Source organism: Streptomyces sp. NPDC085937 (genome assembly GCF_044540535.1).
Classification (GTDB): Bacteria; Actinomycetota; Actinomycetes; order Streptomycetales; family Streptomycetaceae; genus Streptomyces.
Window position 1 is genome coordinate 1 of record NZ_JBITSH010000004.1, and the last position, 56,057, is coordinate 56,057.

The following is a 56,057-nucleotide window of genomic DNA, read 5'->3' on the forward strand; positions in this document are numbered from 1 at the left end:
CGGGGCGGCGGGGCACCCGCTCCGCCAACCCGCGGGCGCGCGGCCGGGCGGAGGGGCCGACCCTCCGCCAACCGCGGGCCGTCGTGCCACCCCCGCGCGAGCGAAGCCGAGAGTGGGGGAGGGTGGGCGCGGCGGCACCCCGCCCCCGGCGGCGCCCACAGCCCCCGCCCCCCCCCCCGCCGCCGGCGGGGCGGGGGGGGGGCGGGGGGGGGGGGGGGTGGGGGCGGCGCGGGGGTGGGGTGCGTGGCGGCTAAGAGGGGGGGCGCGACAAGTAACTTCCCGGGCTCGGGTCATTACCCCCCCCCCCGGGGGGGGGGGGGGGGGCCCCCGGGCCCCCCGCCCCGCCCGCGTGACGGATCAGCAGGGGCGCAGGGACCAGATCGGGTCCCAGGTGGCCGTCCCCGCCTGGTAGGCCGTGGACGTCCAGCGGACGCTGCCGTCCTTGTTGTAGAACCGGGCCACCGTGCCCGGCGTCTGGTTGTTGGTGAACGGGCCGTCACCGGTCCAGTTGCTCAGCTCCCATGTCTGGCACTTGTAGAAGTCGAACTTGGTGTCCTTGACGAGCATGCACAGGTGCCCGTAGTCGCAGGCCAGGGCCTTGGTGGTGACCTGGCCCTCGGGCACCGCGGTGACGGTCAGGCCGTCGTAGCGGACCGCGTCGGCGGTCGCCTCCAGGACCTTCGGGCTGCCCGCGAGCACCCGGTCGGCCGTCTCCCGCAGCGAGGTGACCCGGGTGCCGTGCGGGCCGGGTGCGGCGGTGGCCGCGACCGTGCTGCCGGCGACCAGGGAGGTGGCCGCGACGAGCAGCGCGGCGGACTTGAGCGTGTTCACTGTTTCCCCCATGAACGTGGTGGTGGTACCGCCGGGGCGGTGTGCTCACACCGTCCCCCGGGGAGGGCGCCGCCCGGTACCTCACACCTGCGAGGGTCACGAACGCCCCGGCGGGGTGTACTCCTTGAGGTACTGGGCGATCCGGTCGGCGTAGGCGCGGTACTTCGCGGGGACGCCGCCCGCCTCGTTCACCCGGCGGTACGAGGTGCGGTAGGCGGCGGCGATCAGCACCCGGCGGTCCTCCCGGAGCTCCTCGTCGAGCCGCGGCGCGATCCAGCAGAGGTAGCGGCCCATGGCGGGCACCGACTCGGCGGGCGGGAACGGCGGTTCGGGCACGGTGGTGCCGGGGGTGCCGTCCGCGTTCATCCACCACCGCAGCACCTTGGGCGTCCAGCGGGCGATGCCGTACTCGTCCTTGGCCGGGTCGGACAGGCCGGGGTCGAAGTCGCTCTCGACCTTCAGCATGGCGGCGATCAGCGGTGGGGAGACGTCCGCGACCCTGCAGTCGTGCGCGGTCTCCACGATCAGCAGCCGGTAGGCGGGCGGCACGCCCCGGTCCGTGCGCAGCTCGGTGGCGCCGTAGGTGGCGGCGGTGCTCCCGCCCGCGCCGCGCTTCTCGCCGGACGTGGCCCACCCGTCGGGGCCGTACCCGAGGACCGCCACGGCCACGGTGGCGGCGGCCGCCGAGACGGCGGCCGCCGAGACGGCGACCACCCGGCGGGAGCGGCGGCGCACGGGCAGCAGCCGCGGCAGCCGGGACGGGCCCCCGGCACCTGCCGCCTCCCGCACCCGTCGCAGCAGCTCCTCGATCCCGACGCGTTCCTCGTGTGTACGGGCCAGGCAGTCCCGCACGACGTCCCGCCAGGCGTCCGGGAGTCCGGGGGACAGCCGCAGCTCGTCGGTGCCGGAGGCGTAGGCGGCCGCGGCCGTGCGGCGGGCCGCCGGGGTGGCGCCGGGCAGTGGGTACGCGCCGGTGAGGACCAGGTGGGCGAGCACCCCGAAGGCCCACACGTCGGCGGACGGGCGGATGCGGCGGCCCCGTTCACCGATCTCGGACCACAGCAGCTCGGGCGGGGTGTAGTCGGGGGTGGAGAAGGCGGAGGTGTAGGCGTGCGTGCCCTCCAGCTCGGCCGCCATGTTGAAGTCGGCGAGGCGGGCCGAACCATCCTCCATCAGCAGCACGTTGGCCGGCTTCAGGTCGCCGTGCACCCAGCCCGCCCGGTGCAGCTGGGCCAGCCCCTCGCAGGTCTGGGCGAGCAGCGCGGGACCGGCGTCGGGCCGGGGCGTGGCGGCGAGCAGGGCGGACAGGGAGCCCTCGGCCTTCTCCAGCACCAGCACGGTGGCGCCGTCCAGTTCCGGGTGGCCGGGGTCGTCCACGGTGAGCGTCTCGTACATCCGGATGAGGCGCGGCTGCCTCAGCCGGCGCAGCACGTCGACCTCCCGCTCGGCCAGTTCGCGCAGGTGGTGCAGCTGGCGCGGGGTGCGGGTGCCGGTGGGCAGGAACTTCAGCGCGACGTCCCGCGGTCCGTCCGCGCCGCCCCCGGTGCGGCGGGCGGCGTACACGCTGCCGAAGGCGCCGGTCGCGATCGGCTCGCGCACCTCCCACCCGCCCACCCGGTACCCCTTGGGCACCGGCACGGCGTACGTCCCGGTCACCGGGACCGCGGGCGGAGCGGCACCGCCAGGACCGTCAGGTCGTCCTCGCGGACCAGGTCGAAACGGAGCGCCAGCGAGACCAGCGACTCCTTCTTGCCGTTCAGTCGCGGGCCCGGTTCCGCGGTCTCCGGGCCCGGCTTGAGGCGCAGTTTCACCGCCAGGTAGTCGATGTTCCACTGCACCGAGGCGCGGGACACGGCCGGCCACAGCGGGCGCAACCGCTCCGCCACCTGCTCGACCGTGGGCACGGGCGCGTGCGGCGCACCGCGCAGCCGGGGCTCGCACAGCGCGGCCAGCACCGCGAAGTAGCGCTTGGAGCGGTCCAGGGAGAAGGCGGGCGCGGTGGCCGTGCCGTCGTCGTCGCCGTCGGGCCGCACGTGTTCGTGGCACGGCGCCCACACCTCCAGCGGCAGCAGGTCGCCGCAGGCAGGCAGCACGATCCGCGAGAACTCGAACGGCACCGGCGCGTCCAGCCGCCCCGGGCCGACCTTGAGGTGCTCGCCCGCGCCCTCCGGGTTCTCCACCACGTACGTCTGCTCCCGGCTGAGGTTGCTCAGCAGCCAGTAGGCACCCTGCGCGGTGATCTCACCGGCTCTGCGGGAAACCCCGTCATGCGCGATGCACAGGCCGTTGCCACGCGGGGCGCGGCCGAAGGAGAGGCGCTCGCCGGGGGCCAGACGGAGGCGGTCACGGTCTGCGGAACCCCCCGGCGCGGTCGCCGGAGGAACGACGATGAGGCTGTACACGGTGCATCCCCCCATGCCTGACAGCTGCTCGGCCAGGGTAGGGCGGCACCCCGCCGCCGGGCCTCCCCCGAACGGGTGCGACACGGGCGTACGGCGGATTCGGCGTGAAAGGCGCGGTCCCGGCGCCCGGCGCCCGGCGCCCGGCGCCCGGCGCCCGGGGCGCGGGGCGGTGTGCCGGGGCACCCCCGGAACGCGCCGAGGCCGTGTCCCCCGGGAACGGGAACACGGCCTCGTGACCTGTGCGGCGGCGGGCGCGCGGAGCGGTACGGCTCAGTACTGCGGCGGCCGGTTGAACCAGTAGCTGCCGTTCCTGTTGGCGCAGAACACGATGATCAGGATGCCGAGTATCAGGCTGATCAGCGCGAACACGTTGGCGCCGAGCAGGTTGATCACGCTGAACAGCGTGACGAGCGAGGCGTAGATGATCGCGGAGACGCGTACACCGCCGCGCCCCGTGGCGAACTTGGCAGCCGTGAAGATCGCCCAGGCAGCGAACGCCAGCACGATCAGTCCGAGCACGATCATGACGCCCGCGCCGACGCTCGCCACGGTGTCCGCGTCCTCCGCGGTGAAGGCCGGGTCGTCGGAGATGAGCTCCTCCAGCTGGTCCGCGAACCAGCTGCTGGCGAGCACCATCAGGAGGCCGCCGATCGCCTGGAAGCCGCCGAGCACGTAGAGCATGACGCGGGCGGCCTTGACGCTGCCGGGCATGATCACCGGGCCGCCGGGGTGGCCGTAGGGCTGGACCGGCGGGGCCGAGGGGTACCCGTAGCCGGGCTGACCGGGCTGGCCCGGCTGCTGGGGGTAGCCGTAGCCGGGCGGCTGGCCCTGGGGAGCCCCGTAGGGGTTGTTCGGGTCGCCGTAACTCATGGCGGTTCTTCCTCCGTTGCGCTGCTGGTGCGGGGACGACGCGAGGCACGGCGCGGAGGAAGTACTACAGATGCGGTCCGTCCCCCCGGTTCTGCCCGCGGCACTGTGCGCTCATCGTTCTTGACCGTTCCTTTCCTTGTCCAGCCGTACGACATATGTGTTGTGCAAGTGCAACATCGCGATCTTGCTCGGATTGAGACCGATGATGATCGAATGCCCGGTACGGCCCGGCACGGCGGACCGGAATGCGGGCGGATTGGAACCGGGGGCCGGTCATCCGCGAGGATGGGGCCATGACCGCCCAGATTCTCGATGGCAAGGCCACCGCAGCCGAGATCAAGTCCGATCTGACCGCCCGCGTGGCGGCGCTGAAGGAGAAGGGCGTCACGCCCGGCCTCGGCACGATCCTCGTGGGGGACGACCCCGGCAGCCAGAAGTACGTCGCCGGCAAGCACCGGGACTGCGCCCAGGTGGGCATCGCCTCCATCCAGCGCGAACTGCCCGGCACCGCCACGCAGGAGGAGATCGAGGCGGTCGTCCGCGAGCTGAACGAGGACCCTGCCTGCACCGGGTACATCGTCCAGCTGCCGCTCCCCAAGGGCATCGACGAGAACCGCATCCTCGAGCTGATGGACCCGGAGAAGGACGCCGACGGCCTCCACCCGATGAACCTCGGCCGCCTCGTCCTCAACGAGCCGGCCCCGCTGCCCTGCACGCCCAACGGCATCATCACCTTGCTGCGCCGCCACGGCGTGGAGATCAAGGGCGCCGAGGTCGTGGTCGTCGGGCGCGGCGTCACCATCGGCCGCCCGATGCCGCTGCTGCTGACCCGGCGCAGCGAGAACGCCACCGTGACCCAGTGCCACACCGGCACCCGTGACCTCGCGGCGCACCTGCGCCGCGCGGACATCATCGTGGCCGCCGCGGGCAGCGCGCACCTGATCCGGCCGGAGGACGTCAAGCCGGGTGCCGCCGTCCTCGACGTCGGTGTCTCCCGCAGCGCCGAGGGCAAGATCGTGGGCGACGTCCACCCGGGCGTCGCCGAGGTGGCCGGCTGGGTCGCGCCGAACCCCGGCGGCGTCGGCCCGATGACTCGCGCCCAGTTGCTGGTCAACGTGGTCGAGGCGGCGGAGCGCAGTGTCGGCTGAGCGGAACGCACCGGACACCTCCGACGCTCCCGCGGCGCCGGAGGAGGCCGAGGACCTCACCGTCCGCGACCCCGTCAGCGCACCCGACGCCGAGGGCAGGCCGCGGCGGGTCACCCGCCGGTTCCCCTTGTTCACCCGGGACACCGCGCGCCCCGAGGGCGGTGGCCGGGCGGCCCCCGGTGACGCGCCCGCGCCCGCCCGGCAGTGGCCGATCCTGGCCGTGCTGCTCACCGTGGGCCTCGGGCTGCTGCTGACCGCGCTGGACGTGTTCCGGGTCGGGCTGCTGCTGATCGGCGCGGCGCTGCTGGCCGGGGCCGTCCTGCGGTGGGTGGTGCCCGACGTCGGGATGCTCGCCGTGCGCTCCCGCTTCACCGACATCGTCACGTACGGCGGACTGGGCCTGGTGATCGTGGTGCTGGCGCTGATGGTGCAGCCGGATCCGCTGCTGCGGATTCCCTTCCTGCAGGACATGCTGCACTTCACGGTCGACAGCTGAGCCGGGACGGCGGCCCGTCCACACCCCCGTGAGAGGACGGGCCGCCGCCGCGCACCACACTCCTGCACGGTGAACGGCCTGTTCAACGGCTGCCCGGCCGCTGTGGCACGGAAGTGACCGTTCCGGTACGCGCCCCGGAATCCCCGTACAGCCTTGCGATGAGTCATCCGCGGTTTCCGGGGTTCCGTTCGGGCGGGGGGCCGACCGGTGGGACACTGGGGCGCAAGCAACCGGGCGGCGTCGCCGCACGCGCCCTGTTGCTCCCGTGCGCCCCCACCCCGGGAACTGAGACCCGGCCCGGTGGCATCCCTGTGGGTAGCCAGTCGGGACGTGGCCATGGGCACCATGCGCGAGCGAAACACCAGCACGAACCGGGGGGAAGAGGGGGAGAGCAATGCCTCGTTGGAAGGCTTTGCCGGAGGAACTCGATCCGCAGATCAGGGAGTTCACCAGCCAGCTCAGGCGGCTGGTGGACCGCAGCGGTCTCGGCGTCGCGTCCGTCGCCGACCGCACGGGCTACAGCAAGACGTCCTGGGAGCGCTATCTGAACGGGCGGCTGCTCGCGCCGAAGGGCGCGATCGTGGCCCTGGCCGAGGTCACCGGGACCAACCCGGTGCACCTCACCACCATGTGGGAGCTCGCCGAGCGTGCCTGGAGCCGCTCGGAGATGCGGCACGACATGACCATGGAGGCGATCCGGATCTCGCAGGCGCGTGCCGCGCTCAGCGAGCTGGCCGGACCGCCGTCGGGCGGGGGCGGACGTCCGCGCGGGGGCGCGGCGCGTCCGGGGGTGGCCGGCCCGGCCGGTGTGTCACCGAGCGTGCCGCCGCAGCCCACCGCCACCGACGTGCGCGACGCGGCCGGCGCCACCGGCACGCATGGCGGCAACTCCTGGGGCGTCGCCACGCCGGACGCCGTGCATCCGGGGGCGTACGGCCCCAGGGCCTCCGCGGCCGGCGGTTACGGCCCGCCGCCCGTGGACCCGTCCGGTCACGACGGCGGTTCCGGACGGCCCGCGGGCCGTCGGCGGACGGGGACGTTCCTCGTCGGCGCGCTGGGCGCGCTGGTGGTGGTCGCCGCCGCGCTGTACGTCACGGGAACCGAGGACGACAAGAAGAAGGCGCAGGCGTCCCCGTCGCCCACCGTCACCAAGGAGGCCAAGCTGCCCCCGGGCGTGAAATGCAGCGGCGAGAGCTGTGACGGCAAGGACGCCGAGGTCATGGGATGCAGCGGCGACCTGGTCACCACGGCGAGCACGGCGACCGTCGGCGCCACCACCGTCGAGGTCCGCTACAGCAAGGTCTGCGGTGCCGCGTGGGGGCGCATCACCCAGGCCACGCAGGGCGACACGGTCGACATCACGGCGGGTGCCTTCCAGCAGACCGACTCCGTCGACGCGGCCGGTGACACCGTCACGTACACCCCGATGGTGCCGGCCGGCAGCGCCACCGAGGCCAAGGCCTGCGCGGTGCTGGCCGCGACCGGCGAGAAGGGCTGCACGGAGTAGCGGGGGCGGCCCCCGGTGCGGTGGCCGGATCCCTCTTTTGCAGGGGCCGTAAGGGCCCTTTCATGTGAGGGATCCGTGGTGATGCGAATGGTGCGCCGGAGGACGGGCACGCGAAAAGTACCCCCACGGGATTCCGGCACGGTCGGTCCCGAGCGGCGGCCGCCCCGTCCTCACCTCTCCCGGACGGTGCGGCCGCCCCCCTCTCTCCCCATCTCTTCGCCGCTGCCGGTTACCCGGTGCCCGGACGGTCACTCTGTGGGACGGGCCACAGGGAGCCCGGCCGTGCGCGCCCTCGGATGCGCGATAGCCTGACCGCTGGATCTCTCTTGACGCCAAGAGATCGATCATTCGAACCGGTGATCGATCATCGTGGCGGACGCCGGTCACGAGCCGGAGCGGGATCCCGCACCAGGGGGCAGGGACCGCCCCACCGCCAGCTGTCATACGGAGAACGCCATGACCCGCACTCCCGTGAACGTCACCGTCACCGGCGCGGCCGGCCAGATCGGTTACGCCCTGCTCTTCCGCATCGCCTCCGGCCAGCTGCTCGGCGCGGACGTGCCGGTCAAGCTGCGCCTGCTGGAGATCACCCCGGCGCTCAAGGCCGCCGAGGGCACCGCCATGGAGCTCGACGACTGCGCGTTCCCGCTCCTGCAGGGCATCGACATCACGGACGACCCGAACGTGGCCTTCGACGGCGCCAACGTCGGTCTGCTCGTCGGCGCCCGCCCCCGCACCAAGGGCATGGAGCGCGGTGACCTCCTCGAGGCCAACGGCGGCATCTTCAAGCCGCAGGGCAAGGCCATCAACGACCACGCCGCGGACGACATCCGCGTCCTCGTCGTCGGCAACCCGGCCAACACCAACGCCCTGATCGCCCAGGCCGCCGCCCCGGACGTGCCGGCCGAGCGCTTCACCGCGATGACCCGCCTGGACCACAACCGCGCGCTGACCCAGCTCGCGAAGAAGACGGGCTCGACGGTCGCCGACATCAAGCGGCTCACCATCTGGGGCAACCACTCCGCCACCCAGTACCCCGACATCTTCCACGCCACGGTCGGCGGCAAGAACGCCGCCGAGGTCGTGAACGACGAGAAGTGGCTGGCCGAGGACTTCATCCCGACCGTCGCCAAGCGCGGCGCCGCCATCATCGAGGCCCGTGGCGCCTCGTCGGCCGCCTCCGCCGCCAACGCCGCCATCGACCACGTTCACTCCTGGGTCAACGGCACCCCGGAGGGCGACTGGGTCTCCATGGGCATCCCGTCCGACGGCTCCTACGGCGTCCCCGAGGGCCTCATCTCCTCCTTCCCGGTCACCGTCAAGGACGGCGCGTACGAGATCGTCCAGGGCCTGGAGATCAACGAGTTCTCCCGCACCCGCATCGACGCCTCCGTCAAGGAGCTCGAGGAGGAGCGCGAGGCGGTCCGCGGCCTCGGCCTCATCTGATCCCCGCCTCCTCCACCCTTCTCGGGGCCCCGTACCGATTCGACCGGTGCGGGGCCCCGAGTCACTGAGGGCCCCGCCGCAACTCCCGGCGAACCGGTCCGCCCGGGCCCGCCCTTCCCCTATGCTGATGCCCCGTCACTTCTCGTGACGGTGTCGATCATTCGCGTATCGGGGGATCCGCGTGAGCACTGCCCATGTGCCGCAGCAGCCACAGCGCACGGACGGGACGCCGGCCGGCCTGCCGCCCGTGCCCCCGTACGCCAGCGAGGCGTCGAGGCTGCTGTGCGTGGGGACCTACGTGAATCCCGAGTACCGCAACTGTGTCATCGAGGAGCTCTACCTCAACGAGCAGCGGGTCGTGGCGCCCTCACTCGGCTTCGACGCCGCCCGGGTCCTCGCCCACGCGCTGCGCGCCCGGCGCCTGGAGGCGCAGTGGGCGGCGGCGATCCTCGGCCTGTGGGTGGTGGGCACGCCGGTCAGCGGGGGTCTGCTCGCCTGGCTCCTGATCCCCGGCCTGCTGCTCGCCTCCGCGTCCCTGTCGGACGGGACCGTCGCGTCGGTGCTCCGCTGGGCCGGCCGCGCCGCGACCGTGTGGTTCCTGTTCATCCTGGGCTCCGCCGCGTTCGGCGGCGGGCGGGACGGCGAGGTGGGGTACTCCTCCTACGACTCCGGCGGCGGCGATGTGCTGGGTCCGGTCACCGACGGCATCACGGCGGGCGTCCGGCCGTGGCAGGCCTGGTTCGGGATCGGCGTGCTCGTCCTCATCGGCCTGTGCGTGGCGGCCCGGCGCGACCAGTTCGCCCGCGTCCTCTCGGTGGAACTCTCCCCGGCCCGCTTCCCCGACGCCACCGGCGACCTCGCCGAGCAGGCCCCCGGGGAGCGGTTCCGGCGGCTGACGCACCGCATCCGGACCGAACAGCACGCCCCGCTCGTCATGTACCGGGAGGCGCGCCCGTTCAACGGGGCGGGCACGGCGTACGACACCTGGGTGCTCGCCGTCGAACTGCGGCCCGACGAGGAGAAGGAGCAGCAGCCGCTCAGCAACCGGGCGATCCTCGACCGGATCCGGCCCCTGCTGGAGCAGCTGCGGGTGCCCTCCGAGCACGCGGGCCCCGGCGTCCGGGACCGGCTGCGCCGCCTGGAGATCGACGAGTGCGTGTTCCTTCCCGTCGAGGGGTTGCGCCGCCGCGACGAGGCGCCGTACGGGGACGCGGAGTTCGAGCAGCACCGTGCCCGAGCTGTCGAGGAGGGCGGCGAGAAGCGCCGGCACTTCCTGCGCATCCGCGTCGGCGGCTGGGAGGAGGAGCTGGTCGTCACCGTCTTCGTCCGCCTCCACACCCAGGGCCGGATGCTGATGCTGGAGGTCGCCCCGCACGTACTCACCCCGATCCGCCTGGACTTCAAGGACGCCGACCGCACCTGGCAGGGGTTCCAGGAGAACCGGACGGGCCGGATCGCCGGCGCGGCCGTCCGGGTGCCCCGCTCCGTCGGCGACGCGCTGTTCACCCTCGGCCGGGGCGTGCCCTACGCGTGGCGGCTGCTGACCGGCGGCCACGCGCAGGCGCTGCCCGAGGGTCCCGCCCTGTCGGTGCGGGAACTGGCCGCGGTCCGCACCGGGTCCACCTTCCAGCAGATGGACGTCGCCCGGTATCTGCGCAGCGTCCAGGACCGCATCAGCCGCGGGGTGCGGCTGGCCCTGGGCGAAGCGGGCTACGAGACCGGTGAGTTCGTCCAGAAGATCGTCAACATCAGCAACGGCGCGGTGCACATCGGGCGGGCCGACAACTCCTCGTTCGCCTTCGGAGACCACGCGCGCGCCCAGACCAGGGGCGGCTCCGCGCCGCAGAGGGGATCCGACTAGCCATGGCACCCGACGAGCCCAACGTCAGCATCGGCCGCGCCGACAACTCCGCCTTCGCGTTCGGCGCGAACGCCCGTGCGGAGACCCGCAACACCACCGCGCCGGCACGCGACGAGACCGCCGAGCAGCTCCTGGCGGCCGTGCGTGAACTGCGCGGCGACCTCGCCCGGCTGAGGGAGAACGAGCAGGCCGCGCGCCTGGACGCGACCCTCGCCGAGACCGAGGAGGAGATCACCCGGACCGGTACGGCCGGCGAGGGCCGTATACGGCGGCTGCGGGAGGGGCTCGCGGACGCCCAGAGCATCCTCACCCTGTTCGCGTCGGCCGGGACCGTCGCCGGGCTGCTGGGAATGTGAGAGGGACGCCATGACCGGGGGACAGCGGTACTGGAACGAGGAAACCCAGCGCTGGGAGGACGGCGCCGGCGCCACCGCCCCGGCCACGCCGCCGCCCCCGCCCCGACCGGAGTTCCTCCCGCCCGCTCCCGGCGTGAGCCCGGGCGGCGTGACGGACCCGGACGCGCCGACGGGAACACTGCCCCCGCCTCCCGTCGGGAACTGGTCCCTGCCGGAGCCGCCACGCCCCGCCGCCCGGCCCCTCGCCGGCCGCCGGCTGGTGTGGGGCGTGCTGGGCGGCGCCGCCGCGGCCGGTGTCGCCGTGGCACTGGTCCTGACGTCGGTCCTCGGGGACGACGGCACGGACGGCCGCCCGGGCGACCGGGCCGGCGGCGTGGTGGACACCCAGGCACCGCCGCCGTCCGACGAGGAGGCGCCCGGTCCGACGGACGTGGGCACCAGCGGCGCGGACCCGTCGTCCGACCCCCTCGCGTCCCCGTCCGGCGGGACGCCTGAACTCCCCGAGGGCTACGAGCTCCACGAGGACCCCGAGGGCTTCACCATCGCCCGCCCGACGGGCTGGGAGCGGGAGAGCGTGACGTCCCAGCACGGCATGGACGTCGTCAACTACCGCGCCCCCGACGGGTTCCGCCGGCTCCAGGTGTACGAGATCGCGGAGTCCTCGCCGGATGAGTCCTTCCAGGTGTTCCTGTCGGACGCCACGCCGAAGGCGGACGGCTTCGAGAAGGTCGCCCTGGTGCCCGTCGAGACGGGGGAGACGTCCGGGATGCGGCTGGAGTACCGGGCCGACTCCCTGCGCGGCGAACCCGAGGTGGGCAGCTGGCACATCCAGGACGTGCGCTTCCGCGCCCCCGGGGACGGCAAGGTGTACGCGATCGCCGCGTACGGGGCGGCCACCGACGGCATCGATCCCGAACTGGACCTGGCGCTGACGGCCCTCGCGCACTTCTGCCCGCCGTCCACGACCTGCGCCCCGGAGTGATCCGGCGCGCCCTCCGGTCGTCCCGCGTACGACTCCGCGCCCGTGATCGCCGTCCCCGCGCCCTTCCTCCCATTCCGCCCCACCCGCCCGTGACGAGGCGCACTTCCGGCCGCGGATCTCGCATGCATCCGGGCCCCATGGGCAGGAGCACCCGGTCCCGGGTAGCACCCATGTGACCCCCGGGTGCTGAACAGGAACGGAAGGCAGTAACCGATCATGGCGGACAGCACAGAACTTCGAGCGCGCGACACCATCCACGCGGGAGGCGAGTGGCGGGCCGCCGTCTCCGGGGCCACCCGGGAGATCCTCGACCCGGCGGACGCCCGGCCGTTCGCCCTGGTCGCCGAGGGGGACGAGAAGGACACCGACCTCGCGGTGGCCGCCGCGCGCCGCGCCTTCGACGAGGGCCCGTGGCCGCACACCCCCGTCGCCGAGCGGGCCGCGCTGCTGCGCCGCGTGGCCGAATTCCTCGCACGGGACCGGGAGGAACTGGGCCTGCTGGAGAGCCGGGACGCGGGCAAGACCGTCGAGGAGGGGCGCGTCGACATCGACTGCGTCGCCGACGCCTTCCGTTACTTCGCCGACCTCGTCGCCGCCGAGGCGCCCGGCCGGGTGGTCGACGCCGGCTCACCCGACGTGCACAGCGTCGTGGTGCACGAGCCGGTCGGGGTCTGCGCGCTCATCACACCGTGGAACTACCCTCTGCTGCAAGCGAGTTGGAAGATAGCCCCGGCCCTCGCGGCGGGCAACACCTTCGTCGTGAAGCCCAGCGAGATCACCCCGCTGACCACCGTCGCCCTGATCGGCCTGCTGGCCGAGGCGGGACTGCCCGCCGGCGTCGCCAACATCGTCACCGGCCCCGGGCACACCGTCGGCGCCCGGCTGGCCGAGCACCCGGACGTCGACCTGGTCTCCTTCACCGGCGGCCTGGTCAGCGGCACCAAGGTCGCCCAGGCCGCCGCCCCCTCCGTGAAGAAGGTGGCCCTGGAACTCGGCGGCAAGAACCCCAACGTGGTCTTCGCCGACGCCTGCGCCACCGAGGAGGGCTTCGACACCGCCGTCGACCAGGCCCTCAACGCGGCCTTCATCCACAGCGGCCAGGTGTGCTCGGCGGGCGCGCGGCTCATCGTCGAGGAGTCCGTGCGCGACCGGTTCGTCGCCGAACTCGCCCGCCGCGCCGAGCGGATCCGGCTCGGCCGGGGCACCGAGGACGGCGTCGAGTGCGGGCCGCTGGTCTCCGCGCAGCAGCGCGACAAGGTCGAGGCCTACGTCGAGTCCGCCCTCAAGGAGGGCGCGGTGCTGCGCTGCGGCGGCAAGCGTCCCGAGCCGTCCCCCGAACGCCCCGCCGCCGGCTACTTCTACGAGCCGACCGTCCTCGACCGCTGCCACCGCGAGATGCGTGTGGTGCGCGAGGAGGTCTTCGGGCCGGTCCTCACCGTCGAGACCTTCCGCACCGAGGACGAGGCCGTCACCCTCGCCAACGACACCGAGTACGGGCTGGCCGGCGGCGTATGGACCGCCGACCCGGGCCGCGCCCGGCGGGTGGCCGGACGGCTGCGTCACGGCACCGTGTGGATCAACGACTTCCACCCCTACCTCCCGCAGGCGGAGTGGGGCGGCTTCGGCAGGAGCGGCACGGGCCGCGAGCTCGGCCCTGCCGGGCTGGCGGAGTACCGCGAGACGAAGCACGTGTACCAGAACCTGGCGCCGGCGCCGGTTCGGTGGTTCCGCGGCTGAGGCCGCCGCGTCCCGGCGGTGCCGCGTCGCCTCGTGGGCGGGCGCGGCGCCGTGGGGGCTGATCGCGCAGTTCCCCGCGCCCCTTCGGGGCGCCTCATGTCCTGGAGTACCTCCATGAACACACCTGTCTACGACTACGTCGTCATAGGCGGCGGGACCGCGGGTTCCGTCATCGCCTCCCGCCTCACCGAGAACCCGGACGTCACCGTCGCCGTCATCGAGGGCGGCCCCAGCGACGTCGGCCGCGACGACGTGCTGACGCTGCGCCGCTGGATGGGCCTGCTCGGCGGTGAACTGGACTACGACTACCCCACCACCGAGCAGCCACGCGGCAACTCGCACATCCGGCACAGCCGCGCCCGCGTCCTCGGCGGCTGCTCGTCGCACAACACCCTGATCGCCTTCAAGCCGCTGCCGTCCGACTGGGACGAGTGGGAGCGGGCCGGCGCCAAGGGCTGGGGCGCCGTGCAGATGGAGGCGTACTACGCGCGCCTGAAGAACAACATCGTCCCGGTCGACGAGAAGGACCGGAACGCCATCGCCCGGGACTTCGTCGACGCCGCGCGGACGGCCCTCGAGGTGCCCCGCGTCGAGAGCTTCAACAAGAAGCCGTTCACCGAGGGCGTCGGCTTCTTCGACCTGGCCTACCACCCCGAGAACAACAAGCGCTCCTCGGCGTCGGTGGCGTATCTGCACCCGGTGATGGACGAGCGGCCCAACCTGACGCTCTGGCTGGAGACCTGGGCGTACCGGCTGGAGCTGAACGGCACCCGCGCCGAAGGGGTGCACGTGCGCACCAAGGACGGCGAGGAGGTGCTGGTGCGCGCCCGCAACGAGGTGGTGCTCTGCGCGGGCGCCGTCGACTCGCCGCGCCTGCTGCTGCACTCCGGCATCGGTCCCCGGGCCGACCTGGAGGCGCTCGGCATACCCGTGGCGCACCCCCTGCCCGGTGTCGGCGAGAACCTGCTCGACCACCCCGAGTCGGTGATCGTCTGGGAGACGGACGGACCCCTCCCGGAGAATTCCGCGATGGACTCCGACGCCGGGCTGTTCGTGCGCCGCGACCCCGAACACGCGGGCCCCGACCTGATGTTCCACTTCTACCAGGTCCCGTTCACCGACAACCCGGAGCGACTGGGTTACGAGCGGCCGGAGTTCGGCGTCTCGATGACCCCGAACATCCCCAAGCCGAAGAGCCGCGGACGGCTGTACCTCACCAGCGCCGACCCCGACGTCAAGCCGGCCCTGGACTTCCGTTACTTCACCGACGAGGACGACTACGACGGCCGCACCCTGGTGGACGGCATCCGCATCGCCCGCGAGATCGCGAAGACCGAGCCGCTCGCCCACTGGCTCAAGCGCGAGGTGGCCCCCGGCCCGGACGTCACCGGCGACGAGGAACTCGGCGAGTACGCCCGCAAGGTCGCGCACACCGTCTACCACCCGGCCGGCACCTGCAGGATGGGCGCCGCCGACGACGACCTGGCCGTGGTCGACCCCGAGCTGCGGATCAGGGGACTGCAGGGCATCCGGATCGCGGACGCCTCCGTCTTCCCGACCATGACCGCCGTCAACCCGATGATCGGTGTGCTGATGGTCGGCGAGCGCGCCGTCGAGCTGATCGGCGGTGACGCCCGATGACCGCGAGCGCCCCCGCCGCCCCCGCGTCCGACGCCGCCGCCCCCGTCTTCTCCGTCGACGGGCTGTGGAAGGTGTTCGGCCCCAAGGCCGACCGGGTCCCCGGCGACCCCGAGCTCGCCGCCCTCGACCCGGCCGGGCTGCGCGCCCGCACCGGCTGCACGGCCGCCGTCCGCGACGTCTCCTTCGACGTCCGCAAGGGCGAGGTCTTCGTCGTCATGGGCCTGTCCGGATCGGGCAAGTCCACGCTGGTCCGCTGCCTCACCCGGCTGATCGAGCCGACCGCGGGCCGCATCGTCATCGACGGCGAGGACGTCCGCGCCATGGACAAGGCCGGACTGCGCGCGCTGCGCCGGCACCGCGCCGCCATGGTCTTCCAGCACTTCGGCCTGCTGCCGCACCGCACCGTCCTCGACAACGTCGCCTACGGCCTCGAGATCCAGGGCATGGGCCGGTCCGAGCGGCGCGCGAAGGCCGCCGACGTCGTCGCCAAGGTCGGCCTGGAGGGCATGGAGCAGCGCAGACCCGCCCAGCTCTCCGGCGGCCAGCGGCAGCGGGTGGGGCTGGCCCGCGCCCTCGCCGTCGACCCCGAGGTCCTGCTGTTCGACGAGCCGTTCAGCGCGCTCGACCCGCTGATCCGGCGCGACATGCAGGAGGAGGTGGTGCGGCTGCACCGCGACGAGGGCCGCACGATGGTCTTCATCACCCACGACCTCCAGGAGGCCCTCAAGCTGGGTGACCGCATCGCCCTGATGCGCGACGGACGCGTGGTCCAGCTCGGCACGCCCGAGGAGATCGTGGGCTTGCCCGCCGACGACTACGTGCGCGCCTTCGTCCGGGACGTCCCCCGCGAGCAGGTGCTGACCGTCCGTACGGCCATGCGCCCCGCCTCCTCGGCGGCGGAGGCGGACACCGGCCCGGCGATCCGCCCCGACGCCACGGTCTCCGAAGCCATCGAGGCGGTGTCCCGGGCCGGCACCTCCGCCCGCGTCCTGGACGCCGGCCGGTGCGTCGGCGTGGTCGACGCGCGGGCCCTGCTGAACGTGGTCGCCGGCGACGTGGCCACCCCCGGCCGCACGTCACGCGAGGCGGCGGACGCCTCCGCCGCGCCGGGTACCGGTCACGCGCCGGGTGCCGCACAGGCCCCGGACTCCCGTGAGGTGCCCGCTCAGCGGGGTGAGCCGGCCGCGCCGCCCGCTGCCGCCGCCGGTGAGGAGCCCGTGTGATGGCGACGCTCACCGCTGCCACGCCGAACACCGCACCGCCGGGCGTGCTCCGCCGCCCCGCCGTCCGCAAGCTGGCCGCGCTCGCCGTCGTCGCGGCCGTGCTGGTCCCCCTCGCCGCGGGTCGCTGGGGGAGCGGGGCCTGGCCGGACGCACTCACCGTCGACCTCTCGGGGCCGCTCGGCAGCGCCAGCGACTGGATCGTCGACAACCGGGACTCCCACCCCCTCTTCCTCCACTTCCTCGGACACATCAGCAACGTCGTCGTCATCGCCGTACGCGCCGTCTACCTCGCCCTCCTCGCCGTCGGCTGGGCGGGAGTGACGGCCGTGGCCGCGCTGACCGCCTGGCGCGTTGCGGGGATCCGGCAGGCGCTCGGGACCGCCGCCGCGTTCCTCGCCTGCGGGCTGCTGGGCATGTGGGTGCCCACCATGCAGACGCTCGCCCTCATGGTGGTCGCGGTCGCCGCGTCCGTCCTGGTCGGGGTGCTGCTCGGGCTGGCCGCCGGGCTGTCCGACCGCATGTACCGGGGCCTGCGCCCGGTCCTCGACACCATGCAGGTCCTGCCGGCCTTCGCCTACCTGCTCCCCGTGGTGCTGGTCTTCGGCATCGGCGTCCCCGCGGCCGTCCTGGCCACGGTCGTCTACGCCGCCCCGCCGATGGCCCGGCTCACCGCGCTCGGGCTGCGCGGCGCGGACAAGGAGGTGCTGGAGGCGGTCGAGTCGTTCGGGACGACCGCCCGCCAGCGCCTGCTGACCGCCCGTATCCCGCTGGCCCGCAAGGAACTGCTGCTCGGCCTCAACCAGACGATCATGATGGCGCTGTCCATGGCCGTGATCGCCTCGGTGATCGGCGCAGGCGGCCTGGGCGACCGCGTCTACCAGGCGCTGGCCTCCGTCGACGTGGGGGCCGCGCTCGCCGCCGGCATCCCGATCGTGCTGCTGGCCGTCGTCCTCGACCGGGTCACCGGCGCGGCCGGCGCCCGGCTCGGGGACGCGCCCGCCCCGAACGCCCGTCTGCTCGGGGCGTACGCCCTGGCCGGCGCGGTCGTCGTCGCGGTCGCCGGACGCCTCGCGGGCCGGCTGGAGTGGCCCGAGAGCTGGGTCGTCGGCCTCGCGGAACCCGTCAACCGGGCCGTCGACTGGATGACCGCGCACCTGTACTCGGGGGTGCCCGTGGTCGGTGGCACCGCCGACTGGGCCGGCCGCTTCACCACCTGGGTGCTCGACCCGCTCCGCGACGGGCTGCAGTGGCTGCCCTGGTGGGGTGTGCTGCTGATCGTGGCCGCCCTGGCCTGGCTGATCGGCACCTGGCGCACCACGCTCACCGCCGTGCTCGCCATGGCCGCCATCGGGGTGCTCGGCGTGTGGCAGCCGTCGCTCGACACGCTGTCCCAGGTCCTCGCCGCCGTCGCCGTGACCCTCGTCATCGGCTTCGCCGCAGGGGTGGCCGCCGCCCGCAGCGACCGGGTCGAGCGGCTGCTGCGCCCGGTGCTGGACGTCTTCCAGACCATGCCGCAGTTCGTGTACCTGATCCCGGTGGTCGCCCTGTTCGGGGTGGGCCGCGCGCCGGCCGTCGCCGCGGCGGTCGTCTACGCGCTGCCCGCCGTCGTCCGCATCACCGCCCAGGGCCTGCGCCAGGTCGACCCGGCCGCCCTGGAGTCGGCGCGCTCGCTCGGCGCGACCGGTGCCCAGCAACTGCGGCAGGTGCAGTTCCCGCTGGCCCGCCCGGCCCTGCTGCTCGCCGTCAACCAGGGCGTGGTCCTGGTCCTCGCCGTGGTCATCATCGGCGGCCTGGTCGGCGGCGGCGCGCTCGGTTACGACGTCGTCTTCGGTCTCGCCCAGGGCGACCTGGCGACCGGTCTGGTGGCCGGCGCCGCGATCGTCTGCCTGGGCCTGATGCTCGACCGGGTGACCCAGCCCACCGAACGCCGCGCGAAGAAGGGAGCGTGACATGCGATTCCGTACGATCCCCGCGGTGGCGGCGGGCTCCGCGCTCCTGCTGCTGACCGGGTGCGGTGCCGCCGACATGACCAAGCAGGCCTCGCCGTTCGCCAACGCGCGGGGGGCCAGGACGGTCACCCTGTCGGTGCAGTCCTGGGTCGGTGCCCAGGCCAACGTGGCCGTCGCCCAGTACCTGCTGGAGCACGAGCTCGGCTACCGCGTGGACACCGTCCAGGTCGACGAGGTGCCCGCCTGGGACGCCCTCAGCCAGGGCCGGGTCGACGCGATCCTGGAGGACTGGGGCCACCCCGACCAGGAGCAGCGGTACGTCGAGGACAAGAAGACCATCGTGGCCGGGGGCGACCTCGGCGTCACCGGGCACATCGGCTGGTTCGTGCCGACGTACTTCGCGAAGGAGCACCCGGACGTCACCGACTGGAAGAACCTGAACAAGTACGCCGGTGAGTTCCGGACCCCGGAGAGCGGCGGCAAGGGCCAGCTCCTTGACGGCTCGCCGTCCTACGTCACCAACGACAAGGCGCTGGTGAAGAACCTGAAGCTGGACTACCGGGTGGTGTTCGCCGGCTCCGAGGCGGCGCAGATCACCCAGATCCAGCAGTTCGCCAAGGAGAAGAAGCCCTTCCTCACCTACTGGTACACCCCGCAGTGGCTGTCCGAGCAGGTGCCGATGACGGAGGTGAAGCTGCCGCCGTACGAGGAGGGCTGCGACGCGGAACCGGACGAGGTCGCCTGCGCCTACCCGCACACCCCGCTGCAGAAGTACCTCAACGCGGACTTCGCGCGGGGCGGCGGGAAGGCGGCCGAGCTGCTCAGGAACTTCCGGTGGACGACCGAGGACCAGAACGAGGTCTCCCTGATGATCGCCGAGCAGAAGCTGTCGCCGCAGGAGGCGGCGGAGAAGTGGGTGGACGGCCACCGCTCCGTGTGGGAGAAGTGGCTGCCCTGAGCGTCTAGTGGTGCTGTCCCGGCTGGTAGTGGCCCGGAGTCATCCGGCAGGTCACGCCGAACCGGTTCCATGCGTTGATCACCGCGATGGCGGCGATCAGCTGGGACAGCTCCGCCTCGTCGAACTGCTTGGCGGCCCGCTGGTACACCTCGTCGGGCACGAAGCCGTCGGTGAGGACGGTGACCGCGTCGGTCAGCTCGATCGCGGCCAGCTCCTTCTCCGTGTAGAAGTGCCGCGACTCCTCCCACGCGGACAGCTGGATGATCCGCTCGACGCTCTCGCCCGCCGCGAGGGCGTCCTTGGTGTGCATGTCCAGGCAGAAGGCGCAGTGGTTGAGCTGCGAGGCGCGGACCTTGACCAGCTCGGCCAGCTTCGGGTCCAGTCCCTTGCGGGCCGCGACGTCCAGCCGGACCATCGCCTTGTAGACCTCGGGGGCGTGCTTCGGCCACTCCAGACGGGCGGGTTCCTCGGCCGCGTACGGAGCCGTCCCGGTCGTGTCGGTGTTCGTCATGCCGTCGACCCTAGGAGCGAGGAAGCCCAGGAGTATGGTCCAGTTCCATGGCGGAACGCTGGGCCACTTTCGGCATCGACCTGCACCTCGACCCGGCCGGGCCCGGACTGCGGCGCGGCCTGACCGACGCCCTGCGCGAAGCGGTCCGCGGCGGCCGGCTCGCCCCGGACACCCGGCTGCCGTCCTCCCGCTCCCTCGCCGCAGACCTGGGCATCGCCCGCAACACCGTCGCCGACGCCTACGCCGACCTGGTCGCCGAGGGCTGGCTCACCGCCCGCCAAGGATCCGGCACCCGGGTCGCCGCGCGTCCCGCCGCCGGCCCGCGGACCCCGGCCCCCGCGCCCCGCCGCACCCCCGGCCGGCTCCCTTACAGCCTGACCCCCGGCGTCCCCGACCTCGCCTCCTTCCCCCGCACCGAATGGGTCAGGGCCACCCGCCGCGCCCTCGCCGCCGCACCCCACGACGCCTTCGGGTACGGCGACCCGCGCGGCCGTCCGGAACTGCGCGAGGCCCTCGCCGGCTACCTCGCCCGGGTCCGGGGCGTGCGCGCCGACCCGGAGCACGTGGTGGTCTGCTCCGGCTTCGCGCACGGCCTCCAACTGCTGAGCGAGGTGCTGCGGGCCCGCGGCGCCCGCACCCTCGCCGTGGAGTCCTACGGCCTGGACGTCCACTGGGACCTCGCCGCCCGTGCCGGCCTGAAGACCGTCCCGCTCGCCCGGGACGCCCTCGGCACCCGCGTCCAGGACCCAGGCGACGCCGACGCGGTGCTGCTCAGCCCGGCGCACCAGTTCCCGCTCGGCGGTGCGCTGCGCCCCGAGCGCCGGGCCGCCGTGGTCGAGTGGGCGCGCCGCACCGGCGGCCTGATCCTGGAGGACGACTACGACGGCGAGTTCCGCTACGACCGCCAGCCCGTCGGCGCACTCCAGGACCTGGACCCCGGCCGAGTGGTGTATCTCGGCACCGCCAGCAAGTCCCTCGCCCCCGGCCTGCGGCTCGGCTGGATGGTGGTGCCGCCCTGGCTGCTGCCGGACGTCCTCACCCACGGCGGCGGCCGATCCGTCGGCGTGGTGGACCAGCTCACCCTCGCCGAGTTCCTCACCTCCGGCGCCTACGACCGGCAGGTCCGCGCCGCCCGCCTGCGCTACCGCCGGCGCCGCGACGCCCTGGTCCGGGCCCTCGCCGAACGGGCCCCGCACATCCGCGTCACCGGAGTCGCGGCCGGTCTGCACGCGGTCCTGCGGCTGCCGCCCGGCACCGAGCGGTCGGTCGAACAGGCGGCCACCTGGCAGGGGCTCGCGGTCAAGGGCCTGGAGCGTTTCCGGCATCCCGACGCGACCGACCCCGCCGGGGACGCCCTGGTGGTCGGCTACGCGACCCCGCCCGACCACGCCTGGACGGGCACCCTGGAAGCCCTGCTCCGCGCCCTGCCGTGACCCGCCCCTGTGGTGGTTCCGTGACCATCGACGGCCATTCCTGACCAAGAGGTGACAAACAGTCAGCGGGCAGGCGGGTGAGGGGAGGGGCTCCCGTGCGCGCGGCCCGCGGGGTCTCTAGGCTGTCCGCCGCGAGCCGGCGACCACACGGGGACGGGCCGGCGCGACACGAGGGGGAGCGGAAGGCATGGCGCAGACACGGCGACGGCTGCGGTCCAGCACGGTGGTGCTGGGCGGCATGGGAATGCTGGCGGCGGCACTGTCGGCCTGCGGGTCGGACCCGGACCGGCGGTGCGTGGACCGCAACAGCTACGACTTCACCGACGGCTACAAGGTCGTCGCCGACAAGAACTGCTCGTCCTCCTCCGGGTCGGCGGGCAAGAGCCGGTCCCGCGCGACGAACGCCGACTGGTACTACGACGCCGACGTCAGCAACGGCTACGCCGACCGCGGCACCTTCAGCCGCAGCGAGGCCGTCGACCGCGGCGGCTTCGGCTGCTCCGGCAGCGGCGGGGGCTGAGCCGCGGTGGAACGGCGCACCACCGAGCCCCGCCCCGGCTGGCAGCGGACCGTGGAGGAGCAGGGGCTCATCTATCCCCTGACCCGCTACCCCGACGACTCCCTGCGCCCCTACTGGGACGAGAGCGCCTACTACGTCTTCGGCCTGGACGAGGTCGAGGCCCTGGAGGAGGTCGTCGAGGAACTGCACGCGCTGAGCCTGGCGGCGGCCGGGCACATCGTCACCGAGGGGCGCTTCGCCGACCTCGGCATCACCGATCCCCGCATCGTGCACGCCGTCACCGAGTCCTGGCACCGGCGGTCCGAACTGCCCTCCCTCTACGGCCGCTTCGACCTCCGCTACGACGGCACCGGCCCGGCGAAGCTGCTGGAGTACAACGCCGACACCCCCACCTCCCTGGTGGAGGCCGCCTCCCCCCAGTGGTTCTGGATGGAGGAGCGCTTCCCGGGCGCCGACCAGTGGAACTCCCTGCACGAACGGCTCGTGGACGCCTGGAAGAAGCAGGCCGCCCTCCTCCCGCCGGGCAGCCCGCTGTACTTCGCGCACTCCGCGGGCGACGAGTGCGGCGAGGACCTGATGACCGTCGCCTACCTCAAGGAGACGGCCGAGCAGGCCGGCCTGGAGACCGACTGGCTCTCCGTGGAGGAGATCGGCTGGGACCGCCTCTCCGGACGCTTCGTCGACAAGCGGCTGCGGTTCATCCGCAGCATCTTCAAGCTGTACCCGTGGGAGTGGCTGACCACCGACCGCTTCGCCGGGCATGTGATCGACACCCTCGACAACGGCGGCGGCAGCGGCTCGACCCTGTGGATCGAGCCCGCCTGGAAGATGCTGCTCAGCAACAAGGCGCTGCTGGCGATCCTCTGGGAGCTGAACCCCGGCCACCCGAACCTCCTCCCCGCCTACCTGGACGGCCCCCGCGAGCTCGCGGACACCGTGGGCTGGGTCGCGAAGCCGCTGCTCGGCCGTGAGGGCGCGGGCGTGACGATCCACGAGCCCGGCACGGCCCCCGTGGTCCGCGACGAACCCTGCTGCTACCAGGAACTGGCCCCGCTGCCCGACTTCGACGGCAACCGCGTCGTCCTCGGCACCTGGGTGGTGGACCACGAGGCGGCGGGCCTCGGCATCCGCGAGTCGTCCGGTCTGGTGACGGACGAGTACGCCCGCTTCCTGCCGCACGTGATCCTGTAGGCGCGGCACAGCACAGCACAGCACAGCACGGCACGGCGCGTCGGTGCGGCGGCGCGGCGGGCGCTCCCGCATCGCGGACACCGGCCGCGCCGCCGGAACCCACCCGGTAACCTGGCCCGCGGGCCGTGACTGGCGCGCTGGGATGGGACCAACCATCGGGGAGCGGCCCGAGAGCAACGTGCCGTGCGCCTGGGCCATCCGTACCGTGAACGCTGAACGCAACGTCCGGAGGTCCCCATGTCTGCCGAGCAGCCGCTCACCCCCGAGTCCACCGCCTTCCGCTCCGCCCTCGACGTGATCCGCGCCGTCGAGCCGCGCGTCGCCGACGCGATCGGACAGGAGGTCGCCGACCAGCGCGAGATGCTCAAGCTGATCGCCTCCGAGAACTACGCCTCCCCGGCCACCCTCCTGGCGATGGGCAACTGGTTCAGCGACAAGTACGCCGAGGGCACCGTCGGCCGCCGCTTCTACGCCGGCTGCCGCAACGTGGACACCGTGGAGTCGCTCGCCGCCGAGCACGCCAAGGAGCTGTTCGGCGCCCGCCACGCCTACGTCCAGCCGCACTCCGGCATCGACGCCAACCTGGTCGCCTTCTGGTCCGTCCTCGCCCAGCGCGTCGAGCTGCCCGCCCTGGAGAAGGCGGGCGTCCGCCAGGTCAACGACCTCTCCGAGGCGGACTGGGCCGAACTGCGCCGCGCCTTCGGCAACCAGCGCATGCTCGGCATGTCCCTGGACGCCGGCGGCCACCTCACCCACGGCTTCCGGCCCAACATCTCCGGCAAGATGTTCGACCAGCGCTCCTACGGCACCGACCCGGCCACCGGACTGATCGACTACGACGCGCTGCGCGCCTCCGCCCGCGAGTTCAAGCCGCTGATCATCGTCGCCGGCTACTCCGCCTACCCCCGCCTGGTGAACTTCCGGATCATGCGGGAGATCGCCGACGAGGTGGGCGCCACGCTCATGGTCGACATGGCGCACTTCGCGGGCCTGGTCGCCGGCAAGGTCCTCACCGGCGACTTCGACCCGGTGCCGCACGCCCAGATCGTCACCACCACCACCCACAAGTCGCTGCGCGGGCCGCGCGGCGGCATGGTCCTGTGCGACGACTCGCTCAAGGACCAGGTCGACCGCGGCTGCCCGATGGTCCTCGGCGGTCCGCTGCCGCACGTCATGGCCGCGAAGGCCGTCGCCCTCGCCGAGGCCCGCCGGCCCGCCTTCCAGGACTACGCCCAGCGCATCGTGGACAACTCCCGCGCGCTCGCCGAGGGCCTGATGCGCCGCGGCGCCACCCTGGTCACCGGCGGCACCGACAACCACCTCAACCTGATCGACGTCGCCTCCTCCTACGGCCTCACCGGCCGGCAGGCCGAGGCGGCCCTGCTCGACTCGGGCATCGTCACCAACCGCAACGCCATCCCCGCCGACCCCAACGGCGCCTGGTACACCTCCGGCATCCGGATCGGCACCCCGGCGCTGACCACGCGCGGTCTCGGCACGGCGGAGATGGACGAGGTCGCCGGACTCATCGACCGCGTCCTCACCACCACCGAGCCCGGCACCACGAAGTCCGGTGCGCCGTCCAAGGCGTCCCACGTCCTCGACGAGAAGGTCGCCGACGAGATCTCGCGCCGGGCCACCGACCTCGTGGCCGGCTTCCCGCTGTACCCGGAGATCGACCTCGGCTGAGGCGGGCCGCGGCGGCCCCGGTGTCAGTGGTCCAGCAGCTGTTGCCGGGGTCCTGGGCCGTCCCCGTCCCGCCGGGCGCGTACGGCGGCAGCTCCCCGGAGCGCGTAGGGACGCAGGAGGAGGGCCAGGACGGCTCCTGCCGCCAGACCCGGTATCGCCCACCACCAGTCGGTGCCGTCGCCCGCCGTCGGCGGGGCCGCGGAGACCACCGGTGCCGTGCTGCCCGCGTCGTCCGGGGCTGCCTGCCCGTCCTCCGGCGGCGCCGGGGGCACCGCGAATGGCTCGTGCCCGGTGGCCGGGCCCATCACGCCCAGTTCGTACAGGAACTTACGCAGGTCGTACGGGTCCTTGGCGGCGTGCCAGACACCCTCGTTGCCGTCGGCGATGCGGGACGCCGTGTGGATCCACGCGTCCCGGGCCCCGTCCGGCAGGAAGATCTGGTCCACCCGCCACGGCGTCACGTCGTGCACCATCCAGGTCACGTTGATCTGGCGTCCCGAGGCGAGGGAGAGCGTCGGCGGGCGCTCGCGCGTGCCCGTGTTCATCGGGCCGAGGAGGCGCTCCAGCTCGGTGTACTGCTTGTCGGTGTAGTACAGCGAGGCCGTCTCGGTGCTCGACACCGATACCACCAGCACGCTGGTCGGGCCCCCCGCGGAGGCGGGGGTGGTGGCCCACAGGAGCAGGACGGGGGCGGTCAAGGCGGCTGCCGCTGCGGCCGTCAGTCGTCGGAGACGTTGTTTCCGGTCGCGCATGCGTGACCCCCCATGTGGTCGGGTGGACGCCGTGCGGCTCGCTGCGCGGGCCGCCTGTCACTTCTGGTACACCGGCCGGGCCGGGCGGGTTCCCGATCGGTTTTCGCCCCCGCCGCCCCTTCCCTTCCCGTCCCTGGGGGCTGCGCCCCCAGACGCCCCTTTCGGCCCTGCGGGCCTCGTCCTCAAACGCCGGACGGGCTAGAAGTGGCCCGTCCGGCGTACGAGGAGCGGGGGCCGGGGCCGTCACATGCTTGAGGTCGCGATCTCCTGTGCCCGCTCGCGGGACCGCACCCCCTCAAGGCGGAGGGTCACCGAACCCGTGGGGCTCCACAGGAGGGTCGGCCCCGCCGTACGTTCCTTCCGCGTGAAGCGGTCCCCCTCCGCGTCCGTCATCCAGAACGTCAGCACGTGAGGGCGTGGGAACCACAGAGCGGGGCCGCTCACGTCCAGCCATTCCGGCTGTTCCCGCACCGTCTTCGTGAACGAGATGTCCAGGCGGCCCGGGAACTGGTCCAGGCGGATCGTCCGGCCGTCGCCGTCCCTCCAGCACAGGCTGACCAGGGAACGCCCGTGCGGCAGCGCACCCACGGAGACCGCGTCCGGCGGGCCCAGTCTCTCCGGGACCACGGGGGTGAAGCCGGCCCGCCGCGACGCCTCCTCCAGCCGCACCGGAACGGCGCAGCCCGGCACCCGGCCGCCCGGCGAGGGCACCGCCGACGGGTCGTGCCGTACCTCCACCCCGTGGAAGCCGAACCAGTCGGTCACCGCCGCCCACACCGGAGGGGTCAGCGCCAGCACCGTCAGCAGTCCGCACAGCGTCGCCAGCAGGGAGCGCCAACGCGTCCGCGTCCAGCGCCGCACCGCCCGCATCCGGGACCGGGGGACGGCCGCCGGGACGGGCGCCTGCTCGGCGAGTATCCGGGCGAGCACGCGCTCGGCCATCGTCGCGCCGCCCGCCGCCCCCTCCGGGCCGTCCAGGGAGCGGCCGTAGGCCCGCAACTCCTCGCGCAGCCGCCGCAGCTCCTCCTCCTGGCGTCCGCTCACGCCGGCGCACCCCCTTCCCGGGTCTCCCCGGGCCGGACGTCCGGCAGCAGCCGCCGCAGCCTGCGCAGGGCGCGGTTCAGGCGCGACTTCACCGTCCCCCGGGGCCAGCCCAGGGCCTCGGCGGTCTCCCGCTCGTCCATCTCCAGCAGATAGCGGTAGGTGACGACCAGCCGGTGCTCCTCGCTCAGCTTCTCCAGCGCCGCCAGCAGGGCGGCGCGGCGCTCGGTCTCCAGCGTGGCCGCGGCGGGGTCGGCCGACTCCGGTATCACCGGGTCCGCCCCGACGAGAGCCGCCTCCCGGCCGGCCAGGGTCCTCCTGCGTGCCGCCGCGCGCACTGTGTTCCTCGTCTCATTGGCCACGATCGACAACAGCCACGGCCGGAACGCCGCGCCGTCCCGGAACCGGCCCAGCGCGCAGTACGCCTTGACGAAGGCCTGCTGCACCACGTCCTCCGCGTCCGCCCCCGCCCCGAGCGCGGCGGCCGCCCTGAGCGCGATGGCCGTATGCGCCCGCACCAGCTGCGCGTACGCCTCCGGCTGTCCGGCGCGCACGCGAGCGATCACCGCGGCCTCATCGACGATGCGGCCCCCCTCCCGCGTCCTCACACTCTTGTTACACCACGCGGAACGGATCGGTTCCCGGCTGTTCCCGGTCCGTTCCGGACCGCCCCCCGGAACCTGAGAGAATGGTGGGCATGGCGACTGATCGACCCCGCGTGCTCTCCGGAATCCAGCCCACCGCAGGTTCTTTCCATCTCGGCAACTACCTCGGTGCCGTCCGCCAGTGGGTGGCGCTCCAGGAGTCGCACGACGCCTTCTACATGGTCGTCGACCTGCACGCGATCACGGTCCCGCAGGACCCGGAGGAGCTGCGGGCCAACACGCGTCTGGCCACGGCCCAGCTGCTGGCCGCCGGACTCGACCCGGACCGCTGCACCCTCTTCGTGCAGAGCCACGTGCCGGAGCACGCCCAGCTCGCGTGGGTGATGAACTGCCTCACCGGCTTCGGCGAGGCCTCCCGCATGACCCAGTTCAAGGACAAGTCCGCGAAGCAGGGCGCCGAGCGCGCCTCCGTCGGGCTGTTCACGTACCCGATCCTCCAGGTCGCGGACATCCTGCTCTACCAGGCGCACGAGGTGCCGGTGGGCGAGGACCAGCGCCAGCACATCGAGCTCACCCGTGACCTCGCCACGCGCTTCAACGGCCGGTTCGGCGACACCTTCACGCTGCCGAAGCCGTACATCCTCAAGGAGACGGCGAAGATCTACGACCTGCAGGACCCGGCGGTCAAGATGAGCAAGTCGGCGTCCACGCCGAAGGGCCTGATCAACCTGCTCGACGAGCCGAAGGCCACCGCCAAGAAGGTGAGGAGCGCGGTCACCGACACCGACACGGTGATCCGCTACGACGTGGTGGAGAAGCCCGGCGTCAGCAACTTGCTCACCATCTACTCCGTCCTCACCGGCACGGGCATCCCCGAGCTGGAGGAGAAGTACGCCGGCAAGGGCTACGGCGCGCTCAAGACGGACCTCGCCGAGATCATGGTCGACTTCGTGACGCCGTTCCGGGAGCGCACCCAGCAGTACCTGGACGACCCCGAGACGCTCGACTCGATCCTCGCCAAGGGGGCTGAGAAGGCGCGCGCCGTGGCCGCGGAGACCCTCTCCCAGGCGTACGAGCGGGTCGGCTTCCTGCCCGCCAAGCACTGAACCGGCGTAGTGAACGGGCCCAGGGGCCCCGTCCGTACCACCGCACAGCGCTGCACATCACTCCGACTGCGCCTGCCCGCACGCGGGTCGTGGTCGTACAGTCGATAAGCGGGTGACCGCTTCGGCGGTCACCGGACGCGCACCGCAGTTCCACCACCGCGCTTCACCATCACAACGACAGGAGACGACGTGGGGACCGTAACGATCGGTGTGTCGATCGCGGTCCCGGAGCCTCACGGCAGCCGGCTTCAGCAGCTGCGCGCGGGCTTCGGCGACGCCGCCGCCTACGGCATCCCCACGCACGTCACCCTGCTGCCGCCGACGGAGGTCGCGGCCGGCGCCCTGCCCGCCGTCGAGGCCCACCTGGCCGACGTCGCCGCGGTGGGCCGGCCGTTCCCGATGAGGCTGTCGGGCACGGGCACCTTCCGGCCGCTGTCGCCGGTGGTGTACGTCCGGGTCGTCGAGGGCGCCGAGGCATGCGCCACGCTCCAGCAGCAGGTACGGGACCCGTCCGGGCCCGTCGCCCGTGACCTGCAGTTCCCCTACCACCCGCACGTCACCGTGGCCCACGGCATCGACGAGGCGGCCATGGACCGCGCCTACGAGGACCTCGCCGGCTACGAGGCCGCGTGGCCCTGCACCGGCTTCGCCCTCTACGAGCAGGGCGCCGACGCGGTGTGGCGCAAGCTGCGCGAGTTCCCCTTCGGGACCGTCGTGGTGCCCCCGCAGGCCGGCCACGTCGACCGGGGCTCCGTCTCCGCCTGCTGAGCCGGGCACCCCGGGCCTTCCGTGCGGAGGAGCCAGGGCCTCACACCGGCAGCCGGCGGAACACCCCGCGGGGCAGATGCCGCAGCGCCGACATCACCATCCGCAGGGCGCCCGGCACCCACACCGTCTCCGAGCGGCGCCGCAGCCCCAGTTCGACGGCCGACGCCACCGCCTCCGGGGTGGTGGCCAGCGGCGCCTCGGGGAGCCCCGCCGTCATGCGGGTGCGCACGAACCCGGGCCGCACCACCATCACATGCACGCCCGTGCCGTACAGCGCGTCGCCCAGGCCCTGCGCGAAGGCGTCCAGGCCGGCCTTGCTGGAACCGTAGATGAAGTTGGCGCGGCGGGCCCGCTCGCCCGCGACGGACGACAGCACCACCAGGGAGCCGTGCCCCTGCGCCTGGAGGGCGCCCGCGCACACCAGACCCGCGGAGACCGCGCCGGTGTAGTTGGTCTGCGCGACCCGCACCGCGGCCCCCGGGTCCCGTTCGTCGCGCGCCTGGTCGCCCAGGGTGCCGAAGGCGAGCAGCACCATGTCGACGTCGTCCTCGGCGAACACCTTGCCGAGCGCCTCCTCGTGGGTGGCGGGGTCGAGCGCGTCGAAGGCGACCGTGTGGACCTCGGCGCCGAGGCCGCGCAGTTGGTCGGCCGCCGCGTCCAGGCCGGGGGAGGGGCGGCCGGCCAGCCACACCGTGCGGGTGCGGCGGGCGATCAGCCGCCGGGCGACGGCGAGCGCGATCTCGGACGTACCGCCGAGCACGAGCAGGGACTGGGGGAGGCCGAAGGCGTCCTTCACGACAGCTCCTCAGGGGGCCGGGAGAGGGGGAGGGGTCACAGGCGGAGGCGGCGGGACAGGTCCGAGGTGAACACGCCGCGCGGGTCCAGCTCGGCGCGCACGGAGCGGAAGTCGTCCAGCCGCGGGTACATGGCGGCGAGCAGTTCGGGGCGCAGCCGGGAGTCCTTGGCGAGGTAGACGCGGCCGTCCGCGCCGGCGACCTCCTCGTCGAGCTCGTCGAGGAAGCCGCCGAGGCCCGGCAGGGACGCGGGGATGTCCAGGGCCAGCGTCCAGCCCGGCACCGGGAACGACAGCCAGCCCGGGTCGGCGTCCCCGAAGCGTTTGAGGACGGCGAGGAACGACGGGCAGCGGCGCTCGGAGATCCGGCGCACGATCCGGCGCAGGGTGTCCTCCCGCCCGTGCCCGACGACGAACTGGTACTGCACGAAGCCGCCCCGCCCGTAGATCCGGTTCCAGTGCGGCACGCCGTCCAGGGGGTGGAAGAAGGCGGGGATCCGCTGCAGTTCCCCGGTCCGCGCGCGGGGCGCCTTGCGGAACCACAGCTCGTTGAACAGCCCCACGGTCGTCCGGCTGAGCAGGCCCTCCGGCACGAACGAGGGGGCGGCCGGGAGGCGGGAGGTGCGGAACGACAGCGGCTCATGGCGGGCGGAGCGCGGCAGCGCGTCCAGCGGGGCGTGGTCGCCGCGGGTGAGGACCGCGCGGCCGGTTGCCTTCCCGCGCGCCAGCAGGTCGATCCAGGCGACCGAGTAGCGGTAGCGGTGGTCGGTGTCTGCCAGCCGGGCCATCAGGTCGTCCAGGTCGGACGCGCGTTCGGTGTCGACGGACATCCAGGAGGTCTCGACGGGCTGCAGCCGGACCGTCGCGGTGAGGATCACCCCGGTCAGGCCCATGCCGCCCGCGGTCGCCTCGAACAGCGGCGTGCCCGGGACGACGGTGCGGACCCGCCCGTCGGCGGTCAGCAGCTCGAAGGACTCCACATGGCGCGAGAACGACCCGGAGACATGGTGGTTCTTGCCGTGGATGTCGGCGCCGATCGCCCCGCCGACCGTCACGTACCGGGTGCCGGGCGTCACCGGCACGAACCAGCCGAGCGGCAGCAGCACCTCCATCAGCCGGTGCAGGGACACGCCCGCGTCGCACAGCACGGTGCCGCCGTCGGCGTCGATCGTGTGGATCCGGTCCAGGCCGGTCATGTCGAAGACCTCGCCGCCCGCGTTCTGCGCGGCGTCCCCGTACGCCCGCCCCAGGCCCCGGGCGATGCCCCCGCGCGCCCCGCAGCCCCGGACGGCCAGGGCGGCCTCCTCGAACGTCCGCGGGCGGATCAGCCGGGCGGCGGACGGAGCGGTGCGGCCCCACCCCGTGACGGAAACGGTGTCGGCAGGCATGACGGCGACCGTATCGCCCCTGTGTGAGCCGTTGGTTTTGAAACGTCAATCCCGTCCCCGAAACGGGTGATTAATGGGATGTCGTCCCGAAGCGATGGAATTCCGGTGCGCCGGGGGTGAACAGTGAGCCACATGGACGACCACCACGACCTCCTCCGGCCCCGCGGTCTCCACGGGGTGGACCACCGGATCGTCTCCGCGCTCAGAGCGTGCGGCGCGGACCCCCGCGTGGCCGGTGCCGCGCGCGCCCTGTCCTGGGTGGGGGAACACGGGGCCGTATGGGTCGCGGTGGGCCTCGCGGGCGCGGTCGTGGACCGTCCGCGGCGCGGTGCCTGGCTGCGCGGCACGGCGCTCACCGCGGGCGCGCACGCGACCAGTTCGCTCGTGAAGCGGGTGGTGCGCCGTCCCCGGCCCGCGCACGTCGAGCCGCTGGTCGGCACCGTCGGCCGGCACTCCTTCCCCAGCGCGCACGCCACCTCCGCGGCGGCCGCCGCCGTCGCCTTCGGCGCGCTCGGCGCCCGCGCGGTGCCGCCGCTGGCCGCCGCGGTGTGCGTGTCCCGCCTGGTGGCCGGCGTCCACTACCCGTCGGACGTGGCGGCCGGCGCCGCCCTCGGCGCGCTCACCGCGCGGCTCGGCGCCCGCTGGATGAACGGGGGCACGGCGTGACGCTGCTGCGCGAGCGCTCCGAGCGCGGGCAGGCCGAGCCGTCCGTCCGGGGCGGGATCCTCACCGGCCTGCTGCGCACCGCGCGGCCCAAGCAGTGGGTCAAGAACGTCCTGGTGGCCGCCGCCCCGGCCGCCGCGGGAGACCTCTTCACCCGCCACGCCCTGTCCCGGCTCGCCCTGGTGTTCGTCCTGTTCACCGCCTGCGCCGCCGCCGTCTACCTCGTCAACGACGCGCGCGACGCCGAGGCCGACCGCGCCCACCCCGTCAAGTGCCGCCGCCCGGTCGCCGCCGGGCAGGTCCCGGTGCCCGTCGCCTACGCCGCCGGGATCGCGCTCGGCGTGCTCGCGCCGGCCGCCGCCGCGCTGCTGTGCCCGCCGGAGCTGGCCGCACTGCTGACCGCCTACCTCGTCATGCAACTGGCGTACTGCGTCGCCCTGAAGCATGTGCTCGTCGTCGACCTCGCCGTCGTCACCGCCGGGTTCGTGATGCGCGCGGTGGCCGGCGGGCTCGCCCTCGGCATCCCGCTGTCCCGCTGGTTCCTGATCACCACCGGCTTCGGCGCCCTGTTCATGGTCGCCGCCAAGCGCTACTCCGAGGCCGTGCAGCTGGCGGGCAACGGGGGAGCCACCCGCGCGCTCCTCACCGAGTACACCACCGGCTACCTCCGCTTCGTCTGGCAGCTCGCCGCCGGGGTCGCCGTCCTCGGCTACTGCCTGTGGGCGCTGGAGGAGGGCGGTGTGCCGCACACCAGCGTGCTGCCCTGGCGCCAGCTGTCCGTGGTGGCCTTCGTCCTCGCCGTCCTGCGCTACGCCGTCTTCGCCGACCGGGGCACGGCCGGCGAACCGGAGGACGTGGTGCTGGGCGACCGCGCGCTCGCCCTCATCGGCGTGGTGTGGGCGGCGATGTACGCCGCGGCGGTGGTCGACTGGTGAGGGACCGCCTGCGCCGGCACCGGCGGGAACTCCTCGGCTTCGCGACCGCCGGCCTGCTCGCCTACGCCGTCGACCTCGCCCTCTTCACCTACCTGCGCGGCCCCGGCGGACTCGGCCCGCTCACCGCGAAGGCGCTCTCCTTCGTCGCCGGCTGCGCGGTCGCCTACGCGGGCAACGCCCACGGCACCTACCGGGGGACCCGGGTGCGCGGCGCCCGCCCCTTCGCGCTGTTCTTCGCCGTCAACCTGGCCGGCGCCGCCGTGCAACTGCTGTGCCTGGCCGTCAGCCACTACGGGCTGGGGCTCACCTCGCAGCGCGCGGACACCGTGTCCGGCGCGGTGGTCGGCATGACCCTCGCCACCGTCGTCCGTTTCTGGGGCACCAGGACATTGGTCTTCCGTGACGCGGGCAGAGTCGGTTCGTGGACTGGCTGAAGAAGCTTCCGGTGGTGGGTCCGTGGGTGACCCGGCTGTCGCTCACGCACGCGTGGCGGTCGTTCGAGCGGCTGGACCGGGTGCACTGGACGCGGCTGGCCGCCGCGATGACGTTCCGCAGTTTCGTCGCGCTGTTCCCGCTGCTCACCGTGGCCGCGGCGATCGGCGCGGCCACCCTCGGCAAGGAGCGGCAGGACACCCTCCAGGACACCATCACCGACCAGGTGCCCGGCATCTCCGACCAGTTGGACGTCGGGGAGCTGGTGGACAACGCGGGCACCGTCGGGCTGATCGCCGGCGCCGCGCTGGTGTTCACCGGGATCAGCTGGGCCGGCCTCATGCGCGAGTGCCTGCGCGTGGTGTGGGAGCTGCCGGACGACGAGGAGAACCCGGTCCTGCGCAAGGGCAAGGACGCGGGCATCCTCGTCGGGCTCGGCGGGGCGGTCCTGGTCACCCTGGCCGCCTCCGCGGTCGCCTCCGCGCTGGTCGGCCGGATCAGCGACGCCGCCGGACTGGAGAAGGGCGGCTGGGGCGGCGTCGTCCTGCAGGCCGCGGCGTTCGCCGTGGCCGTCGCCACCGACTTCCTGCTCCTGCTGTACGTCCTTACCCTGCTGCCCGGCGTCGAGCCGTCCCGGCGCCGGCTGACCGTCGCCGCGCTCACCGGCGCCGTCGGCTTCGAACTGCTGAAGCTGCTGCTCAGCGGCTATCTGCAGGGCGTGGCCGCGAAGAGCATGTACGGCGCGTTCGGTGTCCCGGTGGCGCTGCTGCTGTGGATCAACCTCACCACCAAACTGGTCCTGTTCTGCGCCGCCTGGACGGCCACGCCCGGCAAGGAGGACGAGCCCCCGCGAGTCACGGACGGGGACGACGGCGCACCAGGTCCGGCAGCGGCCAGCGCCGGTTGACCAGGAACGCGCCGCCCGCGAGCAGCACCAGCACCCCTCCGGCGATGCCCAGCGCCACGCCCATGCCGTCGGCGCCACCGCCCGTGTCGGCGCTCGCCACCGGCCTGGACCCGGCCACGGTGCCGCCCGCCTCACCGGGCGACGCGGACGGGCCGGGCGCGGCACCGGCCTGCGCGGCGCCGCGCGGCGGCACCAGCTCACCCACCGGTTCGACCTTGCCGGCGGCGGCGAAGCCCCAGTCGAAGAGCCGCGCGGTCTCCTTGTAGACCTCGTTGGACTCCTCCTTCTGCGGGTTCATCACGGTGACCAGCAGCACCTTGCCGCCGCGCTCGGCGACACCGGTGAAGGTCGCGCCGGCGTTGGTGGTGTTGCCGTTCTTCACACCGGCTATGCCCTGGTAGACGGGCACGTCGTAGTCGCCGCTCAGCAGCCGGTTGGTGTTCTGGATCTCGAAGGACCCGCGGACCCGCTTGCCCTTCTTGTTCTTCTTCGTCTCCCCGGGGAACTGCGCCCGCACCGTCGAGCAGTACTCCCGGAAGTCCTTCTTCTGCAGCCCGGAGCGGGCGATCAGCGTCAGGTCGTACGCGGAGGACACCTGGCCCGGGGCGTCGTAGCCGTCCGGGCTGACGGCGGTGGTGTCGAGGGCCTGGAGTTCCTTGGCGTGCGCGTTCATCTCCGCGACGGTCTTCTCCACGCCGCCGTTCATCGCCGACAGCACGTGCACCGCGTCGTTCCCGGAGCGCAGGAAGACGCCCAGCCACAGGTCGTGGACCGTGTAGGTCTCGTTCTCCTTGATCCCGACCATGCTGGAGTTCGCTCCGACACCGGCCATGTCGGAGGTCTGCACGCGGTGCGTGGTCGTCCCCGGCCACTTCGGCAGCAGGGTGTCGGCGAACAGCATCTTCAGGGTGCTGGCGGGGGCCAGCCGCCAGTGGGCGTTGTGGGCGGCGAGCACCTCGCCGCTCTCGGCGTCCGCGACGATCCAGGACCGGGCGGACAGCTCCTTGGGCAGCACCGGCACCCCGGCGGCCAGGTTCACCTGGGTCCCCGGCTTCGCCAGCCGCTCGCCGCCCACGACCGACATGTTCGCCGGGGGTGTGGCCGACGGTGTCGTGGAGGGCTTGGGGGCGGCCAGGGCGGCCGGCGCGGTCAGCGCGGTGGACAGCAGGACGGCGGAGGCGACCAGCAGGGAGCGCCGGGCGGTCTTCTGGGAAGCGGGCACGGTCCGCAAGGTACATGCCATCCCGGTCGGTGTCCCGGCCCGGCCCCCACCCCGCGCAGGGAACCGGACACGGCGCGGCGATACTGGACGCATGAAGCTCAGCCGCCCCGTCTCCTGGTTCCTGCTCGCCTTCGGGGTGTGGAGCTGGGTCATCTGGATCACTTTCGTCAAGAACCTGGTCAAGGACAGCAGTGGACTCGCGTTCGACGACGGGCACCCCACGGCCTACTTCTTCGTTCACCTGACGCTCGCCGTCGTCTCTTTCGTACTGGGGACGGTCGTCGGGGGCATCGGGTTGCGCGGTGTGCGCGCATTGAGCCGGACGTCACGGACCACGTGACGCCGTAACGGGAAGCAGGGGAAGTCCGCCTCGTGGCCATCGTCTTCGTACTCGTCGCGCTGCTGGTCGTCGCCGTCCTGGTGACGGGCAACTGGTACGTGTGGCGTCGTCTGTTCCGGGACACCACCGCGGGCCCCGGCGCCGTGCGCCGCGCGGGCGCGGCGGTGATCGCCGGCGGGTGGCTGCTGTTCGTCGGCGGCATGGTCGCCTCCCGCACCGACGCGCCGTTCGCCCTCCAGCGGGTGCTGGCCTGGCCGGGCTACCTGTGGCTCGCCCTCAGTCTGTACCTGCTGCTGGCCCTGCTCGTCGGCGAGCTCGTCCGCCCGGTGCTGCGCAGGGTCCTGGAGCGGAGGGCGGCGAGCGGCCCGGCCCGGGACGCCACGGCGGCGCCGGCGGGGAGCGACGCGGCGGCCAACGCCCCGGCGCGGGGCGTCACCGCGAACGGCGCGCCGGCGAAGAGCGCGGCGGCCGGGGCGGCGGGTGCCGGTTCCACGACGGGCGGATCGGTGGCGGCCGACCCGGCGGAAGGCGGCGCGACGGTCGCCGGTACGGCCGGAAGCGGCGCCTCCGTGGCCCCCGCGACCCCCTCCCGCAGACTGTTCGTCTCCCGCGTCGTCGGCGGGGCCGCCGCCGCGGCGGCGGTCGGCACCGTCGGGTACGGCACCTACGGCGTGCTGCGCGGACCGAAGGTCAAGCGGGTCACCGTGCCGCTGGCCAAGCTGCCCCGCGCGGCGCACGGTTACCGCATCGCCGTGGTCAGCGACATCCACCTGGGCCCGGTGCTCGGGCGGGGCTTCGCGCAACGGGTCGTCGACACGATCAACTCGACCCGGCCCGACCTGATCGCCGTGGTCGGTGACCTGGTGGACGGCAGCGTGAAGGACCTCGGTCCGGCGGCGGCGCCGCTCGCCCAGCTGACGGCACGTCACGGGTCGTACTTCGTCACCGGCAACCACGAGTACTTCTCCGGCGCCGGGCAGTGGGTCGAGGAGGTCCGGCGGCTCGGCCTGAACCCGCTGGAGAACGCGCGCACCGAGCTGCCGCACTTCGACCTCGCGGGCGTCAACGACGTGGCCGGCGAGGACGAGGGCCAGGGCCCCGACTTCGCGCGGGCGCTCGGCGACCGGGACCGCGCGCGGGCGTGCGTGCTGCTGGCCCACCAGCCGGTGCAGATCCACGACGCCGTGGACCACGGCGTGGACCTCCAGCTCTCCGGGCACACGCACGGCGGCCAGCTCTGGCCCGGCAACCTGATCGCGCGCGGCGCGAACCCGACCGTGGCCGGCCTCGACCGCTACGGCGACACCCAGCTCTACGTCAGCCGCGGCGCCGGAGCCTGGGGCCCGCCCACCCGGGTGGGCGCCCCCTCGGACATCACGGTGATCGAACTGGCCTCCCGCCAGGCCTGACCCCGCGGCTCACCCGGTGGCGGCGGTTTCCTCCGTGTGTGTGGACGGGACGGCGTGGGGGGTGAGGGACGGCAGCGTCACCGTGACGGTCAGGCCCTCGCCCCTCGCCGTGTCCACGGTGACCTCGCCGCCGTGCGCCCGTACGACGCCCTGCACGATCGCCATGCCCAGGCCGCTGCCCGCGCCCCCGCCCGCGCGGAAGAACCGGTCGAAGACCCGCGCCGCGTCGTCCGGCGCGAGCCCGGGCCCCTCGTCCGCCACCCACAGCCGCACCGCGCCGTCCGAGCGGGCCACGCCCAGCCGCACCGGCACGTCCGCCGGGGTGTGCGTGCGCGCGTTGCCCACCAGGTTGCCCAGCACCTGCCGCAGCCCGGCCTCGTCGGCGCGCACCAGCACCGCGCCGTCCGCGTCCACCCGCACCGGCCGGTCCGGCTGCTGCACCCGCAGGTCCTGCGCCGCGTCCCGCACCAGCCGGCACACGTCCACGTTCCGCAGCCGCAGTTCGGGACGCTGGTCGAGGCGGGCCAGCACCAGCAGCTCGTCGACCAGCCGCCCCATCCGGTCGGACTCGGTCATCATCCGGTCCCAGGCCCGCTTGCGCTCCGTGGGGTCGCGCAGCATCCCCCGCTCGTACAGCTGGAGGTAGCCGCGGATCGCGGCCAGCGGGGTGCGCAGCTCGTGCGAGGCGTCGGCCACGAACCGCCGCAGCTGCGCCGCGCTGCGCTCCCGGGTCCGGTACGCCGACTCCACCTGCTGGAGCATCGAGTTGAGCGCCAGCCGCAGCTGCTCCACCTCCAGGGTCGGATCGCAGCTGGACGGCACCCGCCGGGTCAGGTCACCCTCGGCGATCGCCGACGAGGTCTCCACCATGTCCTCCAGCGGCCGCATCCGGCGCCGCACCCCGAACATGGTCAGACAGGCCAGCACCAGCAGCAGCAGCGTCCCGATGGCCAGGTCGAACCGGACCGCCTTGGCCACGCCCTCGTGCAGCGGCTCGGTGGAGCCGGCGATGAGGACGCCGGTGCCGTCGGCGAGACGGGTGGCGGTGACGCGGTAGGTGCTGCCCCGCACGGTGACGTCCCGCGGCTCCGGGTCCCGGATCAGCGGGTCCGGGTCGCCCACGGCGTCCGCCAGGTCGCGCTGCGCCCGGGACGGTGCGAAGCCGAACACGGGGACCGGCTCGCCCTCGCGGTCCACGGCGGCGAAGACCGAGTCGGGGTCGCTGTCGTCCTGGTTCCACTCCGGTTCCACCCGGTCACGGAAGAAGCTCAGCGCGCTCAGCGAGTCGATCTGCCGCAGCGTCAGCTCCGAGCCGCCGAGCGAGTCGCGGGTGCGGACCAGCTCCGTGTCGATCTGGTCGAGCAGGTAGTAGCGCATGCCGAGCACGCTCACCGCGGTCGCGGCGACGATGCCCAGCGCCAGCAGCACCACGTTCGCCAGGGTGAGCTGCGCGCGCAGCGACCGCACCCGGGGGCGGCCGGGGCGCGGCAGGCGCGTCCGGCGTGTCACGTCAGCCCGTACCCGACGCCGCGCCGGGTGGTGATGACCGGAGGGCCGAGGGTGTCCAGCTTGCGCCGCAGATAGCTGATGTAGGTCTCCACGACGGTCGACTCCTGCGGGACGTGCTCGTACTGCCAGACGTGCCGCAGCAGCTGTTCCTTGGGCACGATCCGGCCCGCGTTGCGCACCAGGAAGCGCAGCAGGGCGTACTCGGTGGGCGTCAGCTCGACGCTGCGGCCGGCGCGGCGCACGGAGTACGTCGTCTCGTCCAGCTCCAGGTCGCCGTGGCGCAGGGGAGCCCGCTGCGGCAGCACGTCGGCGGGGCGGGTGCGGCGCAGCACGGCCGTGATCCGGGCGACCACCTCGTCGATGTTGAACGGCTTGGTGATGTAGTCGTCGCCGAATCCCAGCGCCCCGACGACCTCGGCGGGCGCGTCCCGCGCGGTGAGGAACACCAGCGCCGTCTCCGGCCGGCGCCCGCGCAGTTCGCGGCCCAGGGCGCGGCCGTCGCCGTCCGGCAGCATCACGTCGAGCAGCGCGCAGTCGGGCCGCGTGTGCTCGGTCAGCGCGAGCGCCTCACGGACCGACCCCGCGGTCATCACCTCGAAGCGGTGGTAGCGCAGGGCGATCGCGAGGACGTCCGCGATGCTCTCCTCGTCCTCCACGACGAGCACGGTGCCGGGAGCTGTCGTCATGTTCCCCAGTATCGGCGTGACCGTCCGCCGAAGTACCGGTTGTCGCTTTGGAGTTCCTTGAGAGTCCCGGGCGAGCCGTGTCGCCGGGCGGGTGCCGCCGCCGATTCTGCTGCCAGGACCCGGGGGACCGACCGAGCGACGAAGGAGCGGACACGTGGCGGTATTGGCACGCTGGTGCTATCGGCATCGGCTGGTGGTCCTCCTGCTGTGGGTGGGGGCGCTGTTCGGACTGGGGGTGACGGCGAGCAGTGCGGGCACGAACTACGCCGAGGTCTTCTCGCTGCCGAACACGGACTCCAAGCAGGCGTACGACCTGATGCGCAAGGCGTTCCCGGAGCGCGCCGGGGACACCGACACCGTGGTGTGGAAGGTGGACGAGGGCACCGTGCGCGACGAGGCGGTGCGCTCCCGGATGGAGACGGCGCTCGCGGAGATCGGACGCATGGAGGGCGTCGGCGCGGTCGCCGGCCCCTACGGCGAGCGGGGCGCGGCGCAGATCAGCGAGGACGGACGGATCGCCTACGCGCAGGTCACGTTCGCCGAGCAGGCGGACGCGGTGCCGAAGACACTGGTCCAGGACGTCGTCGACACGGCCCAGGAGGCGGCGCGCGACGGGCTCCAGGTGGAGCTGGGCGGGCAGGCCGTCACCCGGGTCCAGGAACCGCCGACGGGCACGGCCGAGCTGGTCGGCATCCTCGCCGCCGCCGTGGTGCTGTTCGTCGCGTTCGGCTCGCTGTTCGCGATGCTGCTGCCCCTGGTCGTCGCCGTGTTCGGCGTCGGCACCGGCATGTTCGGCACCCAGCTGATCAGCCACGTCACCGACGTCCCCGAACTGGCGTCCCTGCTGGCCACGTTGATCGGCCTGGGCGTCGGCATCGACTACGCCCTGTTCATCGTCACCCGGCACCGGCGGGGCATCCTGCGCGGCATGGACCCGGAGGAGGCGGCGGTCACCGCGCTCGACACCTCCGGCCGGGCGGTGCTGTTCGCGGGCGGCACGGTGTGCATCGCGCTCGCCGGGATGCTGGTGACGAACCTGCGCTTCCTGGACGGCGTGGTCATCGGCACCTCGCTGACGGTCGTGCTCAGCGTGCTCGCCGCCGTCACGCTGCTGCCCGCGCTGCTCGGCCTGCTCGGGCACCGGGTGCTCAGCCGCCGTCAGCGCCGCCGGCTGGAGGCCGCGGGCCCGCGCGGCGAGACGGTGGGCGGACCCGCCGCCCGCTGGTCGGCCACCGTGCAGCGCCGGCCGCGGGCCGTGGCCGCGGTGGCGGTGGTCCTGATGGCGGCGCTGGCCGTGCCGCTGCTGTCGCTGCGCCTGGGCACCGTGGACCAGGGCAACGACGACGCCTCGACGACCACCCGGCAGGCCTACGACCTGCTCGCCGAGGGCTTCGGGCCCGGCTTCAACGGGCCGCTCCAGGTGGTCGTGGACGGCGCTGCCCCGGCCGGTCTGCTGCGTGCCGTCGAGGACACCGAGGGCGTCGCCCAGGTGGCGGCCGCCCCGCCCGCCGGCGGGGTCACTGTCATCCAGGTCGTCCCCGACACCTCCCCGCAGGACGTGGCGACCGACCGGCTGATCGACACGCTGCGCGAGGACGTCATCCCCGCCGCGGGCGTCGAGGCACACGTCGGCGGTGTCACGGCGGTGTCGAAGGACTTCGCCGCGGTGACGGGCGACCGGCTGCCGCTGTTCGTCGGCACGATCATCGGCCTCGGCTTCCTGCTCCTGCTGCTGGCGTTCCGCTCGCTGGTGGTGCCGCTGACGGCCGCCGTGATGAACCTGCTCGCGGCGGCGGCCTCCTTCGGCGTGCTGGTGGTGGTGTTCCAGTGGGGCGTCGGACTCGACGTGCTGGGCCTCGGCGAGGAGGGGCCGATCGCGGCCTTCCTGCCGATCATCATGCTGTCGCTGCTGTTCGGCCTCTCCATGGACTACCAGGTGTTCCTGGTGAGCCGGATGCACGAGGAGTGGGTGCACACCCGGGACAACGCCCGCGCGGTGCGGGTCGGCCTCGCGGAGACCAGCCGGGTCATCAACTCCGCCGCCCTCATCATGGTCTGCGTCTTCCTCGCCTTCGTGCTCAGCGGCGACTACGGCGCCGCCATGGCGGGCGTGGGTCTGGCCGCCGCGGTCGCGCTGGACGCGTTCGTGCTGCGCACCGCGCTGGTCCCGGCCGTGATGCACCTGCTGGGCCGTGCCAACTGGTGGCTGCCGGCCGCACTGGAGAAGCGGCTGCCGCACCTGGCGGTCGAGCCGAAGGAGGACGCGGGCGCGCCCGCCACGCTGCCGGCGGAGGGCGCCCCGGACGGGGCCGCCTCGGTGGTCCACGGCTTCGTCCGCACCCCCGAGGGCGAGCCGGTGCGGGGCGCGGCCGTCACGCTGCTCACCCCCGGCGGCCGTCAGCTGGACCGGGTGGTGTCCCTGGCCGACGGGGCGTACATCGTGGCCGTGCCGGCGCCGGGCACCTACCTGCTCGCGGTCACCGCCTCCCCGTACGGCTCGCGGGCGGCGCACGTGACCGTGGCGGACGGGCCGTATGTGCACGACGTGGAGCTCACGCCCGGCGGGGTGGACGTCGTCAACTGACGTCGCCGGGACTCCCGTCGGCGGGGGGCGTCCCCTCGGCCCCCTCCTCCTCGTGTCTGCCCCGCGCACCCCGTCGGCCGGTGTCCTTACGGCCGGCGGGGTCGGGGAGCGCCCTGGTCATCCCGGGCAGGAACTCCGTGAACAGCTCGTGCACGTCCCGCACCAGCGGCCGCAGCACCCGGAACCGGGCCAGGACCACGCCCCGCGCGGTGAGCCGGGCGCCGCGCTCGGCGAGCCGGTAGCTGCGCTCACGGCCCTCGGTGCGGTCGAAGATCCAGTACAGGCACAGCCCCATCTGGGACAGCCACATCAACTCGGGCAGGATGTCCCGCAGTTCCTCGGGAACCTTGGTCCTCGTGCCGGCCAGCACCGCCCGGTGCACGCTGATCGCCTCCTGGCGCGCGTGCTCCGACTCCGGGGAGAAGGGGCTCAGCGGGCTGTCCGGGTCGGCGGCGTTCTTGAAGAACTGCACCGCGAACTCGTGGTACGGCGTGGCGATGTCCAGCCACGCCTTCAGCACCCCGGCGAGGCGGGCCTCCAGGTCGGTCTCCCGGGCCAGGATCTCCCGGACCGCGGCCTGGTGCTCGCCCGCGATCCGGTCGTAGAACCCCTGGATCAGGTGTTCCTTGCCCTGGAAGTAGTAGTACGCGTTGCCGACGGAGACCCCGGCCTCCTGGGCGATGGCCCGCATGGTCGTCTTGTCGTACCCGCGCTCCTGGAACAGCCGCATGGCCGTCTCGAGGATCAGGGCGCGGGTCTGCTCGGACTTGCTGAGGGGGGCACCGGGGCCGGGGCCGTCGTTCTTCGCGGGCACGGGAACAGAGCCTAACGCCAGCGACCTGCGCCCTACGGGGCGGCGCAGGTGCCGGCGTCGCACACCGGCGGGGTGTGGTGCCAGCCGTCGCGCGGATCGTACGTCCACCCGTCGGCCGGGCGGTACGTCCGGCCGACGGCCGGCGCCGTCGCCCCGCGCCACTTGGCGGCGGCCAGCACCGCGCCCTTGGCGAACCGCATCCCGGAAGGCGTGCTCAGCCGGTGCGCCAGCCGCCGGTGGTCGCGCAGCGCCCACAGGGTGACGATCCAGGCGGCCGCGCCCCGGTACACCTGCCCGCCGTCCCCGACCACGGTGATCTCGTCGAGGGTGGACCCGTGGTCGAGGCCGGGGAAGCGGTCCCGGGCGGCGGGTGATCCCGCCGGGACGAACTCCAGGGGGACGAGCTGGGGCCGTTTGACGAGCCAGTCGCGGACGTACGTGCACAGGGCGCAGTCCGCGTCGTACAGCACGGTCAGCCTGCGGAGCGGGACGCGGCGGGCGTCGTACCCGCGGCCGAGGGGGTACCTCGCCGTGTTGTACGCCGGGTGCGGCCCGTCGGGGGCCGGGCGCGCAGTTCCCCGCGCCCCGGGGGGCGTTGGTCCGCCGGCGACCGCGTTCATACCTGGGCCGCCGGGGCGGTCCAGCCCTGCGGGGGCACCGGCGGCAGCTGCTCCCGCTCCATCACCCCGCGTCGCCGGATCCTGCTGAGCACGTACACGTTGCCCAGGTGCATCACGCCCAGCACCAGCAGCACCACGCCGAGCTTGGTGGACAGCGCCTCGAAGATGCCGCGGGTGTCGGTGATCGTGCCGTCGTCACTCAGGTACAGGGCGACGAAGCCGAGGTTCACGAGGTAGAAGCCGACGACCAGCAGGTGGTTGACGGCGTCGGCGAGATTCTCGTTGCCGTGCAGCACGTCGGCGAGGAAGACCCGCCCGTTCCTGCTGAGCGTGCGGGCCACCCAGACGGTCAGCCCGATGCTGACGGTCAGGTAGATGACGTAGGCGATGACGGTGCGGTCCATGCCCCACCCCTTCTTGAACGCGTTCAAAACGCTGACGGGAACGACTGTAGCGCCTTCTTTTGAACATGTTCAACTCGCTTGCCGCTGGCGGCCGTGTCGTGTCCCGGCACCAGGGCCGCGCTCCCACTCGTGCGTACGCACCAGGCGAAGACGGTGACGGGCGACGATGCCCGGGAGGGGCGCCGAGCGGAACCGTGGGACGTGCTCACCGACCCCTACGAGAACGGGACGTCCATGTCCGACACCCTGCTCCCGCCGCCGCGTTTACGGCGGCCCGCGATCGCCGCCCTCGGGGTGCTGGCGCTCGCCCTGGGCGCGCTCCAGTCCGTGGTGGAGCCCGCGCTTCCGCTGCTCCAGCGCGAACTGGGGCTCGGCCCCTCCGAGGGCGCGCTGGTCGCCAACACCCTGCTCGTCACCGGCGCGGTCCTCACCCCCGTCGCCGGGAAGCTCGGCGACCGCTACGGCGGCAAACGCGTCCTGATGCGGCTGATGGCCGTCGTCGCGGCCGGCGGACTGCTGGCCGGGCTGGCCCCCGGACTGCCGCTGCTGCTGCTCGGCCAGGTCCTTCAGGGCGCCATGGTCGGCGTGCTGCCGCTGTCCTTCATCCTGGTCCGCGCCCATCTGCCGGCCGGGCGCACCCAGGCGGCGATCGGCGTGGTCGTCGCCCTGTTCACCGGCGGCGGCATGCTCGGCATGCTGGGCGCCGGTCTGATCGCCGACCATCTCTCCTGGCACTGGATGTTCGTACTGCCCACCCTCGTGGTCGTCGCGGCCACCGTCTTCGTGGCGCGGCTGATGCCGTCCGACGCACCGGTCCGGCAGGACGAGCGGATCGACTGGCCCGGCGTGGTCCTGCTGAGCGCCACCCTGCTCGCCTTCATGCTCGGCCTCGTCCTCCTGACCGGCGGTGGCCTTCCGCCCCTCGCCGCGGCCGCGTCGCTCGTGCTCGTGGCCCTGCTCGCCACCGCCTGGGTGCGCGTCGAGCGGCGGGCCGTCTCCCCGATGGTCGACCTGCGCATGCTCGCCCGGCCCGCGATGTGGCAGGCGTGCCTGCTCACCCTGCTCGTCACCGTCACCCTCGGCATGGTCACCCTGCTGCTGCCGCAGCTCCTCGCCGCGTCGGGCGACGGCTACGGCTTCGACGCCGACACCACCACGATCGGCCTCTACCTGCTGCCCGGCGCGATCGCCGGGGCCATGAGCGACGCGGTCGGCGGGGTCGCCGCGCGGCGGTTCGGCCCTCGTGCCGTGGTCGCCGTGGCCGCCCTCGCCACCGCCGCCGTCATGTTCGGCCTCGCGGCCCAGCACCACTCCGCCTGGCAGCTCGCCCTCGCCAAGACGCTCACCGCGTTCGCCGCGGGCCTCGCCACCACCGCGCTGCTGGCCGGCACCGCCACCGCCGTCGACCCCGGGGACACCGGCATCGCCACCAGCCTGCTCGTGGTCACGCGGGTGATCGGCGTCGTCCTGGGCGTCCAGATCGCGGGCGCGGTCCTCACCGCCGGCACCGGCCCCGGCACGGACCTGCCCGCCGAGGCGGCCTTCACCACCGGCTTCGCCGTCACCGGCGTCATGGCGGCGCTCGGCCTGCTCCTCGTCCGCGCCACGCGCGCCTCCCGTTCCCCGCACCCCGTCGAGCCCGCCCACACCCCCGCGAAGGAAGGGACCCGTTCATGACCGGCCCCCGCACCGTCCTGATCTCCGGAGCCAGCGTCTCCGGACCCGCCCTCGCGTACTGGCTGCACCGGGCCGGGTTCGCGGTCACCGTCGTGGAGAAGGCCGGCACCCTGCGCGGCGGCGGCTACCCCGTCGACATCCGCGGCACCGCGACGGAGGTGGTCCGGCGGATGGGCCTGTGGCCGCGGCTGCGCCAGGCACACGTCGGCCCCCGCCGCGCCACCTTCCTCGACGCCGCCGGCCGCACCGTCGCCTCCCTCCGGGCCCCCGCCGACGAGGGCGAGCCCCGCGACCTGGAGATACGGCGGGGCGACCTCGCCGACGCCCTGTACGGGCTGGTCCGCGACGACGTGGAATTCCTCTTCGGCGACTCCGTCGCCCGCTTCGACCCGGCCGCGCACGGCGTGGACGTCACCTTCCGCAGCGGGCGGCAGGGCACGTACGACCTGGTGATCGGCGCGGACGGCATGCACTCGGCCACCCGGGCCGCCCTCTTCGGTCCCGAGGACCGATACCACCGCTACCTCGCCCACTGCTTCGCCCTGTTCACCCTGCCGAACCCCGCGCACCTTCACCGTGAACTGGTCCTGTGGAACGCCCCGGGGAAGGCCGCCGCCCTCTACGCCACCGGCGAAGGACCCGAGGTGCACGGCTTCCTCACCTTCCACCGCCCGGAACCCCCGCGCGACGCCCTCCGCGACCCGGACGCCCAGCGCGCCCTGGTGGCCGAGGTGTTCGCGGGGGAGGGCTGGGAGATCCCGCGCATGGTCGCGGCCGCGCGCGACACCGACGACCTGTTCTTCGACACGGCCGGACAGATCCGCATGCCCCGCTGGACGCACGGCCGCGCCGCCCTCGTCGGCGACGCGGCGTACGCCCCGTCCTTCCTCACCGGGCAGGGCACCAGCCTCGCGCTGTCCGGCGCCTACGTGCTCGCCCACGCCCTGGCCGCCCACCGGGACCACACGGCCGCCTTCGCCGCCTACGAGGACCGCATGCGCCCCTACGTGACGGCCAACCAGGCGCTCGTCGACGAGGGCGGCGCCACACTCTTCCCCGTCACCGCCCAGGCCCTGGAACAGCGCGACGCACGCCTGCGCACCCTCGACGCCCTGCCCTCCGCGCGGCCCCGCCCGGCCCACACCGCCTTGACCCTGCCGGACTACGACGAACGTCCGGCCCCGTCCTCCGGCGTGACCCGGGCCAGGCCGGTCCGGTAGGCGGTGACGACGAGCTGCGCGCGGTCGCGGGCCTCCAGCTTCGTCATCGCGCGCTGCACATGGGCGCGCACGGTGAACGGGCTGAGGACCATCCGCTCGGCGATCTCCTGGTTGGACAGGCCCGTCGCCACCAGCGCCACCATCTCGCGTTCGCGCGGGGTGAGCACGTCCAGCCGGCCGGCGTCCTGCGGAGGGGTGCCGGCCGGCGCGGCCAGGAAGCGGGCGACCAGCGAGCGGGTCGCGGCCGGGGACAGCAGCGTCTCGCCCTCCGCGACCGTCCGCACGGCGTCCGCCAGGTCCTCCGCGCCGATGCCCTTGCCGATGAAACCGGCGGCCCCCGCGCGCAGCGCCCGCGCCACGTTCTCGTCCGTCTCGTACGTGGTGAGGATCAGCACCCGGGTGGCCCGCAGATCCGGGTCCGCGCAGATCTCCGTGGTGGCGGCCAGACCGTCCGCCTCCGGCATCCGGATGTCCATCACCACGACGTCCGGACGCAGTTCGCGGGTCAGCCGCACCGCCTCCCGGCCGTCGCCGGCCTCGCCCACCACGGTGATGTCGTCGGTGCTCTCCAGCAGCAGCCGGAAGGCGCCGCGCAGCAGCGCCTGGTCGTCGGCGAGCAGCACCCTCAACGTCATGCCGTCCGTCCCCCGTCCGTGGCTCCGGGCATCCGCCCCTCCTCGCCGTCCGTCGCCGATTCCCGTACGGGCGGCAGGGGCAGCCGGGCGGTCACCAGGAAACCCCCCTCCGGGCGCGGGCCCGCCGTCAGCTCCCCGCCCACGGCGGCGGCGCGCTCCCGCATGCCGATCAGCCCGTACCCGGGTGGCCGCTCCGACAGCGCGGGCGGCCCGCCCGGGGCGCCCCCGTCGTCGGACACGGTGACGGTCAGCCGCCCGCCGCCCCAGTCCAGCCCCACCCGGGCGCCACGGCCCGCCGCGTGCTTGGTCACGTTGGTCAAAGCCTCCTGCACGATCCGGTACGCCGTGAGGTCCACGCCCGGCGGCACCGCCCGCGCCGCGCCCTCCTCACGCGCCGACACCTCCAGCCCGGCCCGCCGGAAGGACTCCAGCAGGTCCGGCAGCCGGTCCAGCCCGGGCGCGGGCCCGTCGGGCGCGGCCGTGTCCCCGGTCTGCCTCAGCAGCCCGACCGTGGCACGCAGTTCGTCGAGGGCGTGTCCGGTGGTCTCGACGAGCTCCCGCAGGCTCGCGCGGGTCTGCTCCGGACGGGAGTCGAAGAAGTGGGCGGCAACCGTGGCCTGCGCGTTGGCCAGGGTGATCTGATGCGCCACCAGGTCGTGCAGCTCCCGGGCGATCCGCACCCGCTCCTCCGCGACCCGCCGCCGCGCCTCCAGCTCCCTGCTCTCCTCGGCCCGTCGCGCCCGCTCCTCCACCGCCGCGAGATACGCCCGCCGGGTCCGTACCGCGTGCCCGATCAGCCCCGCCACCAGCGGCGCCGCCACCACCGTCCCCATCCGGCTCGCGTCCCGCCAGGAGTGGTCCCCGGACAGCGGCTCGGACCCGGCGAACAAGGCCACGGCGGCCAGCGCGACGGCGCCCGCCGCACGCCGTTCTCCGGGGACGTGCAGCGTGCAGGCATAGGCGGCGACCAGGGCGGGTGCGGCCACGAGCGGACTCAGCACCAGGCCGAGGGGCTGGGCCACGACACCGGCCGCCGTGGTGACGGCCAGCAGGGCCAGGGGACGCCGATGCCGTGCGGGCAGTACGGCGCAGGACACCAGGGCGAGCAGCCAGGCCGCGAGGGGCGGCGCGGTGAGGGTGTCCTCGACCCGCACGGTCCCGCCGAGCAGACAGACCACGAAGGCGGCCGCGACGACCGCGCCTTCCCGCCGCCGCCCGGGACGCGGCACCCCCGTGTCCGCGGTGTCCGGTGTCGGCAGCACGCGGCCCAGCCTAGGGGCCCTGTTCACGGAAGTGCGCATACTCCCACCCTCCGGGCCCGCCACCGGCCGGGCATCGTCCTCGGGGGTGGTCCCCTCTGGTGCGTACGCAGCACAGGAGCGCGCCGCCTGGTGCGTACGCACCACCCGCCCGCACCGGGGAACGCCCGAGGGCCCGTCTCCGGATCGGAGACGGGCCCTCGGGGATGTACGGCGCGGTGCCTCAGTAGCGGCGCGTGATCAGCGCGCGCTTCACCTCGGCGATCGCCTTGGTGACCTCGATGCCACGCGGGCAGGCGTCCGTGCAGTTGAACGTCGTGCGGCAACGCCACACGCCGTCCTTGTCGTTGAGGATCTCCAGGCGCTGCTCGCCGGCCTCGTCACGCGAGTCGAAGATGAAGCGGTGCGCGTTGACGATCGCGGCCGGGCCGAAGTACTGGCCGTCGTTCCAGAACACCGGGCACGACGAGGTGCACGCCGCGCACAGGATGCACTTGGTCGTGTCGTCGAAGCGCTCGCGGTCCTCGGCGGACTGCAGCCGCTCACGCGTCGGCTCGTTGGTGTCCTTCGTGATCAGGAAGGGCATCACGTCCCGGTACGCCTGGAAGAACGGCTCCATGTCGACGACCAGGTCCTTCAGGACCGTCAGGCCCTTGATGGCCTCGACCGTGATCGGCTTCTCGGGGTTGATGTCCTTGATCAGCGTCTTGCACGCCAGGCGGTTCTTGCCGTTGATCCGCATGGCGTCGGAGCCGCAGATGCCGTGGGCGCAGGAACGGCGGAAGGTCAGGGTGCCGTCCAGGTCCCACTTGATCTTGTGCAGCGCGTCGAGAACACGCTCCTTGGGGTCGATCTCCAGCTGGAAGTCTTCCCAGGTCGCGTCCGCGGAGACCTCCGGGTTGAACCGGCGGATCCGCAGGGTGACGGTGATGTAGGGGGAGTCGGCGAAGCCGGGCTCGGGGGAGCCGGACGCGTCCGCCTTGTCCAGTACGGGGGTAGCCATCAGTACTTACGCTCCATCGGCTGGTAGCGGGTCTGGACGACCGGCTTGTAGTCCAGACGGACGGTCTCGGTGCCGTCGGCGCCGACCTCGCGGTACGCCATCGTGTGGCGCATGAAGTTGACGTCGTCGCGGTTCGGGTAGTCCTCGCGGTAGTGACCGCCCCGGGACTCCTTGCGGGCCAGCGCGGAGACGGCCATGACCTCGGCCAGGTCGAGCAGGTTGCCCAGCTCGACGGCCTCCAGCAGGTCGGTGTTGAACCGCTTGCCCTTGTCCTGGATCGCGACGTTCTTGTAACGCTCGCGCAGCTCGGCGATCTTCTCGACCGCCGTCTTGATCGTCTGCTCGGTGCGGAACACCATCACGTTGGCGTCCATGGTCTCCTGCAGCTCGCGGCGCAGCTCGGCCACCCGCTCGTTGCCGGTGGAGGACCGCAGCCGCTCGATCTGGCTGACGACGAGGGACTCCGGGTTCTCCGGCAGCTCGACGAAGTCCGCGGTCTGCGCGTACTCCGCGGCGGCGATGCCGGCCCGCTTGCCGAACACGTTGATGTCCAGCAGCGAGTTGGTGCCCAGACGGTTGGCGCCGTGCACCGACACGCAGGCCACCTCGCCGGCCGCGTACAGGCCGGGGACGACGGTGGTGTTGTCCGCCAGCACCTCGCCCTGGACGTTGGTCGGGATGCCGCCCATCGCGTAGTGCGCCGTGGGCTGGATCGGGATCGGGTCCGTGTAGGGCTCGATCCCGAGGTAGGTCCGCGCGAACTCGGTGATGTCGGGCAGCTTGGCGTCCAGCTGCTCCGGCGGGAGGTGGGTGAGGTCCAGGTAGACGTGGTCGCCCTCGGGACCGCAGCCGCGGCCCTCGCGGATCTCCGTGTAGATGGAGCGCGAGACGACGTCACGCGAGGCGAGGTCCTTCATGACCGGCGCGTACTTCTCCATGAAGCGCTCGCCGTCCTTGTTGCGCAGGATGCCGCCCTCACCGCGGGCGCCCTCCGTCAGCAGGATGCCCATGCGCCAGATGCCGGTCGGGTGGAACTGGAAGAACTCCATGTCCTCCAGCGGCAGTCCGCGCCGGTACACGGCCGCCTGGCCGTCACCGGTCAGCGTGTGCGCGTTGGACGTCACCTTGAAGAACTTGCCGGTGCCACCGGACGCGTAGATCACGGACTTCGCCTGGAAGACGTGGATCTCGCCGGTCGCCAGCTCGTACGCCACGACACCGGCCGACTTCTTGACGCCGTCGACCTCGGTGATCAGCTGGTCCAGGACGTAGAACTCGTTGAAGAACTCCACGCCCTCCTTGACGCAGTTCTGGTACAGCGTCTGGAGGATCATGTGGCCGGTGCGGTCCGCGGCGTAGCAGGACCGGCGGACCGGGGCCTCGCCGTGGTTGCGGGAGTGGCCGCCGAAGCGGCGCTGGTCGATGGTGCCGTTCGGGGTGCGGTTGAACGGCAGGCCCATCTTCTCCAGGTCGAGGACGGAGTCGATGGCCTCCTTCGCCAGGATCTCGGCGGCGTCCTGGTCGACCAGGTAGTCACCGCCCTTGACCGTGTCGAAGGTGTGCCACTCCCAGTTGTCCTCCTCCACGTTGGCGAGCGCGGCGGCCATGCCGCCCTGCGCGGCGCCCGTGTGGGAGCGGGTGGGGTAGAGCTTGGTCAGCACGGCGGTGCGGCTGCGCTTCGTCGACTCGATGGCGGCGCGCATACCGGCGCCACCGGCGCCGACGATGACGGTGTCGTACTTGTGGATCTTCATGATTCTCGCAGCCCCGTGCCTAGCGGATGTTCGGGTCGAAGGTGAAGATCACCAGCGTGCCCAGCAGGATGGTGAACACCGTGGCCGTGTAGAGCAGGCCCTTCAGCCACAGGCGGGTGTTCGGCCGCTCGGCGTAGTCGTTGATGACCGTGCGCAGGCCGTTGGCGCCGTGCAGCATGGCCAGCCACAGCATCGCCAGGTCCCAGACCTGCCAGAAGGGGCTCGCCCAGCGGCCCGCCACGAAGGCGAAGCCGATCTTCGAGACGCCGCCGTCCAGCACCAGCTGGATCAGCAGGTGGCCGATGACCAGCACGACCAGGACGACACCGGACAGACGCATGAACAGCCACGCGGCCAGCTCGAAGTTGCCGCGGGTGCTCTTCGGGGTCTTCCTGGTCCGCTTGCGCGGGGGCTCGATGACCGGCGCCGGGTTGTCGACGGAGTAGAGGGACCCGCCCTCGACGGGGCCGATGCCCGAGGCGGAGGTTTCAGTCGTGGACATCTGCGTCAGCTCCCGAACAGTTCACGAGCGGCGTGGCCGAGGACGGGGTAGATCGCCCCGAGCATCAGCACGATCCACACGGCGACGACGGTCCAGAGCATCTGCTTCTGGTACCGGGCGCCCTTGATCCAGAAGTCGACGGCGATGACACGCAGGCCGTTGAGCGCGTGGAAGAGGATGGCGGCGACGAGGCCGTACTCCAGCAGCGCGACGATCGGCGTCTTGTACGTGGCCACGACGTTGTCGTAGGCCTCCGGGGACACGCGCACGAGGGCGGTGTCCAGCACGTGAACGAACAGGAAGAAGAAGATGAGGACGCCGGTGACTCGATGAGCCACCCAGGACCACATTCCTTCCCGGCCGCGGTACAGCGTTCCAGCCGGCACGGAAATTTCCTCCGGGAGCGGTGATTGGGGCCGCGCCGGCTTTCCTTGTCGGTCGGGCCCGGCCGGGTACGGTCCACCGGCCCCCAGCATGGTAGCGACGGTTGCCTGTGGCGCTTACGGGGGGCCTGCCGGTGTGATCAAACTTGCACTCGAAAAGGGGGCGGGGGGTTTGGGCGCGGCTACCGGGGTGGGGGGTTTGCGGTCATTTGCCGGGTGCGGCGGTCCTTGGGTCGCTCGCGCTCACGCGGCGGAGCCGCACATCGCTACAGCCCCGCGCCCCTGAGGGTGTCGTTCAGACGTTCCCTGGCCAGGAGGCGGAGCTGGTCTCTGGTGACCGCGTGCTCCTCGTCGGGATCGTTCGCCAATCGTGACCGGATGTTCTCCAGGACGCGGTCCAGGATCTCGTCCCCGGGGACGCCGTCCAGGCAGATGACGAACACGTGGCCGAACTTGGCCTCGTAGGCCGCGTGCGCGGCGTTCAGGGCGGTGTGGGCGGCCGTGTAGGTGTCCTCGGGGAGGGAGGGGACCGGCTCGGCGGCCAGCGCCTCGGCGATCTCCTCCGGAGAGAGGTCGTACGCCGCCTCGTCCGAGGCCGCCAGGAGGGACGCCACGTCGGGGTAGGGGCGGTGGCCGGCGAGCAGCAGCGCCCAGCGCCGGCTGCGCAGACAGGCCAGGAGGGCGCGCTCGGCGTCCGGCTCGGGGGCGGTGTTGAACCACTCGAGCGGGGACGGCGAGCCGGGCGCGCCGCGGGACTGTCCGGGTATGGCGACTCGGCCGGGGAGGTCTGGGAGACGGTGCGCAGGCAGCGTGGGTCCTCGTGGGCGTCTCGTGTGTGTCGGTGGCAGATGCTGTGAGAGTTGTGACGTCACGTTATCGAGTGAGTCCGAGACGTGTCCGATCGGTACCCCATTTCACCCGGACGGCAGAGTTTGGGAACGGCTTGTGGACGCCTCTCACCCGAACGGGTCGTACGTTGGCAGAGTGAGTCGGCACAGGCAGCACGGTCAGCGCAGGCGTCGCCCCGCCGAGGGGGCGACGCGACGGCGACGGGTGGCGGCGGCGGCCGTGGCGGCGGGCGCGGTGGTGGTCGCCTCCGGCGTGGGCCTCGGTCTGTGGGCCTCGGGCGGGGACGGCGACGCGGCCGCCTCCCCCTCGTCCTCCGCCTCCCCGACGCCGAGCCCGACCCGCAGCTATCCGCTGTCCGAGGCGCCGCGGACCATACCCGCCGTCCGCGAGCACACGGCCGAACGCGGTCCCGGCTGGCGCCCGGTGCCCGGCCACCGGGTGGTCGTGTCCGACCCGGCGCTGGCCGACGAGGGCCGGCTGACCGCCCGCGAGCTGGGGCTGACGTACGCGGGCGAGCGGGACGACGAGCGGGCCGGGGACGTGCGCCTGGAGCTGAACCGCGACGAGGGGGCGAACCCGGAGTCGTACACCCTGACGGTGCGCGGCGGACGGGTGACCGTGAGCGGGCCGGGGGAGGCGGGCGTCTTCCACGGCACCCGCACGCTCAAGCAGGAGATACGCGGCGCCGGCGCCGCCCCCGAGGGCGTGGTGCGCGACGAGCCGGCCAAGCCGCGGCGCGGCATGATGCTGGACATCGCGCGCAAGCACTACGACGCCGGCTGGATAGAGGACCGCATACGCGAGCTGGGCGACCTGAAGTACAACGAGATCGGCCTGCACTTCTCCGACGACCAGGGCTTCCGCATCGAGTCCGACTCGCACCCGGAGATCGTCTCCGAGGACCACCTCACCAAGGCGCAGGTCCGGAAGATCGTCGAGCTCGCGGAGAGCCGGCACATCACCGTCGTCCCCGAGATCGACTCGCCCGGACACCTCGGCGCCGTCATCGACGCCCACCCCGACCTCCAGCTGCGCAAGGCGAACGGCGAGGCGGTGCGCGGCGCCGTCGACATCGCGAACCCCGAGGCCGCCGAGATCGTCGACGACCTGCTGGACGAGTACGCCGGTCTCTTCCCCGGCGACCAGTGGCACCTCGGCGGCGACGAGTACCAGGCCCTGGTGGTCTCCGACCCCGAGGCGACCTTCCCCGGCCTCGCCGCCGCGGCCCGCGACAAGTACGGCGCCGGCGCCACCGTCGAGGACCTGACCACCGGCTGGCTCAACGACCGCGCCGCCACCGTCCGCGCGAACGACCGCGTCCCCCGCGCCTGGAACGACGGCTTCTTCTTCGGCGGGTCCGTCCAGGCCGACGAGGACATCCGGGTCGCCTACTGGACCGGCAAGGAGATCGGCGCCCGCAAGCCCGCCGAGTACCTCGCCGAGGGCCGCGACGTGATCAACTACAACGACGAGTTCCTCTACTACGTGCTCGGCGAGCCGCTCACCTTCGTCTACCCGACCGGTGAGCGGATCTACGAGCAGTGGACGCCGCGGGTGCTGCGCGGCACCACCGCCGTCCCCGCGAAGTACGACCGGCAGATCCTCGGCGGGTCCTTCGCCGTCTGGGGCGACCTGCCGCGCTCCCAGACCCAGGAACAGGTCGCGGCGGGCATCCGGATGCCGCTGCGGGCGCTGGTCCAGAAGCTGTGGGACCCGGGCGAGCCCGAGCTGTCCTGGAGCGAGTTCCGCGAGCTGGCGGACCGGCTGGACTGAGGAGCGGATTGCCGCGAACGCCTGCGAACCCCCGGGCGGCTGTGGTGGTGTTCTCGGCGAGCCGACGGCTCGGCGCGCCGGGCCGGGAACCGACATGCGGGGGGACACCGGCACATGGGTTATTGGGGCTATTTCGTCGTGGGCCGCGGGGAGCGGCCGCTCGCCGGACTGGACGCGCTGGCCGGAGCGGCCGGGGGACTGACCCTGCGCACCTCGGCCCCGGACGGGTGGCAGGTGTGGGAGTACCCGGGACGCGAGGGCGAGGTGGGCGGCATGGCCGGCCTGGCCCGGGAGACCGGGGCACCCGCGCTCTTCGGGTACGTGATGGACAGCGACTGCGTGGCCGTGGAGGCGGCGTCCCCCGAGAGCGGGGTGTGGACGGCCTGCCTCGCCCGGGACGCGATGGCCGGGTATCTCGACGGCCGGCAGGAGGGGCTCACCGTCGACGACTACTTCCTGGAACCCGCCGACGCCGCCGAACGCGCCGTGTTCTGGGCCGAGGAGGCCGGGCGCGTGGTGGCCGTCGAGGACGTCCTGGAGGTACTGACCGCGGACCCCGGACCGCTGGCCGAAAACCTCTTCTTCCGGCTGCTCGACCGGTTGCGTGTGGTGCCCGAGTGACACTCCCGGCTTGTCGCACGCAGTAAGGGGAAATGTGGGCTCCGTGAGGGACGAGGCCCGTCGAGGCCTCATCAGGGGGCCTGCGGAGACCCGCTGAGGGAGGCGTGGATGAGCCTGGAGGAACTGATCACGCGGGCCGACGAGCGCGGACTGGCCGTGAGCGGGTTGGCTTGTTTGGATCGGTGCGCGCCACTGCTGGGCGGTGACGACGAGGTGCTGCGGCCGCTGTGGGGGAGCCTCGCGGAGGGTCCCGCCGACGGCGACTGGGGCGAACTGCTGGAGCAGACGCGCGGGAAGCTGGACGCGGCGGCCGGCCCGGCGTGCGGTACGGACGAGGCGGCGGGACTGGCGCGCGGGATGCTCGCCGCCGCCCCGGCCGTACGGTCCGCGCCGGCGCTGCGGGAGTGGGCCGACCGCTGCTCCGCCGACGCGCTGCGCGTCCACTCGTTGCTCGACGGCGCCGGCGACACCGATCCGGCCGCCGCGCGCCGCGAGGACCGCGTGGAGGGTCTGTCGCCGTTGCTCGCCGCGGAACTGCGCCGCCAGATCGCCGTCCTGGAACTCGTCGCCGCCCACGGCACGGCCGGGCTGCGCGGCGCGCTGGAGGTGTCCACGGAGGGGCGTCGGGTGCTGCGCGCCGCGGTCTCCCGCC

The 56,057-nt window shown here is 73.3% G+C and carries 53 protein-coding genes and 1 riboswitch (1 of these 54 running past the window's edge); of the genes, 30 read left to right on the plus strand and 23 right to left on the minus strand.

The window, feature by feature from the left end:
• Positions 1-357 precede the first annotated feature (357 nt).
• The 4 genes from ACIF8S_RS10085 to ACIF8S_RS10100 form a co-directional block, all read right to left on the minus strand.
• Positions 358-843: a hypothetical protein gene (locus tag ACIF8S_RS10085; protein ID WP_399998513.1), complete on the minus strand. Its 486-nt coding sequence runs from the start codon at positions 841-843 to the stop codon at positions 358-360.
• Between the two features lie 84 nt (positions 844-927).
• Positions 928-2,487, minus strand: a complete 1,560-nt coding sequence (locus tag ACIF8S_RS10090) for a protein kinase (protein WP_399998514.1) — start codon at positions 2,485-2,487, stop codon at positions 928-930.
• The gene (locus ACIF8S_RS10095; RefSeq protein WP_399998515.1) at positions 2,484-3,233 is read right to left on the minus strand and encodes an FHA domain-containing protein; all 750 of its coding nucleotides are present in this window, start codon (positions 3,231-3,233) and stop codon (positions 2,484-2,486) included. The genes ACIF8S_RS10090 and ACIF8S_RS10095 overlap by 4 nt, the downstream gene beginning before the upstream one ends.
• A 270-nt stretch (positions 3,234-3,503) precedes the next feature.
• Complete coding sequence (locus tag ACIF8S_RS10100) at positions 3,504-4,103, minus strand: hypothetical protein (RefSeq protein WP_399998517.1); 600 nt, start codon at positions 4,101-4,103, stop codon at positions 3,504-3,506.
• Between the two features lie 293 nt (positions 4,104-4,396).
• On the opposite strand from ACIF8S_RS10100, the gene ACIF8S_RS10105 reads away from it, so the two are divergent.
• The 12 genes from ACIF8S_RS10105 (at position 4,397) to ACIF8S_RS10160 (ending at position 19,407) form a co-directional block, all read left to right on the plus strand.
• Entirely contained in the window at positions 4,397-5,251 is an 855-nt protein-coding gene (locus ACIF8S_RS10105) for a bifunctional methylenetetrahydrofolate dehydrogenase/methenyltetrahydrofolate cyclohydrolase (RefSeq protein ID WP_024883289.1), read from the plus strand.
• Positions 5,241-5,747 carry a DUF3017 domain-containing protein gene (locus ACIF8S_RS10110; protein WP_399998518.1) on the plus strand — a complete coding sequence of 169 codons (507 nt, stop codon included), beginning with the start codon at positions 5,241-5,243 and terminating at the stop codon, positions 5,745-5,747. Before ACIF8S_RS10105 ends, ACIF8S_RS10110 begins: the two co-directional genes overlap by 11 nt.
• A gap of 394 nt (positions 5,748-6,141) precedes the next feature.
• A complete protein-coding gene (locus tag ACIF8S_RS10115) occupies positions 6,142-7,254 on the plus strand; it encodes a DUF2690 domain-containing protein (protein ID WP_399998520.1) in 1,113 nt (370 codons plus the stop codon).
• 456 nt (positions 7,255-7,710) lie between these two features.
• Positions 7,711-8,700, plus strand: coding sequence for a malate dehydrogenase (locus ACIF8S_RS10120; protein WP_349790858.1), 990 nt, complete (start codon positions 7,711-7,713; stop codon positions 8,698-8,700).
• Between the two features lie 181 nt (positions 8,701-8,881).
• Entirely contained in the window at positions 8,882-10,561 is a 1,680-nt protein-coding gene (locus ACIF8S_RS10125; protein WP_399998521.1) for a hypothetical protein, read from the plus strand.
• Positions 10,562-10,563: 2 nt separating this feature from the next.
• Entirely contained in the window at positions 10,564-10,917 is a 354-nt protein-coding gene (locus ACIF8S_RS10130; protein ID WP_399998522.1) for a hypothetical protein, read from the plus strand.
• 10 nt (positions 10,918-10,927) lie between these two features.
• Positions 10,928-11,899 (plus strand): hypothetical protein, encoded by a 972-nt coding sequence (locus ACIF8S_RS10135; protein WP_399998524.1) that lies wholly within the window; start codon positions 10,928-10,930, stop codon positions 11,897-11,899.
• A gap of 216 nt (positions 11,900-12,115) precedes the next feature.
• Positions 12,116-13,636, plus strand: a complete 1,521-nt coding sequence (locus ACIF8S_RS10140) for an aldehyde dehydrogenase family protein (RefSeq protein ID WP_399998526.1) — start codon at positions 12,116-12,118, stop codon at positions 13,634-13,636.
• A gap of 114 nt (positions 13,637-13,750) precedes the next feature.
• Positions 13,751-15,277 (plus strand): GMC family oxidoreductase, encoded by a 1,527-nt coding sequence (locus tag ACIF8S_RS10145; protein ID WP_399998527.1) that lies wholly within the window; start codon positions 13,751-13,753, stop codon positions 15,275-15,277.
• The gene (locus ACIF8S_RS10150; protein WP_399998528.1) at positions 15,274-16,500 is read left to right on the plus strand and encodes a glycine betaine/L-proline ABC transporter ATP-binding protein; all 1,227 of its coding nucleotides are present in this window, start codon (positions 15,274-15,276) and stop codon (positions 16,498-16,500) included. Before ACIF8S_RS10145 ends, ACIF8S_RS10150 begins: the two co-directional genes overlap by 4 nt.
• Positions 16,500-18,449, plus strand: coding sequence for an ABC transporter permease (locus tag ACIF8S_RS10155; RefSeq protein WP_399998529.1), 1,950 nt, complete (start codon positions 16,500-16,502; stop codon positions 18,447-18,449). The genes ACIF8S_RS10150 and ACIF8S_RS10155 overlap by 1 nt, the downstream gene beginning before the upstream one ends.
• 1 nt (position 18,450) lies before the next feature.
• Positions 18,451-19,407, plus strand: a complete 957-nt coding sequence (locus ACIF8S_RS10160; RefSeq protein ID WP_399998530.1) for an ABC transporter substrate-binding protein — start codon at positions 18,451-18,453, stop codon at positions 19,405-19,407.
• Between the two features lie 4 nt (positions 19,408-19,411).
• On the opposite strand, the gene ACIF8S_RS10165 is transcribed toward ACIF8S_RS10160, so the two are convergent.
• Positions 19,412-19,918, minus strand: a complete 507-nt coding sequence (locus tag ACIF8S_RS10165) for a carboxymuconolactone decarboxylase family protein (protein ID WP_399998531.1) — start codon at positions 19,916-19,918, stop codon at positions 19,412-19,414.
• Between the two features lie 47 nt (positions 19,919-19,965).
• Here ACIF8S_RS10165 and ACIF8S_RS10170 point away from each other — a divergent pair, with 47 nt between their 5' ends.
• The 4 genes from ACIF8S_RS10170 to ACIF8S_RS10185 all read left to right on the plus strand — a co-directional run bounded on the left by ACIF8S_RS10170 (position 19,966) and on the right by ACIF8S_RS10185 (position 24,751).
• On the plus strand, positions 19,966-21,351 hold the full coding sequence (locus ACIF8S_RS10170) for a PLP-dependent aminotransferase family protein (RefSeq protein ID WP_399998532.1): 1,386 nt from the start codon (positions 19,966-19,968) through the stop codon (positions 21,349-21,351).
• Positions 21,352-21,538: 187 nt separating this feature from the next.
• On the plus strand, positions 21,539-21,871 hold the full coding sequence (locus ACIF8S_RS10175; RefSeq protein ID WP_399998534.1) for a hypothetical protein: 333 nt from the start codon (positions 21,539-21,541) through the stop codon (positions 21,869-21,871).
• 6 nt (positions 21,872-21,877) lie between these two features.
• Positions 21,878-23,062 (plus strand): glutathionylspermidine synthase family protein, encoded by a 1,185-nt coding sequence (locus ACIF8S_RS10180; protein WP_399998535.1) that lies wholly within the window; start codon positions 21,878-21,880, stop codon positions 23,060-23,062.
• 115 nt (positions 23,063-23,177) lie between these two features.
• A riboswitch (ZMP/ZTP riboswitch) is annotated at positions 23,178-23,264 on the plus strand.
• 35 nt (positions 23,265-23,299) lie between these two features.
• The gene (locus ACIF8S_RS10185; RefSeq protein ID WP_399998536.1) at positions 23,300-24,751 is read left to right on the plus strand and encodes a glycine hydroxymethyltransferase; all 1,452 of its coding nucleotides are present in this window, start codon (positions 23,300-23,302) and stop codon (positions 24,749-24,751) included.
• Positions 24,752-24,774: 23 nt separating this feature from the next.
• Here ACIF8S_RS10185 and ACIF8S_RS10190 read toward each other — a convergent pair whose 3' ends face one another.
• The 3 genes from ACIF8S_RS10190 to ACIF8S_RS10200 all read right to left on the minus strand — a co-directional run bounded on the left by ACIF8S_RS10190 (position 24,775) and on the right by ACIF8S_RS10200 (position 27,110).
• Positions 24,775-25,449: a hypothetical protein gene (locus ACIF8S_RS10190; RefSeq protein WP_399998537.1), complete on the minus strand. Its 675-nt coding sequence runs from the start codon at positions 25,447-25,449 to the stop codon at positions 24,775-24,777.
• 297 nt (positions 25,450-25,746) lie between these two features.
• A complete protein-coding gene (locus ACIF8S_RS10195) occupies positions 25,747-26,547 on the minus strand; it encodes a hypothetical protein (RefSeq protein WP_399998538.1) in 801 nt (266 codons plus the stop codon).
• Positions 26,544-27,110 carry an RNA polymerase sigma factor gene (locus tag ACIF8S_RS10200; RefSeq protein ID WP_399998539.1) on the minus strand — a complete coding sequence of 189 codons (567 nt, stop codon included), beginning with the start codon at positions 27,108-27,110 and terminating at the stop codon, positions 26,544-26,546. Before ACIF8S_RS10200 ends, ACIF8S_RS10195 begins: the two co-directional genes overlap by 4 nt.
• 131 nt (positions 27,111-27,241) lie before the next feature.
• On the opposite strand from ACIF8S_RS10200, the gene trpS reads away from it, so the two are divergent.
• Together trpS and ACIF8S_RS10210 are read left to right on the plus strand one after the other, a co-directional pair.
• A complete protein-coding gene (gene trpS, locus ACIF8S_RS10205; protein WP_399998541.1) occupies positions 27,242-28,255 on the plus strand; it encodes a tryptophan--tRNA ligase in 1,014 nt (337 codons plus the stop codon).
• Between the two features lie 189 nt (positions 28,256-28,444).
• Positions 28,445-29,023 carry a 2'-5' RNA ligase family protein gene (locus ACIF8S_RS10210; protein ID WP_399998542.1) on the plus strand — a complete coding sequence of 193 codons (579 nt, stop codon included), beginning with the start codon at positions 28,445-28,447 and terminating at the stop codon, positions 29,021-29,023.
• A 40-nt stretch (positions 29,024-29,063) separates the two neighbouring features.
• On the opposite strand, the gene ACIF8S_RS10215 is transcribed toward ACIF8S_RS10210, so the two are convergent.
• On the minus strand, positions 29,064-29,819 hold the full coding sequence (locus ACIF8S_RS10215; protein WP_349790840.1) for a decaprenylphospho-beta-D-erythro-pentofuranosid-2-ulose 2-reductase: 756 nt from the start codon (positions 29,817-29,819) through the stop codon (positions 29,064-29,066).
• 35 nt (positions 29,820-29,854) lie between these two features.
• On the minus strand, positions 29,855-31,204 hold the full coding sequence (locus ACIF8S_RS10220) for an FAD-binding protein (protein WP_399998543.1): 1,350 nt from the start codon (positions 31,202-31,204) through the stop codon (positions 29,855-29,857).
• Between the two features lie 132 nt (positions 31,205-31,336).
• Here ACIF8S_RS10220 and ACIF8S_RS10225 point away from each other — a divergent pair, with 132 nt between their 5' ends.
• From ACIF8S_RS10225 to ACIF8S_RS10240, 4 genes are read left to right on the plus strand one after another with little or no spacing between them, the layout of a single operon-like run.
• Positions 31,337-31,870 carry a phosphatase PAP2 family protein gene (locus tag ACIF8S_RS10225; protein WP_399998544.1) on the plus strand — a complete coding sequence of 178 codons (534 nt, stop codon included), beginning with the start codon at positions 31,337-31,339 and terminating at the stop codon, positions 31,868-31,870.
• On the plus strand, positions 31,867-32,802 hold the full coding sequence (locus ACIF8S_RS10230; RefSeq protein ID WP_399998545.1) for a decaprenyl-phosphate phosphoribosyltransferase: 936 nt from the start codon (positions 31,867-31,869) through the stop codon (positions 32,800-32,802). Before ACIF8S_RS10225 ends, ACIF8S_RS10230 begins: the two co-directional genes overlap by 4 nt.
• A complete protein-coding gene (locus tag ACIF8S_RS10235; RefSeq protein WP_399998546.1) occupies positions 32,799-33,236 on the plus strand; it encodes a GtrA family protein in 438 nt (145 codons plus the stop codon). Before ACIF8S_RS10230 ends, ACIF8S_RS10235 begins: the two co-directional genes overlap by 4 nt.
• The gene (locus tag ACIF8S_RS10240) at positions 33,224-34,141 is read left to right on the plus strand and encodes a YihY/virulence factor BrkB family protein (protein ID WP_399998548.1); all 918 of its coding nucleotides are present in this window, start codon (positions 33,224-33,226) and stop codon (positions 34,139-34,141) included. The genes ACIF8S_RS10235 and ACIF8S_RS10240 overlap by 13 nt, the downstream gene beginning before the upstream one ends.
• Here the strand turns inward: ACIF8S_RS10240 and ACIF8S_RS10245 are convergent.
• Positions 34,089-35,363, minus strand: coding sequence for a D-alanyl-D-alanine carboxypeptidase family protein (locus tag ACIF8S_RS10245; RefSeq protein WP_399998549.1), 1,275 nt, complete (start codon positions 35,361-35,363; stop codon positions 34,089-34,091). The genes ACIF8S_RS10240 and ACIF8S_RS10245 overlap by 53 nt on opposite strands.
• Positions 35,364-35,454: 91 nt before the next feature.
• On the opposite strand from ACIF8S_RS10245, the gene ACIF8S_RS10250 reads away from it, so the two are divergent.
• Positions 35,455-35,703: an SCO4848 family membrane protein gene (locus tag ACIF8S_RS10250; protein ID WP_024883319.1), complete on the plus strand. Its 249-nt coding sequence runs from the start codon at positions 35,455-35,457 to the stop codon at positions 35,701-35,703.
• 32 nt (positions 35,704-35,735) lie between these two features.
• Complete coding sequence (locus tag ACIF8S_RS10255) at positions 35,736-37,112, plus strand: metallophosphoesterase (RefSeq protein WP_399998551.1); 1,377 nt, start codon at positions 35,736-35,738, stop codon at positions 37,110-37,112.
• A 9-nt stretch (positions 37,113-37,121) separates the two neighbouring features.
• On the opposite strand, the gene ACIF8S_RS10260 is transcribed toward ACIF8S_RS10255, so the two are convergent.
• Positions 37,122-38,621 (minus strand): ATP-binding protein, encoded by a 1,500-nt coding sequence (locus ACIF8S_RS10260; RefSeq protein WP_399998553.1) that lies wholly within the window; start codon positions 38,619-38,621, stop codon positions 37,122-37,124.
• Entirely contained in the window at positions 38,618-39,307 is a 690-nt protein-coding gene (locus tag ACIF8S_RS10265; protein ID WP_145830043.1) for a response regulator transcription factor, read from the minus strand. Before ACIF8S_RS10265 ends, ACIF8S_RS10260 begins: the two co-directional genes overlap by 4 nt.
• A 163-nt stretch (positions 39,308-39,470) precedes the next feature.
• On the opposite strand from ACIF8S_RS10265, the gene ACIF8S_RS10270 reads away from it, so the two are divergent.
• Positions 39,471-41,891: an MMPL family transporter gene (locus tag ACIF8S_RS10270; protein WP_399999003.1), complete on the plus strand. Its 2,421-nt coding sequence runs from the start codon at positions 39,471-39,473 to the stop codon at positions 41,889-41,891.
• Here ACIF8S_RS10270 and ACIF8S_RS10275 read toward each other — a convergent pair.
• The 3 genes from ACIF8S_RS10275 to ACIF8S_RS10285 all read right to left on the minus strand — a co-directional run bounded on the left by ACIF8S_RS10275 (position 41,884) and on the right by ACIF8S_RS10285 (position 43,729).
• On the minus strand, positions 41,884-42,705 hold the full coding sequence (locus ACIF8S_RS10275; protein WP_399998555.1) for a TetR/AcrR family transcriptional regulator: 822 nt from the start codon (positions 42,703-42,705) through the stop codon (positions 41,884-41,886). The two genes, ACIF8S_RS10270 and ACIF8S_RS10275, sit on opposite strands and share 8 nt — an antisense overlap.
• Positions 42,706-42,737: 32 nt before the next feature.
• Entirely contained in the window at positions 42,738-43,175 is a 438-nt protein-coding gene (locus tag ACIF8S_RS10280) for a thiol-disulfide oxidoreductase DCC family protein (protein ID WP_399998556.1), read from the minus strand.
• A 146-nt stretch (positions 43,176-43,321) separates the two neighbouring features.
• Positions 43,322-43,729 (minus strand): hypothetical protein, encoded by a 408-nt coding sequence (locus ACIF8S_RS10285; RefSeq protein ID WP_399998557.1) that lies wholly within the window; start codon positions 43,727-43,729, stop codon positions 43,322-43,324.
• 234 nt (positions 43,730-43,963) lie between these two features.
• Between ACIF8S_RS10285 and ACIF8S_RS10290 the strand changes: the two genes are divergently transcribed.
• Positions 43,964-45,406 (plus strand): MFS transporter, encoded by a 1,443-nt coding sequence (locus ACIF8S_RS10290; protein WP_399999004.1) that lies wholly within the window; start codon positions 43,964-43,966, stop codon positions 45,404-45,406.
• Positions 45,403-46,626 (plus strand): FAD-dependent monooxygenase, encoded by a 1,224-nt coding sequence (locus tag ACIF8S_RS10295; RefSeq protein WP_399998559.1) that lies wholly within the window; start codon positions 45,403-45,405, stop codon positions 46,624-46,626. Before ACIF8S_RS10290 ends, ACIF8S_RS10295 begins: the two co-directional genes overlap by 4 nt.
• Here the strand turns inward: ACIF8S_RS10295 and ACIF8S_RS10300 are convergent.
• The 7 genes from ACIF8S_RS10300 to ACIF8S_RS10330 form a co-directional block, all read right to left on the minus strand.
• Positions 46,569-47,261, minus strand: a complete 693-nt coding sequence (locus ACIF8S_RS10300; RefSeq protein WP_399998561.1) for a response regulator — start codon at positions 47,259-47,261, stop codon at positions 46,569-46,571. The genes ACIF8S_RS10295 and ACIF8S_RS10300 overlap by 58 nt on opposite strands.
• Positions 47,258-48,550, minus strand: coding sequence for a sensor histidine kinase (locus ACIF8S_RS10305; protein WP_399998563.1), 1,293 nt, complete (start codon positions 48,548-48,550; stop codon positions 47,258-47,260). The genes ACIF8S_RS10300 and ACIF8S_RS10305 overlap by 4 nt, the downstream gene beginning before the upstream one ends.
• A gap of 193 nt (positions 48,551-48,743) precedes the next feature.
• A complete protein-coding gene (locus tag ACIF8S_RS10310; protein WP_399998565.1) occupies positions 48,744-49,523 on the minus strand; it encodes a succinate dehydrogenase iron-sulfur subunit in 780 nt (259 codons plus the stop codon).
• Positions 49,523-51,277, minus strand: a complete 1,755-nt coding sequence (gene sdhA, locus ACIF8S_RS10315) for a succinate dehydrogenase flavoprotein subunit (protein ID WP_399998567.1) — start codon at positions 51,275-51,277, stop codon at positions 49,523-49,525. The genes ACIF8S_RS10310 and sdhA overlap by 1 nt, the downstream gene beginning before the upstream one ends.
• A 19-nt stretch (positions 51,278-51,296) precedes the next feature.
• Positions 51,297-51,779 carry a succinate dehydrogenase hydrophobic membrane anchor subunit gene (locus tag ACIF8S_RS10320; protein ID WP_145830052.1) on the minus strand — a complete coding sequence of 161 codons (483 nt, stop codon included), beginning with the start codon at positions 51,777-51,779 and terminating at the stop codon, positions 51,297-51,299.
• Between the two features lie 5 nt (positions 51,780-51,784).
• Complete coding sequence (gene sdhC / locus ACIF8S_RS10325; protein WP_078540725.1) at positions 51,785-52,165, minus strand: succinate dehydrogenase, cytochrome b556 subunit; 381 nt, start codon at positions 52,163-52,165, stop codon at positions 51,785-51,787.
• Positions 52,166-52,428: 263 nt separating this feature from the next.
• Positions 52,429-53,034 (minus strand): 2-oxo-4-hydroxy-4-carboxy-5-ureidoimidazoline decarboxylase, encoded by a 606-nt coding sequence (locus ACIF8S_RS10330; RefSeq protein ID WP_399998568.1) that lies wholly within the window; start codon positions 53,032-53,034, stop codon positions 52,429-52,431.
• Between the two features lie 196 nt (positions 53,035-53,230).
• Here ACIF8S_RS10330 and ACIF8S_RS10335 point away from each other — a divergent pair, with 196 nt between their 5' ends.
• The 3 genes from ACIF8S_RS10335 to ACIF8S_RS10345 all read left to right on the plus strand — a co-directional run.
• The gene (locus ACIF8S_RS10335) at positions 53,231-54,784 is read left to right on the plus strand and encodes a glycoside hydrolase family 20 protein (protein WP_399999006.1); all 1,554 of its coding nucleotides are present in this window, start codon (positions 53,231-53,233) and stop codon (positions 54,782-54,784) included.
• Between the two features lie 114 nt (positions 54,785-54,898).
• A complete protein-coding gene (locus ACIF8S_RS10340; RefSeq protein WP_399998570.1) occupies positions 54,899-55,405 on the plus strand; it encodes a hypothetical protein in 507 nt (168 codons plus the stop codon).
• Positions 55,406-55,513: 108 nt separating this feature from the next.
• Positions 55,514-56,057, plus strand: partial view of a hypothetical protein gene (locus ACIF8S_RS10345; RefSeq protein WP_399998572.1) — the 5' portion only. 20 nt of this gene lie beyond the right edge of the window; only the first 544 of its 564 coding nucleotides appear in the window; it begins with the start codon at positions 55,514-55,516; the stop codon falls past the right edge of the window.

Excerpts from the sequence above, each read along its gene's own strand:
- ACIF8S_RS10085 (WP_399998513.1), bottom strand. The coding sequence starts at position 843 with ATGGGGGAAACAGTGAACACGCTCAAGTCCGCCGCGCTGCTCGTCGCG.
- ACIF8S_RS10100 (WP_399998517.1), bottom strand. The coding sequence starts at position 4,103 with ATGAGTTACGGCGACCCGAACAACCCCTACGGGGCTCCCCAGGGCCAG.
- ACIF8S_RS10105 (WP_024883289.1), top strand. The coding sequence starts at position 4,397 with ATGACCGCCCAGATTCTCGATGGCAAGGCCACCGCAGCCGAGATCAAG.
- ACIF8S_RS10115 (WP_399998520.1), top strand. The coding sequence starts at position 6,142 with ATGCCTCGTTGGAAGGCTTTGCCGGAGGAACTCGATCCGCAGATCAGG.
- ACIF8S_RS10120 (WP_349790858.1), top strand. The coding sequence starts at position 7,711 with ATGACCCGCACTCCCGTGAACGTCACCGTCACCGGCGCGGCCGGCCAG.
- ACIF8S_RS10130 (WP_399998522.1), top strand. The coding sequence starts at position 10,564 with ATGGCACCCGACGAGCCCAACGTCAGCATCGGCCGCGCCGACAACTCC.
- ACIF8S_RS10135 (WP_399998524.1), top strand. The coding sequence starts at position 10,928 with ATGACCGGGGGACAGCGGTACTGGAACGAGGAAACCCAGCGCTGGGAG.
- ACIF8S_RS10140 (WP_399998526.1), top strand. The coding sequence starts at position 12,116 with ATGGCGGACAGCACAGAACTTCGAGCGCGCGACACCATCCACGCGGGA.
- ACIF8S_RS10145 (WP_399998527.1), top strand. The coding sequence starts at position 13,751 with ATGAACACACCTGTCTACGACTACGTCGTCATAGGCGGCGGGACCGCG.
- ACIF8S_RS10150 (WP_399998528.1), top strand. The coding sequence starts at position 15,274 with ATGACCGCGAGCGCCCCCGCCGCCCCCGCGTCCGACGCCGCCGCCCCC.
- ACIF8S_RS10155 (WP_399998529.1), top strand. The coding sequence starts at position 16,500 with ATGGCGACGCTCACCGCTGCCACGCCGAACACCGCACCGCCGGGCGTG.
- ACIF8S_RS10160 (WP_399998530.1), top strand. The coding sequence starts at position 18,451 with ATGCGATTCCGTACGATCCCCGCGGTGGCGGCGGGCTCCGCGCTCCTG.
- ACIF8S_RS10165 (WP_399998531.1), bottom strand. The coding sequence starts at position 19,918 with ATGACGAACACCGACACGACCGGGACGGCTCCGTACGCGGCCGAGGAA.
- ACIF8S_RS10170 (WP_399998532.1), top strand. The coding sequence starts at position 19,966 with ATGGCGGAACGCTGGGCCACTTTCGGCATCGACCTGCACCTCGACCCG.
- ACIF8S_RS10175 (WP_399998534.1), top strand. The coding sequence starts at position 21,539 with ATGGCGCAGACACGGCGACGGCTGCGGTCCAGCACGGTGGTGCTGGGC.
- ACIF8S_RS10185 (WP_399998536.1), top strand. The coding sequence starts at position 23,300 with ATGTCTGCCGAGCAGCCGCTCACCCCCGAGTCCACCGCCTTCCGCTCC.
- trpS (WP_399998541.1), top strand. The coding sequence starts at position 27,242 with ATGGCGACTGATCGACCCCGCGTGCTCTCCGGAATCCAGCCCACCGCA.
- ACIF8S_RS10220 (WP_399998543.1), bottom strand. The coding sequence starts at position 31,204 with ATGCCTGCCGACACCGTTTCCGTCACGGGGTGGGGCCGCACCGCTCCG.
- ACIF8S_RS10225 (WP_399998544.1), top strand. The coding sequence starts at position 31,337 with ATGGACGACCACCACGACCTCCTCCGGCCCCGCGGTCTCCACGGGGTG.
- ACIF8S_RS10250 (WP_024883319.1), top strand. The coding sequence starts at position 35,455 with ATGAAGCTCAGCCGCCCCGTCTCCTGGTTCCTGCTCGCCTTCGGGGTG.
- ACIF8S_RS10265 (WP_145830043.1), bottom strand. The coding sequence starts at position 39,307 with ATGACGACAGCTCCCGGCACCGTGCTCGTCGTGGAGGACGAGGAGAGC.
- ACIF8S_RS10285 (WP_399998557.1), bottom strand. The coding sequence starts at position 43,729 with ATGGACCGCACCGTCATCGCCTACGTCATCTACCTGACCGTCAGCATC.
- ACIF8S_RS10290 (WP_399999004.1), top strand. The coding sequence starts at position 43,964 with ATGTCCGACACCCTGCTCCCGCCGCCGCGTTTACGGCGGCCCGCGATC.
- ACIF8S_RS10295 (WP_399998559.1), top strand. The coding sequence starts at position 45,403 with ATGACCGGCCCCCGCACCGTCCTGATCTCCGGAGCCAGCGTCTCCGGA.
- ACIF8S_RS10300 (WP_399998561.1), bottom strand. The coding sequence starts at position 47,261 with ATGACGTTGAGGGTGCTGCTCGCCGACGACCAGGCGCTGCTGCGCGGC.
- ACIF8S_RS10310 (WP_399998565.1), bottom strand. The coding sequence starts at position 49,523 with ATGGCTACCCCCGTACTGGACAAGGCGGACGCGTCCGGCTCCCCCGAG.
- sdhA (WP_399998567.1), bottom strand. The coding sequence starts at position 51,277 with ATGAAGATCCACAAGTACGACACCGTCATCGTCGGCGCCGGTGGCGCC.
- ACIF8S_RS10320 (WP_145830052.1), bottom strand. The coding sequence starts at position 51,779 with ATGTCCACGACTGAAACCTCCGCCTCGGGCATCGGCCCCGTCGAGGGC.
- ACIF8S_RS10340 (WP_399998570.1), top strand. The coding sequence starts at position 54,899 with ATGGGTTATTGGGGCTATTTCGTCGTGGGCCGCGGGGAGCGGCCGCTC.